Source organism: Ensifer sp. EB106-05-01-XG146, assembly GCF_058791875.1.
The window spans coordinates 3,095,020-3,151,264 of sequence record NZ_JBYTDX010000001.1; the positions used below are offsets into that span (position 1 = coordinate 3,095,020).

53 protein-coding genes (2 of these 53 running past the window's edge) are annotated in these 56,245 nt (G+C 63.4%); 34 read left to right on the top strand and 19 right to left on the bottom strand.

What is annotated here, in order from left to right; genetic code table 11:
• Both AC3WVQ_RS15465 and AC3WVQ_RS15470 read left to right on the top strand, forming a co-directional pair.
• Positions 1–356, top strand: the 3' end of a protein-coding gene (locus AC3WVQ_RS15465) for a class I fructose-bisphosphate aldolase (RefSeq protein ID WP_034806152.1). Its footprint begins 670 nt before the window's first position; only the last 356 of its 1,026 coding nucleotides appear in the window; its start codon lies beyond the left edge, outside the window; the stop codon is at positions 354–356.
• A gap of 212 nt (positions 357–568) precedes the next feature.
• A complete protein-coding gene (locus tag AC3WVQ_RS15470; protein WP_110819205.1) occupies positions 569–1,504 on the top strand; it encodes a PhzF family phenazine biosynthesis protein in 936 nt (311 codons plus the stop codon).
• Positions 1,505–1,519: 15 nt separating this feature from the next.
• Here the strand turns inward: AC3WVQ_RS15470 and AC3WVQ_RS15475 are convergent, their stop codons facing one another.
• Positions 1,520–2,071, bottom strand: coding sequence for a TetR/AcrR family transcriptional regulator (locus tag AC3WVQ_RS15475; protein ID WP_060605929.1), 552 nt, complete (start codon positions 2,069–2,071; stop codon positions 1,520–1,522).
• Positions 2,072–2,177: 106 nt separating this feature from the next.
• Between AC3WVQ_RS15475 and AC3WVQ_RS15480 the strand changes: the two genes are divergently transcribed.
• Entirely contained in the window at positions 2,178–3,692 is a 1,515-nt protein-coding gene (locus AC3WVQ_RS15480) for an MFS transporter (protein WP_090299733.1), read from the top strand.
• A gap of 42 nt (positions 3,693–3,734) precedes the next feature.
• Here AC3WVQ_RS15480 and AC3WVQ_RS15485 read toward each other — a convergent pair whose 3' ends face one another.
• Together AC3WVQ_RS15485 and AC3WVQ_RS15490 are read right to left on the bottom strand one after the other, a co-directional pair.
• Positions 3,735–5,615 carry a TPR end-of-group domain-containing protein gene (locus tag AC3WVQ_RS15485; RefSeq protein WP_034806145.1) on the bottom strand — a complete coding sequence of 627 codons (1,881 nt, stop codon included), beginning with the start codon at positions 5,613–5,615 and terminating at the stop codon, positions 3,735–3,737.
• Positions 5,616–5,783: 168 nt separating this feature from the next.
• Positions 5,784–5,939: a hypothetical protein gene (locus AC3WVQ_RS15490; RefSeq protein WP_090299729.1), complete on the bottom strand. Its 156-nt coding sequence runs from the start codon at positions 5,937–5,939 to the stop codon at positions 5,784–5,786.
• 293 nt (positions 5,940–6,232) lie between these two features.
• Between AC3WVQ_RS15490 and AC3WVQ_RS15495 the strand changes: the two genes are divergently transcribed.
• From AC3WVQ_RS15495 to AC3WVQ_RS15510, 4 genes are all read left to right on the top strand, one after another.
• Entirely contained in the window at positions 6,233–7,534 is a 1,302-nt protein-coding gene (locus AC3WVQ_RS15495; RefSeq protein ID WP_090299727.1) for an MFS transporter, read from the top strand.
• Entirely contained in the window at positions 7,521–7,709 is a 189-nt protein-coding gene (locus tag AC3WVQ_RS15500; RefSeq protein WP_034806142.1) for a DUF1192 domain-containing protein, read from the top strand. The genes AC3WVQ_RS15495 and AC3WVQ_RS15500 overlap by 14 nt, the downstream gene beginning before the upstream one ends.
• A gap of 354 nt (positions 7,710–8,063) precedes the next feature.
• The gene (gene rcdA / locus AC3WVQ_RS15505; RefSeq protein ID WP_034806141.1) at positions 8,064–8,582 is read left to right on the top strand and encodes a protease adaptor protein RcdA; all 519 of its coding nucleotides are present in this window, start codon (positions 8,064–8,066) and stop codon (positions 8,580–8,582) included.
• An 82-nt stretch (positions 8,583–8,664) separates the two neighbouring features.
• The gene (locus tag AC3WVQ_RS15510) at positions 8,665–8,979 is read left to right on the top strand and encodes a hypothetical protein (RefSeq protein WP_090299725.1); all 315 of its coding nucleotides are present in this window, start codon (positions 8,665–8,667) and stop codon (positions 8,977–8,979) included.
• A gap of 21 nt (positions 8,980–9,000) precedes the next feature.
• Here the strand turns inward: AC3WVQ_RS15510 and rpmE are convergent, their stop codons facing one another.
• Entirely contained in the window at positions 9,001–9,222 is a 222-nt protein-coding gene (rpmE, locus tag AC3WVQ_RS15515) for a 50S ribosomal protein L31 (RefSeq protein WP_034806140.1), read from the bottom strand.
• Positions 9,223–9,428: 206 nt separating this feature from the next.
• On the opposite strand from rpmE, the gene AC3WVQ_RS15520 reads away from it, so the two are divergent.
• Positions 9,429–11,231 (top strand): ABC transporter transmembrane domain-containing protein, encoded by a 1,803-nt coding sequence (locus AC3WVQ_RS15520; protein WP_034806139.1) that lies wholly within the window; start codon positions 9,429–9,431, stop codon positions 11,229–11,231.
• Between the two features lie 136 nt (positions 11,232–11,367).
• Positions 11,368–12,360, top strand: coding sequence for a Bug family tripartite tricarboxylate transporter substrate binding protein (locus tag AC3WVQ_RS15525; protein WP_090299720.1), 993 nt, complete (start codon positions 11,368–11,370; stop codon positions 12,358–12,360).
• A 249-nt stretch (positions 12,361–12,609) separates the two neighbouring features.
• Here the strand turns inward: AC3WVQ_RS15525 and AC3WVQ_RS15530 are convergent, their stop codons facing one another.
• The 6 genes from AC3WVQ_RS15530 to AC3WVQ_RS15555 form a co-directional block, all read right to left on the bottom strand.
• Positions 12,610–14,256, bottom strand: coding sequence for an FAD-binding dehydrogenase (locus AC3WVQ_RS15530; protein WP_034806137.1), 1,647 nt, complete (start codon positions 14,254–14,256; stop codon positions 12,610–12,612).
• Between the two features lie 159 nt (positions 14,257–14,415).
• A complete protein-coding gene (locus tag AC3WVQ_RS15535; protein WP_034806136.1) occupies positions 14,416–15,447 on the bottom strand; it encodes a peptidoglycan -binding protein in 1,032 nt (343 codons plus the stop codon).
• 3 nt (positions 15,448–15,450) lie between these two features.
• The gene (locus AC3WVQ_RS15540; protein WP_034806134.1) at positions 15,451–16,548 is read right to left on the bottom strand and encodes a MotA/TolQ/ExbB proton channel family protein; all 1,098 of its coding nucleotides are present in this window, start codon (positions 16,546–16,548) and stop codon (positions 15,451–15,453) included.
• Between the two features lie 253 nt (positions 16,549–16,801).
• A complete protein-coding gene (locus tag AC3WVQ_RS15545; protein ID WP_034806132.1) occupies positions 16,802–17,602 on the bottom strand; it encodes an inositol monophosphatase family protein in 801 nt (266 codons plus the stop codon).
• A 271-nt stretch (positions 17,603–17,873) separates the two neighbouring features.
• Positions 17,874–19,013 (bottom strand): tetratricopeptide repeat protein, encoded by a 1,140-nt coding sequence (locus AC3WVQ_RS15550; RefSeq protein WP_034806130.1) that lies wholly within the window; start codon positions 19,011–19,013, stop codon positions 17,874–17,876.
• A gap of 9 nt (positions 19,014–19,022) precedes the next feature.
• Positions 19,023–19,670, bottom strand: coding sequence for a thiamine phosphate synthase (locus AC3WVQ_RS15555; RefSeq protein WP_060605949.1), 648 nt, complete (start codon positions 19,668–19,670; stop codon positions 19,023–19,025).
• Between the two features lie 106 nt (positions 19,671–19,776).
• On the opposite strand from AC3WVQ_RS15555, the gene AC3WVQ_RS15560 reads away from it, so the two are divergent.
• Both AC3WVQ_RS15560 and AC3WVQ_RS15565 read left to right on the top strand, forming a co-directional pair.
• Positions 19,777–20,556, top strand: coding sequence for a sulfite exporter TauE/SafE family protein (locus AC3WVQ_RS15560; protein ID WP_034806126.1), 780 nt, complete (start codon positions 19,777–19,779; stop codon positions 20,554–20,556).
• Positions 20,557–20,656: 100 nt separating this feature from the next.
• A complete protein-coding gene (locus tag AC3WVQ_RS15565) occupies positions 20,657–20,917 on the top strand; it encodes an ArsR/SmtB family transcription factor (RefSeq protein WP_090299717.1) in 261 nt (86 codons plus the stop codon).
• Between the two features lie 156 nt (positions 20,918–21,073).
• On the opposite strand, the gene AC3WVQ_RS15570 is transcribed toward AC3WVQ_RS15565, so the two are convergent.
• A complete protein-coding gene (locus AC3WVQ_RS15570) occupies positions 21,074–21,247 on the bottom strand; it encodes a YdcH family protein (protein ID WP_034806123.1) in 174 nt (57 codons plus the stop codon).
• Between the two features lie 213 nt (positions 21,248–21,460).
• Here AC3WVQ_RS15570 and AC3WVQ_RS15575 point away from each other — a divergent pair, with 213 nt between their 5' ends.
• The 7 genes from AC3WVQ_RS15575 to AC3WVQ_RS15605 all read left to right on the top strand — a co-directional run bounded on the left by AC3WVQ_RS15575 (position 21,461) and on the right by AC3WVQ_RS15605 (position 25,795).
• On the top strand, positions 21,461–21,664 hold the full coding sequence (locus tag AC3WVQ_RS15575) for a YdcH family protein (RefSeq protein WP_034806122.1): 204 nt from the start codon (positions 21,461–21,463) through the stop codon (positions 21,662–21,664).
• 54 nt (positions 21,665–21,718) lie between these two features.
• Entirely contained in the window at positions 21,719–22,183 is a 465-nt protein-coding gene (gene purE / locus AC3WVQ_RS15580; protein ID WP_034806641.1) for a 5-(carboxyamino)imidazole ribonucleotide mutase, read from the top strand.
• The gene (locus AC3WVQ_RS15585) at positions 22,180–23,235 is read left to right on the top strand and encodes a 5-(carboxyamino)imidazole ribonucleotide synthase (RefSeq protein WP_090299712.1); all 1,056 of its coding nucleotides are present in this window, start codon (positions 22,180–22,182) and stop codon (positions 23,233–23,235) included. Before purE ends, AC3WVQ_RS15585 begins: the two co-directional genes overlap by 4 nt.
• Before the next feature lie 171 nt (positions 23,236–23,406).
• Entirely contained in the window at positions 23,407–23,532 is a 126-nt protein-coding gene (ykgO, locus tag AC3WVQ_RS15590) for a type B 50S ribosomal protein L36 (protein WP_034806120.1), read from the top strand.
• 78 nt (positions 23,533–23,610) lie between these two features.
• A complete protein-coding gene (locus tag AC3WVQ_RS15595) occupies positions 23,611–24,225 on the top strand; it encodes a tetratricopeptide repeat protein (RefSeq protein WP_034806119.1) in 615 nt (204 codons plus the stop codon).
• Positions 24,226–24,424: 199 nt separating this feature from the next.
• Entirely contained in the window at positions 24,425–24,760 is a 336-nt protein-coding gene (locus tag AC3WVQ_RS15600; RefSeq protein ID WP_143034267.1) for a hypothetical protein, read from the top strand.
• 30 nt (positions 24,761–24,790) lie between these two features.
• Positions 24,791–25,795, top strand: a complete 1,005-nt coding sequence (locus AC3WVQ_RS15605) for an alpha/beta fold hydrolase (RefSeq protein ID WP_090299710.1) — start codon at positions 24,791–24,793, stop codon at positions 25,793–25,795.
• Positions 25,796–25,949: 154 nt separating this feature from the next.
• Here AC3WVQ_RS15605 and pyk read toward each other — a convergent pair whose 3' ends face one another.
• Both pyk and AC3WVQ_RS15615 read right to left on the bottom strand, forming a co-directional pair.
• On the bottom strand, positions 25,950–27,389 hold the full coding sequence (pyk, locus tag AC3WVQ_RS15610) for a pyruvate kinase (RefSeq protein ID WP_060518631.1): 1,440 nt from the start codon (positions 27,387–27,389) through the stop codon (positions 25,950–25,952).
• Complete coding sequence (locus AC3WVQ_RS15615; RefSeq protein ID WP_051659725.1) at positions 27,389–27,865, bottom strand: DUF1036 domain-containing protein; 477 nt, start codon at positions 27,863–27,865, stop codon at positions 27,389–27,391. The genes pyk and AC3WVQ_RS15615 overlap by 1 nt, the downstream gene beginning before the upstream one ends.
• A gap of 192 nt (positions 27,866–28,057) precedes the next feature.
• On the opposite strand from AC3WVQ_RS15615, the gene AC3WVQ_RS15620 reads away from it, so the two are divergent.
• The 3 genes from AC3WVQ_RS15620 (at position 28,058) to AC3WVQ_RS15630 (ending at position 29,667) form a co-directional block, all read left to right on the top strand.
• Complete coding sequence (locus AC3WVQ_RS15620; RefSeq protein WP_090299708.1) at positions 28,058–28,867, top strand: N-formylglutamate amidohydrolase; 810 nt, start codon at positions 28,058–28,060, stop codon at positions 28,865–28,867.
• Entirely contained in the window at positions 28,864–29,172 is a 309-nt protein-coding gene (locus tag AC3WVQ_RS15625) for a DUF1244 domain-containing protein (protein ID WP_090299706.1), read from the top strand. Before AC3WVQ_RS15620 ends, AC3WVQ_RS15625 begins: the two co-directional genes overlap by 4 nt.
• Before the next feature lie 231 nt (positions 29,173–29,403).
• Positions 29,404–29,667 carry a DUF2312 domain-containing protein gene (locus AC3WVQ_RS15630; RefSeq protein WP_034806111.1) on the top strand — a complete coding sequence of 88 codons (264 nt, stop codon included), beginning with the start codon at positions 29,404–29,406 and terminating at the stop codon, positions 29,665–29,667.
• Positions 29,668–29,835: 168 nt separating this feature from the next.
• On the opposite strand, the gene AC3WVQ_RS15635 is transcribed toward AC3WVQ_RS15630, so the two are convergent.
• Positions 29,836–31,692, bottom strand: a complete 1,857-nt coding sequence (locus AC3WVQ_RS15635; protein WP_090299705.1) for a peptidoglycan L,D-endopeptidase MepK — start codon at positions 31,690–31,692, stop codon at positions 29,836–29,838.
• Between the two features lie 180 nt (positions 31,693–31,872).
• Positions 31,873–33,417, bottom strand: a complete 1,545-nt coding sequence (locus tag AC3WVQ_RS15640) for a sigma-54-dependent transcriptional regulator (protein ID WP_034806104.1) — start codon at positions 33,415–33,417, stop codon at positions 31,873–31,875.
• A 187-nt stretch (positions 33,418–33,604) separates the two neighbouring features.
• Between AC3WVQ_RS15640 and AC3WVQ_RS15645 the strand changes: the two genes are divergently transcribed.
• The 3 genes from AC3WVQ_RS15645 to AC3WVQ_RS15655 are packed head-to-tail and all read left to right on the top strand — an operon-like array spanning position 33,605 to position 37,338.
• On the top strand, positions 33,605–35,464 hold the full coding sequence (locus tag AC3WVQ_RS15645; protein ID WP_110819224.1) for a M3 family oligoendopeptidase: 1,860 nt from the start codon (positions 33,605–33,607) through the stop codon (positions 35,462–35,464).
• A 45-nt stretch (positions 35,465–35,509) separates the two neighbouring features.
• On the top strand, positions 35,510–36,709 hold the full coding sequence (locus tag AC3WVQ_RS15650) for an aminodeoxychorismate synthase component I (protein ID WP_110819204.1): 1,200 nt from the start codon (positions 35,510–35,512) through the stop codon (positions 36,707–36,709).
• On the top strand, positions 36,706–37,338 hold the full coding sequence (locus tag AC3WVQ_RS15655; RefSeq protein WP_060518639.1) for an aminotransferase class IV family protein: 633 nt from the start codon (positions 36,706–36,708) through the stop codon (positions 37,336–37,338). Before AC3WVQ_RS15650 ends, AC3WVQ_RS15655 begins: the two co-directional genes overlap by 4 nt.
• On the opposite strand, the gene AC3WVQ_RS15660 is transcribed toward AC3WVQ_RS15655, so the two are convergent.
• On the bottom strand, positions 37,303–38,253 hold the full coding sequence (locus AC3WVQ_RS15660; RefSeq protein ID WP_034806098.1) for a sensor domain-containing diguanylate cyclase: 951 nt from the start codon (positions 38,251–38,253) through the stop codon (positions 37,303–37,305). The genes AC3WVQ_RS15655 and AC3WVQ_RS15660 overlap by 36 nt on opposite strands.
• Before the next feature lie 148 nt (positions 38,254–38,401).
• Here AC3WVQ_RS15660 and AC3WVQ_RS15665 point away from each other — a divergent pair, with 148 nt between their 5' ends.
• From AC3WVQ_RS15665 to AC3WVQ_RS15700, 8 genes are all read left to right on the top strand, one after another.
• Complete coding sequence (locus AC3WVQ_RS15665; protein WP_060581091.1) at positions 38,402–39,280, top strand: heme-dependent oxidative N-demethylase family protein; 879 nt, start codon at positions 38,402–38,404, stop codon at positions 39,278–39,280.
• Positions 39,281–39,471: 191 nt separating this feature from the next.
• Positions 39,472–40,923, top strand: a complete 1,452-nt coding sequence (locus AC3WVQ_RS15670) for a homospermidine synthase (protein ID WP_090299701.1) — start codon at positions 39,472–39,474, stop codon at positions 40,921–40,923.
• Positions 40,924–41,096: 173 nt separating this feature from the next.
• Positions 41,097–41,468: an outer membrane lipoprotein Omp10 gene (gene omp10 / locus AC3WVQ_RS15675; RefSeq protein WP_090299699.1), complete on the top strand. Its 372-nt coding sequence runs from the start codon at positions 41,097–41,099 to the stop codon at positions 41,466–41,468.
• A gap of 230 nt (positions 41,469–41,698) precedes the next feature.
• Entirely contained in the window at positions 41,699–43,573 is a 1,875-nt protein-coding gene (locus AC3WVQ_RS15680; protein WP_110819203.1) for a 5'-nucleotidase C-terminal domain-containing protein, read from the top strand.
• A 122-nt stretch (positions 43,574–43,695) separates the two neighbouring features.
• Complete coding sequence (hemH, locus tag AC3WVQ_RS15685; protein ID WP_192442841.1) at positions 43,696–44,733, top strand: ferrochelatase; 1,038 nt, start codon at positions 43,696–43,698, stop codon at positions 44,731–44,733.
• 194 nt (positions 44,734–44,927) lie between these two features.
• A complete protein-coding gene (locus AC3WVQ_RS15690) occupies positions 44,928–45,926 on the top strand; it encodes an SPFH domain-containing protein (RefSeq protein ID WP_089044972.1) in 999 nt (332 codons plus the stop codon).
• A gap of 3 nt (positions 45,927–45,929) precedes the next feature.
• Positions 45,930–46,400: an NfeD family protein gene (locus AC3WVQ_RS15695; protein ID WP_060581306.1), complete on the top strand. Its 471-nt coding sequence runs from the start codon at positions 45,930–45,932 to the stop codon at positions 46,398–46,400.
• Positions 46,401–46,494: 94 nt separating this feature from the next.
• A complete protein-coding gene (locus AC3WVQ_RS15700) occupies positions 46,495–47,958 on the top strand; it encodes an outer membrane beta-barrel protein (RefSeq protein ID WP_089044971.1) in 1,464 nt (487 codons plus the stop codon).
• A 78-nt stretch (positions 47,959–48,036) separates the two neighbouring features.
• Here AC3WVQ_RS15700 and galU read toward each other — a convergent pair whose 3' ends face one another.
• On the bottom strand, positions 48,037–48,924 hold the full coding sequence (gene galU, locus AC3WVQ_RS15705; protein ID WP_034786782.1) for a UTP--glucose-1-phosphate uridylyltransferase GalU: 888 nt from the start codon (positions 48,922–48,924) through the stop codon (positions 48,037–48,039).
• Between the two features lie 398 nt (positions 48,925–49,322).
• Between galU and AC3WVQ_RS15710 the strand changes: the two genes are divergently transcribed.
• Positions 49,323–50,543, top strand: coding sequence for a lytic murein transglycosylase (locus tag AC3WVQ_RS15710; protein ID WP_060581304.1), 1,221 nt, complete (start codon positions 49,323–49,325; stop codon positions 50,541–50,543).
• Between the two features lie 134 nt (positions 50,544–50,677).
• Positions 50,678–51,928, top strand: a complete 1,251-nt coding sequence (locus tag AC3WVQ_RS15715) for an SGNH/GDSL hydrolase family protein (protein WP_090297870.1) — start codon at positions 50,678–50,680, stop codon at positions 51,926–51,928.
• An 87-nt stretch (positions 51,929–52,015) separates the two neighbouring features.
• Here AC3WVQ_RS15715 and AC3WVQ_RS15720 read toward each other — a convergent pair whose 3' ends face one another.
• Positions 52,016–53,473 (bottom strand): glutamate synthase subunit beta, encoded by a 1,458-nt coding sequence (locus tag AC3WVQ_RS15720; protein ID WP_034786787.1) that lies wholly within the window; start codon positions 53,471–53,473, stop codon positions 52,016–52,018.
• Positions 53,474–53,581: 108 nt separating this feature from the next.
• Positions 53,582–56,245 carry the 3' portion of a glutamate synthase large subunit gene (gene gltB, locus AC3WVQ_RS15725; RefSeq protein ID WP_090297873.1) on the bottom strand. Its footprint extends 2,061 nt past the window's final position, so 2,664 of the gene's 4,725 nt are visible here — the last part of the coding sequence; its start codon lies off the right edge, out of view; its stop codon occupies positions 53,582–53,584.

Sequence of the window (56,245 nt, forward strand, 5' to 3'; positions counted from 1 at the left end):
GCATGGTGATCGACGGCAAGAAGGCCCGCAATGCCTCCGTCGCCGAAGTGGCCGAGCGCACCATCCGGGTGCTGAAGCGCACGGTGCCTTCGGCGGTACCGGGCATCGCCTTCCTCTCGGGCGGCCAGTCGACCGAGGAAGCGACCGCCCACCTCTCGGCAATGAATGCCAGCCACGACCTGCCCTGGAAGCTCACCTTCTCCTATGGCCGCGCGCTGCAGCAGGAGGCGCTCAATGCTTGGCACGGCAAGGCCGACAACATCGGCGCCGGCCAGCGCGCCTTCTCGCATCGCGCCGAGATGTGCAGCCTTGCCGCCAAGGGTACGTGGAAGAAGGAACTCGAGAAGGCTGCCTAAGCCAGGTCTACCGGATGAGAAGGGGCCGTCCGCCGGCCCCTTTTTTTTGCCAAAGGGTTGGCGCGCCTGCGAGGTGACGGCTTCGTCGTCGTCGGGGAACTTGTCACCCGGACAAGTTCGCGTCTTTGTGCGGTGTGTCGGCTGCCTTAAGCCTTGGCTTCAGAGCCGACACGATGAGCGCCAACGGCGCCCAACCAGCGAAAGCCAGGACCATGACCTCTGAAACCGCGCCGAAATCCGTTGCCTATGTCACCGTCGACGTCTTCACCGACGAGCGCTTCGCCGGCAACCAGTTGGCTGTCATGTCCGACGCTCGCGGCTTGAGCGATCGTCAGATGCAGGCGATCGCGACCGAGTTCGGCTATTCGGAAGCGACCTTCGTGCTGCCGCCCCGCGACCCGGCCAACACCGCCGAGGTCCGGATCTTCACGCCGACGACCGAAATTCCCTTTGCCGGTCATCCCAATGTCGGCACGGCCTTCGTGCTCGGCGGGCAAAAGGAAATCTTCGGCCGCGCGCCCGGTGAAATCCTGCGGTTCGAGGAAAAGGCCGGCCTTGTCGAGGCCACATTGCTGCGGGAAGGCGGTGTAGTGGTGGGCGCCACCATCGTCGTACCGCGCAGCCTGACCGTCGGCCCCGAAATCGACGCCGACACCATCGCCGCCTGCGCGTCGCTCGCGCCTGAAGCCGTCAGCAGACGCGTGCATGCGCCGACCCGGCTTTCCGTCGGGCTGCCCTTCGCCGTCGCCGAAATCAAGGATGTCGCGACGCTGTCGTCCGCCCAACCCAATGTCACCGCCTTCCAGGCGGCCAACGCGCGCTACAAACCCGAGGAAGACAGTTTCAGCCTGTTCCTCTACGCTCGCTCGGCAGAGGCGCCATGGCAGATCCGGGCGCGCATGTTCGCGCCGCTCGACAATGTCAACGAGGACCCGGCAACCGGCAGCGCCTCGGCAGCACTTTCCGCCCATCTCGTCTCGCTCGTCCCGGAGCAGGATATCGATGTCGAGATCATCATCGAGCAGGGTGTGGAGATGGGGCGCCGCAGCCTCATCGGCGCGCATGTCCGAAAGCAGGGTGGTGTCGTTCGCAAGGTCAGCCTTTCCGGCCAGTGCGTCAGCGCCATGCGCGGGCTGATCGAGCTCTAGCGGTTTTTTAACGCCTCAGGCGCGGTCGCGCTCGGGCAGAAGCTTCAAGATATCGGCAAACATATCCTGCCATTCGGCGTCTTCCATCTCGAGGAAACCGAAGCCGCGCAGCAGGAAGACGCCTTCCGTTGCCAGAAACACCATCCGCGCCCTGCGCCCCTCCTCCGTCGAGAGGTCGAGACCATCGAGGCGGGTGCGGTACCAGGCGCGATTCTTCGCCATGTGCTCTTCCCGCTGCAGCAGTGCGGCCATCATGCCGGAAGTGCGGGCATTGTCAGCCGTGTTCATCCGGGCGGTCACCGCCGCATGGGCGCGCATTGCCTTGATCGGATCAGGGTCGTCGCCGCCTTCCGCCGTTACCGCGGCATCGAACTCGTCGAACCAACGCTGCATCATCGCGTCGATCAGGCCGTCCTTGTTGCCGAAGCAATATTGCACGCCGCCCTTGGTGATGCCGGAAGCCTTGGCGACGGCATCGATCGTCAGGCCGGCCGCGCCGACGGAATTCACCACCGCCTCCGCCGCGTCCAGAACCTTGTCCCGATCGATTGTTCGTCGCCGTCCCATCTTGACTTCCTATTTCAAATCCATACGTACGTATTCAAATAACCAACGACCCTGATTTAAACAAGGCCCAGCGCCCATTTCCCAGTGGCGGCCACCGAGGTGTACCATGCTTCCGCAAAATCGCTGGCTCATTCTGGCCATAGTATCGAGCGCGCTCTTTCTGATCGTCGTCGACATGACGGTGCTCTATACCGCCCTGCCCCGCCTGACCCATGATCTCGGCGCCACCGCGTCGGAGAAGCTCTGGATCGTCAACGCCTATGCTCTCGTCGTCGCTGGTCTTCTACCCGGCCTCGGCACGCTCGGCGACCGGCTCGGCCAAAAGAAGCCCTTCATCGTCGGCCTTGCCGTCTTCGGCATCGCCTCGCTGATCGCCGCCTATGCGCCGACACCGGCGATCCTGATCGGTGGTCGCGTCCTGCTCGCCGTCGGCGCTGCCCTCATGATGCCGGCGACGCTGTCGATCATCCGGCTCACTTTCACCGACGAACGCGAACGCGCGCTGGCGATCGGCGTTTGGGCAGCGATCGCTTCGGGCGGTGCCGCGATCGGCCCGGTGCTCGGCGGTTTCCTGCTCGAATACTTCTGGTGGGGCTCGGTCTTCCTCATCAACGTGCCGGTCGTCGCGATGGCCCTCGTGCTCGGCCTCGTCGTGCTGCCGAACAACGCTGGCAATCCGAAACACCCCTGGGACGCGATCGGTTCGCTGCAGATCATGGTCGGCCTCATCGGCCTTGCCTATGCCGTCAAGGAAACGAGCAAGCGCGAGCCGTCGTTGGAAGCGGGTCTCGCTGCCGCCGTGATCGGCGCGATCGCGCTCTTTCTCTTCGTGCGCCGCCAGCGCCGCAGCCCGCATCCGCTGATCGACTTCAGCCTCTTCCGCAATGCGGTGTTTTCCTCCGGCGTTGCCGCAGCGCTCGTGGCATCCGCCTCGATCGTCGGCATCGAACTGGTGCTGAGCCAGCAGCTGCAGCTGGTCGAGGGCTTTTCGCCGCTCGAGGCCGGTGTCTTCATTCTGCCGATCCCGCTTGCGGCTTTCGTCGCCGGCCCGCTGACCGGCACCCTGCTGCCGCGCCTGGGCGCCGAAGTGGTGCTGCGCTCGGGCCTCATCCTGGCGGCTCTCGGTCTTGGCGGCTATCTGCTCGTCCATGAAACCGGCGCGCTCGCCCAGATCGTCACCCTCGTCGTCCTCGGCCTCGGCATCGGTGCGTCCATGACCGCCGCCTCCAGCGCCATCATGTTCAACGCCCCGCCGGAACGGGCCGGCATGGCAGCATCGATCGAGGAGGTCTCGTTCGAGCTTGGCGGCGCGATCGGCATTGCCGTGCTCGGCACCATCATGTCGGTCGTCTACACCGCCTTCCTCGTCCTGCCGGAGGGGGCTGCAATCCCGCCGATGGCGCGCGACAGCCTCGATGAAGCCCTGCTCCTCGCCGAGAAGCTGCCGGCGGAAGTGGCGAGCGAACTGGTGAGCCGTGCCCGCCTCGCCTTCGAAGGAGCGTTTACCGCGGTCGTGATGGTGGCAACAGCAATGCTGTTCGTGACCGGGGCGGCCATTTGGTGGCTGACGGCTGGGCGCGTCAGCGCCCCTCAGGGATCCCGCCAGGCGGGCCACCACTAACAGCAAGCTTCGAGCCGCCGGATGGAAACGACTGTCCGGCGGTCAGCGCAATCCCGCTTCGCATTTCGCGATCGCCTCGACCATCGCCTGGAAGCGAACATGGTGGCGCACCGCGTCGAGGTCGGAATCCTGCTTGAACCAGAGCAACTGGTAGCAGGAGCTCTGCGGCAGCAAGGTTTCGAGAAGATCGAGGGCCGCGTCGATATCGCCAAGGATGCAAAAGACGCAGGCCGTGTTGTAGCGGGCGACCACGTCATCGGGATCGATTGCCAGCGCCCGCGCTGCCCATTCGCGCGCACGGTCGGCCTCGCCCATATGGGCAAGCGCCAGCGCGCCGCGGTGGGCCGGGCCCGAGTTTTCCGGGTTGAGCTCCAGCGCCCGCTCTGCCCGGGCGATGCCGATGCGCGCCCACTGCTTGCGTTCAGTATCCCGGCCGAGCGTGCGATAGGCGCTCATCAGGTGGATCGGTGACAGGTAGTCGTCCGGCCGGATATCGGCGGCACGCTTGAAGAACTGAATCGCCATTTCGAACGCGCCCTGCATGAACAGGAAGCGGCCATAATGGAAATTCGCCTCGTAGAGCCCGGCATCCAGCGCAAGCGCCTGCTCGAAGGCAGCAACGGCTTCGTCGCATTGGCCGTCCTGATGCAGCACGAGACCGCGAGACGCATGGGCCTCCGCGAGGTCTGGGTCGAGCGCCAGCGCCTTGTCGGTCATGGACAGGATGCCTTGCAGCGGAAATTCATCCTCGTGCCAATCGCGAAGCGCCGACTCGCAGTCGGCAATGCCGGCATAAGCGCGGGCAAAATCCGGATCGAGCTCCACCGCCTTCATGAACATGCGCCGCGCGAGCAGGAGATAGGAGCGCGTCCAGGCGTGGGAAAACTGCCGGCCACGCAGATAGTAGGTATAGGCCTCGACGCTTGTCGTCGGGTCGCTTTCGATCGCCCGCCTCTCCGCCGGCAGCAGCTTGATCTTCAACTGGTCGACGATCGCATGGGTGATTTCGTCCTGGATCGCGAAGATATCAGTCAGGTCCCGGTCGTAGCGGTCGGCCCAGAGATGCGTGCCGGTCAGCGCATCGATCAACTGGCCGGTGATGCGCACCCGCGCGCCCGCCTTGCGCACGCTGCCCTCGAGGATGTAGCGGACGCCCAATTCCTGGGCCACCTGCTTCACCTTCACCGACCGCCCCTTGTAGGTGAACACGGTGTTGCGGGCGACGACGTGCAGCTTCGAGATCTTCGAGAGGTCGGTGATGATGTCTTCGGTGATGCCGTCGGAGAAGTATTCCTGCTCCGGATCGTGGCTCATATTGGTGAAGGGAAGCACGCCGACCGAGAGCCCGTAGCCATCGTCGAGCACCACCGGGCACGATCCGTTCGGTGCCGACGCGACCTTCGTCGGGGCGCCGAGCGCCACCGAATAGACGTGAACGCCGGCGGCGATGTTCTTCAGCGTGTGTTCGCCCTTGTCGACGAAGCCGACATCCAGGCGCGACCCGACATGATCGCGCACGGAAGCCGAGACGGCGATGCCCGACGGCTCTGCGAGGCCTTCGAGACGCGCCGCGACATTGACGCCGTCCCCGAAGATGTCGCCATCCTCGACGATGATGTCGCCGAGGTGCACGCCGATCCTGAGCTCGATGCGCTTCAGCGGCGACACGCTTTCGTTGCGCAGCAGCATGCCGCGCTGGATATCGACGGCGCAGGCGACCGCGTGCACGACGCTTGCGAACTCGACCAGGATGCCGTCGCCGGTGAGCTTGACGATGCGTCCCTTGTGACGGGTGATCTTCGGATCGACGAGTTCGCTCTTGTGCCGTTTCATGGCGGCCAGCGTGCCGGTTTCGTCAGCGCCGATCAGGCGACTGTACCCCACGACATCGGCAGCGAGAATGGCAGCAAGCCGGCGTTCCAAGAAACCCTCGAAGTCATCTCCCGAATGAGGTTCGCACTTTAGCGCTTTCTTTCCCATCTGTCCTGCGCCCTTTTCTGGTTGAAACGACAGGTTTCGCAACCAAGGTAGCGGCGAGCCGGAGGCGATGGAGTTCCAAAGGTAACGGGGAGTTGCGGCGGGGCGGCCGGGTCAGGGACGGATCAACACCGTCACCATCATCATCACGATGGCGAAGACCGCGATCTTCCAGAAATCGCGACGGCGGCGCAGCCCCGGAATGCCGATCGGCCAGAGGAGCTGAATGGCCATGATCAGAAGCAGAAAAAGGGCGATCGCCTTCTGCATGTTGCCCTCGTCTACCGGGAGGCCGCCTCGACCGGTGAAGCGTTCGCAACACCGGCACTCTTCGTCGCACGCAGCACCGCCTCCCCCGAGGACTAGCGATACGTTGCGCTTGGCAAAAAGGGCTAGTGTTTCCGCGGGCGATTTGCAATGACCGGCCGCCGCATGTTGCGTCATTCGTCTCCCATCGAAGGACAAAACCTGCGGCACTGCCAGACGCTGCAATCAGAAACCGGCTGGCAATTCACCAGGCACCGCCCTAACTTGCTGACGGCAGAACGAATTTCGGATGAATGATGAGAAAGAACCTGCTCCCGGTCGCCGCCCTCCTGCTCGGCACGCTGTTTCTCTTTCTGGGCAATGGTCTGCAGGGGCTTCTTCTTCCCGTGCGCGGCACCGCTGAAGGTTATCCCACCACCATCCTCGGGCTGATCGGCACATCCTGGGCTGCTGGCTTCGTTCTCGGCTGCTTCTTTGCGCCCACGGTCGTCAAGCGCATCGGCCACGTGCGCGCCTTCAGCGTCTTTGCCTCGCTCATCGCCATCGTCGCGCTACTGACCGGCATCCTGATCGATCCGACCTGGTGGCTGATCCTCAGGGCGCTGACAGGCTTCTCCACCGCCGGCACCTCGATGATCATCGAAAGCTGGCTGAACGAGCGCGCCACCAACGAGAGCCGCGGCGTCATCTTCTCGCTCTATATTGCCATCACGCTCTTCGGCGTCGTCGGCGGCCAGATGATGATCCCCTTCGGCGATACCTCCACCACCATCTTATTCATGATCTGCGGCATCCTCTACTGCGTCGCCATGCTGCCGACGCTTCTGTCCAAGGCTGCCTCGCCGCAACCGCTGAAGAAGGTGAGCCTCGACCTGCGCGGCCTTTACCGCAACTCGCCGGTTTCCTTCCTCGGCATCCTGCTCGTCGGTATTGCCAACGGCGCGTTCGGCACGCTCGGCGCCGTCTTTGGCCGCCAGGCGGGCCTTTCCGACAGCACCGTCGCCGCCATGATGAGCGTGGCGATCTTTGCCGGCGCCGTCATGCAGTTGCCGGCCGGGCGGCTATCCGACCGCATCGACCGGCGCTACGTCCTGGCAGCGCTTGCCGGGGTCGGCGCTCTCGCAGGCTTGCTGATCTTCCTGGTCGAGCCGACCCAGGTCTGGATCGTGCTGACGCTGATTGCGATCTACGGTGCGGCGGCCAACGCGCTCTATCCGATCGCCGTGTCGCACGCCAACGACTTCGCGACGGCCGAGGACTTCGTCAAGGTCTCCGGCGGCCTGCTGCTGCTCTACGGAATCGGCACCATCATCGGCCCGACGATCGGCGGCCCGGTCATGACGGCGGCGGGCCCCTACGGCCTGTTCATGATCACCGCCTGCGCCCATATCCTGATCACCGCCTACGCCATCATCCGCAGCCGGATGCGCGCACCGGTCCCGGTCTCCGACCGCGACGCCTTCTCGCCGGTCAACGCCGGCACGCCGACGACGCCGGAAAGCCTGCAGCTTTCGCCGCGCGCGGCGCCGTTTGACGAGACACGCAACGAGCCAGACAAAGGTCCGGAATGGGAGGATCAGTCCGATGAGCCTGTTTGACGATGATCGGCCGCAAAAGAAGGTGGCCCATGAAATTGGCAGCGATCTCGCGCTGCTGTCGGTTGACGAGTTGACGCAACGCATCACCCTTCTGACCGAGGAGATTGCACGGCTGGAGGCGGAGCGGACACGCAAGTCCGCCAGCCGCTCGGCCGCCGAGAACCTGTTTCGCTGATCCGGCGGCGTAAGGTCGCACCGCAGCAAAACGAAGCGCGTTTAACGCGGCATTAAGCATTATCTGCGATTGTCAGGGCATCCGGAGCTTTCCGGTTTCAGACAATTTCACCGACTGGCGAATGGGTCTGATTTTTCTCCCTGTTTTACCTTGAGAGCCGCTTTCCGCGGCTCTTTTTTTGTTTTGGCATAGGTTTATCCAAAGAACTGTGGAGATTAACCCTTTCTTAAGAATGCCCTTGCGCGAAATGCGCTATCGGATCATTCTTCAAGCATAGAGACGGGCAAGGATTTATTTCCCATAACCGTCCACTACCTGACTGTCGTGATGCGTTTGAACCAGGGAAAACAGGTCATGTCCGAGAGAGGATTGAATACGGTCAGTTTCGCAGGACACGCGGCGTCCTCGGCACAATTCAAGACCCTCTATTCGGAAGGCATGGGACTGGTCGAGGAAACGGCCACCTATCTCGACGGACCGGGCCGCGCCGCTTCCAAGGTCCTGCCGCGCATGGCATCGGTTCTCTATGCAGCCGAATCCATGCGGCTCACCACCCGCCTGATGCAGATGGCTTCCTGGCTGCTCCTGCAGCGCGCCGTCAACAACGGCGAGATGAGCCGCGATCAGGTGATGTCGGAAAAGAGCAAGGTTCGCCTCGACAGCTTCAACGTCGACAAGGCGGCTCCCGGCTGGGCCGAACTGCCGGAATCCTTCCGCGACCTGATCGAGCGCTCGCTGCGCCTGCAGAACCGCGTCGCCCTGCTCGACCGCGAGATCTATCGCCCTAACGAAGCGGCCGCGATCGTCCCGGACAACCAGAACGGCGTCAAGGCGCAGATCAAGCTGCTGCAGACGGCCTTCGGAACCAACTGACGCCGCGCAGAAAATAGACCTGAGAAATCAAACCCGCCGCAACAGCATTTGCCGGCGGGTTTTTCGTTGCGACCGGCAGCACATGGCGGCACTGGCGCGCCTTGGCCTCGACTGCGAAAACTCCTGGAGAAACCTCACCGAGGGCGCCTATCCGATCGACGCCACACAAGGGCATCTCGATCTCCTGACGGAAGAGGCGTTGCTGCTTGCGAAAAGCGCCGGCTGGTCGGGTCAGGAACCGCGACATAACGCCGTCATCCTGCTCCTTGCCTGGAACAGCGACGGAGCGCCAGTGGCCACAGCGCGTCCATGGCACGGCGCCATGTCACCGCCTCGCCCGGCCTACCCCCAGAACCAAGACAGAAAAAGCCCGGGCCAAATGACCCGGGCTTTTTGAATCTGCCGAAGAGGCGCTCGATTAGAGGCCGAGGCCTTCGAAGCGCTTCTTGAACTTGGAGACGCGGCCGCCGCGGTCCATGAGCTGCTGGTTGCCGCCGGTCCAGGCCGGGTGCGACTTGGGGTCGATTTCCAGGTTCATGGTGGCGCCTTCAGAACCCCAGGTCGAGCGGGTTTCGTATTCGGTGCCGTCGGTCATGACTACCTTGATGACGTGGTAATCGGGATGGATGTCTGCCTTCATAACGATCTTCCTAGAGTTCCAGGGTCCAATTGTCGCAAGGCATTGCGACTTCGAGACCGAACACGTAAATGAAGCCGCGCACCGGCTGAACGGCCACGGCTTCCCAATTCGATGCCGTGCCTATACATCAAGGTCTGCGCGATAACAAGTGCCGCACGGAAGACTCATGGGCAATCCCTTCCTCCGTGTCTGGCGAAAGGGGTCAAGTGTCGTCAAGAGAAAACCAGGCGCCTGCGCGCAAGTCCATCCGCCCGCTCGCCACGCTCCTCCCCTATCTCGCCCGCTACCGACATCTGGTCGTCGGCGCCGGCATTTCGCTGATCCTCGCTGCCGTGACCACGCTGGCGCTGCCGCTCGCTGTTAGGCGGATGGTCGACAACGGTTTCTCCAGTCCCGACAGCGGCTTCATCAACACCTACTTCTCGATGCTGATGATGCTCGCCATCGTGCTGGCGCTGGCGAGTGCGGCGCGCTACTACTTCGTCATCACGCTCGGCGAGCGCATCGTTGCCGACTTGAGGCGCAATGTCTTCGATCGCGTCACCCGCCTTTCCGCCTCCTTCTTCGACGTCAACCAGTCCGGCGAGATCGTCTCGCGACTGACCGCCGACACCACCCAGGTGAAGTCTGCTGTCGGAGCCACCGCGTCGGTCGCGTTGCGCAACCTGATCCTGTGTCTCGGGGCCATCGGCATGATGGTCTATACCAGCCCCAAGCTGTCGAGCCTGGTGCTGATCGCGATCCCGATCATCGTCTTCCCGCTCGTCGGCTTCGGCCGTTCCGTCCGCCGCCGCTCGCGCCAGGCGCAGGACACGCTCGCTGCCGCCTCGGCCTATGCCGGCGAGGCGATTGCCGCATCGCGCACAGTCCAGGCCTTCAATGGCGAAGGGCTTGCCAACAGCCACTTCGGAGCCGCCGTCGAGGATGCCTATGGCGCGGCGCGCGCCGCGATCAAGGCGCGCTCGGTGCTGACCGCTTTCGCCATCACCATGGTGTTCGGCAGCGTCGTCGCCGTGCTCTGGTTTGGCGCGCACGACGTACTGTCAGGTAATCTCTCCGCCGGCACGCTCAGCCAGTTCCTGCTCTATTCGGTCTTTGCCGCGGGCAGCCTCGGTTCGCTCTCGGAAGTCTGGGGCGAACTCTCGCAGGCAGCGGGTGCTGCCGAGCGGCTGAACGAGCTTCTGACCGAAATTCCCGAGATCCAGGCTCCGGAAAATCCCGTCGCCATGCCGGTCCCGGCGACCGGCGCCATCGCCTTCGACGACGTTCATTTCGCCTACCCGTCGCGACCCGACTACAAGAGCCTCAACGGCCTCAGCTTCAACATCGCGCCCGGCGAGACTGTTGCGATCGTCGGACCGTCCGGCGCCGGCAAGAGCACTGTGTTCTCCATGCTGCTTCGCTTCTACGACCCTGCCAAGGGCGCAGTGCGCGTTGATGGCGTCGACATTCGCACCGTCGATCCGAAGGATCTGCGCGACCGCATTGCGATCGTGCCGCAGGATGTGACGATGTTCGCCTCGTCCGTGCATGACAACATCGCCTTCGGCATGCCGAATGCCAGCCGCGAGGCGGTGCGTGCCGCCGCCGTCGCCGCGCAGGCGGACGAGTTCATCAACAGGCTCGACAAGGGTTACGACACCTATGTCGGCGAACGTGGCGTTACACTTTCCGGCGGCCAGCGCCAGCGCATCGCCATCGCCCGCGCCATCCTCAAGAACGCGCCGGTGCTGCTTCTCGACGAAGCAACCTCGGCCCTCGACGCCGAGAGCGAGACGCTGGTTCAAAAGGCGCTCGACGGCCTGCTGCACGAGCGTTCGACCATCATCATCGCCCATCGGCTGGCGACCGTGCTGAAGGCCGATCGTATCCTGGTGCTGGATCATGGCCGTATTGTCGAGGAAGGAACCCACGCCTCCCTCATCCGCCAGGGCGGGCTTTACGCCAAGCTTGCGCGGCTGCAGTTCAACCATGGCGCAGAGGCCCTGTTCGTCAACGTGCAGAGCTAAACGCACCGCACGGCGCGAAAAGCGTCCTCCGATTTGCCGTAAAGCGGTTGCCGACGGGAGGCCGAGCCCTATTGTTAGGGGGCCGGCCGAGGAGGCCGGCATCGCTTTCTGCTGAATTGATCGGGAGGACTACCGCATGGCATTTTCGCACCTGACCCGGCGTGCCGCTCTGGCGCTGGGCCTGATGGCGCTGACGGCGCTGCCCCTTGGCTCGACGGCACTGGCCCAGGACTTCCCCGACCGGCCGATAACGCTCGTCGTTCCCTTTGCCGCCGGCGGTTCCACCGACGTGGTTGCCCGCATCGTCGCGCAGAAAATGTCGGAGGACCTCGGCCAACAGGTGATCGTCCAGAACGTTGCCGGCGCCGGTGGCAATCTCGGCGCAGACAATGTCGCCCGCGCCGATCCGGACGGCTATACGATCCTGATGGGCACGGTCGCCACCCACGCGCTCAATCCGCTGATCCTGAAGACCAAGCCCTACGACCCCGAAAAGGATTTCGCGCCGATCTCCCTGCTCGTCGTCGTGCCCAACGTGCTCGTCGTCAATCCGGAACTCCCGGCCAAGGACGTTGCGGAACTGCTGGCACTCCTGAAGGCCAAGCCCGACGAGTACAGCTATGCGTCTTCCGGCAACGGCACGCCGCTGCACCTCTCCGGCGAACTCTTCAAGAAGATGGCCGGCGTCAGCATGCAGCACATCCCCTACAAGGGCGCAGGCCCGGCGCTGAACGATGTCATCGGCAACCAGGTGCCGATCATGTTCGACAACCTCCCCTCCTCCTCCAGCCACATCAAGGCGGGAACGCTGAGGGCGCTTGCGGTGACCACGGCGGAACGGGCACCGTCCTTCCCGGATGTGCCGACAGTCGCCGAGGCCGGCATTCCGGGCTACGAGACCTACACCTGGAACGCGCTCTTCGCCCCGGCCAACACGCCTCAGCCGGTCGTCGCCCGCCTCAACGAGGCGGCCAACAAGGCGCTGAAGGATCCCGCTGTCGTCGAGCGCATGAAGGAATTCAGCGCCACGATTGTCGGCTCGACGCCGGAAGAGCTGGAAGCCCATGTGAAAGCCGAATTGGCGAAGTGGACGCCGGTCGTTCGTGACGCCAATGTGCAGATGGATTGACGATCAGAACGAGCGGGGCCCCTCATCCGACTGCCGCCACCTTCTCCCCGCAGGCGGGGAGAAGGGACTTGTGGCGCGGTCCGTGCGTATGCGCCAGCACATACGATGTTACTCGGTTGCCTGAACCTCGATGTACCGCGCCGCCTCGGCGGCGATTACACGTGAGGGTATCGTTGCACAATCGACCGTCACCTCCCCGCTTGACGAGAAGAGGGCTAGGATGAGGGGCAAATACGCGGCAAGGAGCCATCACACCCCGGCAGCACCCCGCCCCGCGGCCCGGCCGGAAAAGATGCAGCCGCCGAGGAACGTGCCTTCGAGTGCGTTGTAGCCATGCATGCCGCCCCCGCCGAAGCCGGCGACTTCGCCGGCAGCGTAGAGACCGGGCACCGGCTCGCCCGATTGCTCCAACACCTGGCCTGACAGGTTGGTTTGAAGCCCGCCCAGCGTCTTGCGCGTCAGGATATGCAGCCGAACGGCAATCAGTGGGCCGGCCTTGGGATCGAGCAGCCGATGCGGTTTGGCCGTGCGCAGCAGCCGGTCGCCGCGATAGGCGCGCGCACCGCGGATCGCGGTCACCTGCGCGTCCTTGGAGAATGCGTTGGTAATTTCCCGGTCGCGCGCCACGATCTGCTGCCGCAAGTGCTCCAGCGACAGCCGGTTCTCACCGGTCAGCGCATTCATCGCCGGCACCAGGTCTTCGAGACGGTCGCGCACGATGAAATCCTCGCCCTTGTCCATGAACGCCTGGACCGGCCCCGGCGGGTTCTTGCCGAGCCGCTTTAACAGAAGGGCGATGCTCTTGCCGGTGAGATCGGGATTCTGCTCCGAACCGGAAAGCGCGAACTCCTTTTTGATGATCGCCCGCGTCAGCACGAACCAGCTGTAATCATGACCGCTGTCGCGGATCGCCTTCAACGTGCCGAGCGTATCGAAGCCGGGCATGGCCGGCGCCGGAAAACGGTTGCCGTCGGCGTCGCACCAGAAGGACGAAGGGCCCGGAAGGATGCGGATGCCATGGTCCGGCCAGATCGGATCGAAGTTCTTCAACCCCTCCGTATAGTGCCACATGCGATCCGCATTGATGACCGCGCCGCGCGCCTGGCTGGCGATCTCCAGCATGCGCCCGTCGACATGGTGGGGCACGCCCGCAACCATCGTCGCCGGCGGCTGGCCGAGCCGCTTGCGCGGCCAGTTGCGGCGCACCAGATCATGGTTTCCGCCGATACCGCCTGACGTGACGACGATCGCGCCCGCCGAAATCTCGAAATCGCCGACGATGTCGCGGGAGCTGCGCTCACCGCGCCCGACCGGATCGTCCTTGAGCAGCGCACCGCGCGCACCCGTCACGCGGCCGTCGGTGGTCACAAGTTCATCCACCCGATGGCGGAAGCGGAAGCGCACGAGACCACGACTTTCCGCCTCGCGCGTCAACCGGATGAACGGTTCGAGCACCGCCGGGCCGGTACCCCACGTGACGTGAAAGCGCGGCACCGAATTGCCGTGCCCGTGGGCGAGCCCACCGCCGCGCTCCGCCCAGCCGACCACGGGAAACCAGCGCATGCCGAGCGAGTGCAGCCAGGAGCGCTTCTCGCCCGCGGCAAAGTCGAGATAGGCTTCGGCCCAGAGCCGTGGCCAGTGATCCTCCGGACGGTCGAACTGCGAGGAGCCCACCCAGTCCTGCCCGGCAAGCTCGCGGGTGTCGCGGATGCCCATGCGGCGCTGTTCGGGGCTGTCGACAAAGAACAGGCCGCCAAGCGACCAGAAGGCCTGTCCGCCAAGATTCTGTTCCCCTTCCTGGTCGAGCACGATGACCCTGCGGCCGAGTGCCGCCGCCTCCGCTGCGGCGACAAGGCCGGCAAGCCCCGCGCCGATAACCAAAACGTCGCAATCCATGAAATGCTCTCCCCCTCGCATCCCATCCGGCCCCCCACGCTCTGACACGCAAAGGCCGCCGCAGCCATCTGAATGGCTGCAGAATTGTTACGCGTACGTCAAGGTCAATTCAAGCGCCAGGCTGCGTCGCCCGACGACGGGATACGCGGAGAGCGAAGTCTATTTCTCGGTCAGCTTGAGCTCGATGCGGCGGTTCTGCGCCCGCGCCTCAGGGGTTTCACCCGGTGCAATCGGCTGGTACTCGCCAAAGCCCGCGGCCACTAGCCGATCTGCTGGCACGCCCTTCGAGATCAGGAACTTGACCACGGAGGTCGCACGCGCCGACGAAAGCTCCCAGTTGTCGGCGAAGCGCCCGGCGCCTGAAAGCTGCACATTGTCCGTGTGGCCGTCGACGCGCAGCACCCAGTTGATTTCGGCGGGGATTTCCTTGGCGAGGTCGAGCAGCGCGGTGGCGAGCTTGGCCATTTCCGCCTGCCCTTCCGGATTGAGGTCGTTGCCACCAGAGGGAAACAGCACCTCCGACTGGAAGACGAAGCGGTCGCCGACGATGCGGATGTTTTCACGGTCGGAAAGAATTTCCCGGAGGCGTCCGAAGAAGTCCGAGCGGTAGCGGTTGAGTTCCTGCACCCGCTGGGCAAGCGCCACGTTCAGCCGGCGTCCGAGATCGGCGATCTTGGTCTGCGACTGCTGGTCCTTGGCTTCCGACGCCTGAAGCGCGACTTCGATGGCGGCGATCTGGCTGCGGAGCGCGGCGATCTGCTGGTTCAGCAGCTCGATCTGGCTCATGGCCCGGGCGCTGACTTCACGCTCGGTCTCAAGCTCAGAGCCGAGACGGCCGATCTTCTGGTTGGCGGCGTCCGTGCTCCCGGCGCCCTGGTCGAGCAGGGCCTGCAGCCGTGAGCGTTCGCCTTCGGACGTGGCGAGCGACGCCTGCAGATTGGCAAGCGAATCCTCGAGATCCTGCTTGCCGCTCTTTTCGAGCGCCAGAAGCTGGGTGAGTTCGTTGATCTGGCTGTTCAGCCGCGTCAGCACCTCGTCCTTGCCGCTGATTTCGCGACTGAGCAGAAACTGTGCAAGGACGAAGACGGTCAGCAGGAACATGATCGACAGCAGCAGCGTCGACAGTGCGTCGACGAAGCCCGGCCAATAGTCGATCGTGCGCTGAGAGCGGCCTTTTCGGGCAAGCGCCATGGATTACTCTCCTCCGGCCTCTTCCACGCGCGCCTTGGCCGACACGGCCGGCTTGTCATGCGCAGGCGACCGGTCGGAGATGCCGACCCGCGATGCCAGCTTGTCGAGCGTCTTGCGCATCGCCTTGGCTTCGTCCTGCTGAGCCTCGATCCAATCCCGCAGCATCTGCTGTTCGCCGCGCATGTTCTTGACCAGCCCTTGAATGCCTTCGGCGAGGCTTGCCATGGCCGCGGTCGTGCGCTGGTTCGCGCCGCCCTCATGGTTGAGGCGGACGAGCTGGTCGGTGAGCCTCTTCAGCTCCTCGACCGGCGCGCCGGCGGGCAGATCGAGCGCCGGCGAAAGTTCCGAGCCGACGTCCGTCACGGAGGAGAGCCAGTTTTCAAGCTCGGTGTAGAAGCGGTTCTGCGCGCGCCCGGCCTGCAGATCGAGAAAGCCGAGGATCAGCGAACCGGAAAGGCCGAAAAGCGACGTCGAAAACGCCGTGCCCATGCCGGTGAGCGGTGCCGACAGGCCATTCTTCAGCGCCGAGAGGATGTCTTCCGTCGTTCCCGATCCGGCATCCAGAGACTGGATGACCGTGTTGATCGAGCCGATCGTTCCAAGAAGGCCCCAGAAGGTGCCGAGCAGGCCGAGAAACACCAGAAGCCCGGTCAGGTAACGCGAAATGTCACGCGATTCGTCGAGGCGGGTGGCGATGGAATCGAGGATCGACCGCAGCGCCGTGGTCGAGATCGCCGTCTGGCGACCGCCGATCAGCGCCCGCATCGGCGCAAGCAGCACCGGATCGCGCCCGACCTTGTCGGCGCTGCCGGCGGCACGAAACGAGTTGAACCAGCGCACCTCGGGGCGCAAGCCCAGCACGTGGTTGAAGACGAGCAGGATGCCGATCAGAAGGACACCGAGGATCAGGCCGTTGAGGCCCGGATTGGCGAGAAAGGCGTTTTGGGCCTGACGGAAGAGGATTGCACCCACGAAGCCGACGATGATCAGAAAGACCACCATCGTCCAGAAATAGTGCATGGGGCTCGAGAGCTTGTGCGGGTTGTAGCCGTCTTCCATACCTTCCCGACCGTTCCACCCGGACAGATGCAGTTTCGTCATGGGTATGAGTATCTCCCGCTTCACTTGACGGAACGGCGCCGCGCCGGCCCGGAGCCTATCGCATAATTCCTGAAACCGAAATCGATTCAAGGGCCAATTTGTGTATGCAGCCGGGATCACGCCACGGCCTGCAGGTCGCCAGTTAGGCACAGGCCTGTGGCGGTGTCGTGTTGCACCGCCCAGCTTCGTGCCAAAAACAAAGCCTCCGATGCGGGGTGCGCATCGGAGGCTTCGGAACGAACGGGATTGCGACTTACTTCGTCGGCACCGGGCGGTGAACGACTTCCGTCAGCGCCTTGACGATGTATTCGTTGCCGCAGATGACCGAACCGTCATCGACCGGGCGGGCGCCGCCGTTGATATCGTGCGTCCAACCACCGGCTTCGCGAATGAGAAGCACACCGGCGGCAATATCCCAAGCGGCAAGGTCGCGCTCCCAGTAGCCGTCGAAACGGCCGGCAGCGACATAGGCAAGATCGAGCGCAGCCGAGCCCATGCGGCGGATACCTGCAACTTCGCCCATCACATGGCGCAGTTCGATCAGGTACTTGCCGTGGTTGCCGCGGCCAAGATGCGGCGTGCCGGTGGCGATGACGGCATCGGAAAGATGCTTGCGTGCAGCGACGCGCAAACGACGGTCGTTGAGGAAGGCGCCACCGCCGCGCTCGGCCGTGTAGAGTTCATCGGTTGCCGGGTTGAAGACGACAGCGCCGACGATCTCGCCCTGGCGCTCCAGTGCGATCGAAACTGCGAAATGCGGAATGCCGTGCAGGAAGTTGGTGGTGCCGTCGAGCGGATCGACGATCCAGCGGTGCGCACCGTCGGTGCCGATGATCTCTTCGCCTTCCTCGCCGAGGAAGCCATAGGTCGGGCGAGCCTTCAGGAGTTCTTCGCGAATGAGCTTTTCGGCCTTACGATCGGCCTGCGAAACATAGTCGCCCGGTCCCTTGAGCGAGACCTGCAGGTTCTGGACTTCGCCGAAATCGCGGGACAACGACTTGCCCGCCTTGAAGGCGGCCTGAACCATGACATTGAGAAGTGCTGAACGGGCCATCTGGCGATCCCTTGAAAAACGAAGGCCGATCGAACGCGTTCGATCGGACGTTGAACCTGCTTGACGAAACATAGGCGCATTGCCGGCCCCAAGGGCAAGCTGCAAACCGTGTTCCGTCGTCAAAAAACCGAGTGAAGTCTCACTCCGCTCGCGCATTGCTGCCACTGTCATGGCGCCACGAGCAAAACCGCGGCCTCAGAACCACAAAAGCCCCGCGAGTTCAAGCGAAATAGCATTTTTGCCGGCCGGCGGCGACGGGATTCCGCCTCGCTCAGCTCCGGCGATACCTGTTGGCCGCACTCAGCGCCTGCTTCTGCTGCTCTTCATTGAGACCGAGGTAGAAGTCCTCGAGCGCATCGTCCTTGAGACCGGCACGGCGTGACAGCACATACCATTTCGCCGCCTCGACCGGGTTGGGCCTCGTGCCGATGGCATTGACATAGAGATGCGAGAGACGGTTCTGCGCCACCACGTTGCCGCCCTCGGCCGCCCGGCGCATCCAGCCGAAGCCGTCCTCCAGGTTCCGATCACCGGCAATGCCTTCGATCATCCAGATCGCGATGTCCAACTGGGCGGTATCGAAGCCCGCCCGCGCCGCACGGATCAGCCATTCGCGGGCACGCGCCCGCTTGCTTTCCTCGATGCCGTCGACATTGACCAGGATCTGCGACAACGCATATTGCGCGTCGGCAATGCCCTGTTCGGCCGACTTCTCGTAATAGGGCATCGCCAGCTTCAATCCCTTCGGTCCGGGATTGTCGGCAACGAGCGTCTGGCCGTAATTGAACTGTGCCGAGCCATTGCCGAGATCGGCCGCCTTCTTCATCAGCTCTTCGGACTTTTTCCGGTCACGCTTGGCGTAGCGCCCCTCCATCAGGATCAGGGCATATTTGAACATCGCCGCCGGGTCGCCTTTTTCCGCCGCCTGGCCATACCAGAAGGCAGCCTGCTGCGGGTTGCGCACGACGCCAAGCCCCTGCTGCAAGATTTCGGCAATCAGCGTCTGTGCCGCAGGATCGCCGAGCTGCGCCCGTGGCAGCGCCAGATCCATCGCGGTCAGGTAATAGCCGCGCTGAAACGCGCCGTAGGCGTCGTCGACCTTGCCGGCGAAGGGTTTTTCGGCCGGCAGCGCCGGCAATTCGGCGCCCATGCGATCAAAGACACCCACGCCTCCAGATGGCGCCGTGCCGTCCGCCGGCTTCTTGTCCGAAGCCGCGTTCGACTTGTCGCCAGTCTCGGCTCCTTCGGGCATCGCAGCGCCGTTGAAGGGCGTGATGCGGCCACGCTTTTCGACGCCGGCATCGTCGCTTGCGGACGGCTTCTCCTGCGCATGCGCCGGCAGCGCCAGGGCAACGGCCAGGGCGACAAGGGAAAGACCTCGACTCAATCTGGAAGACGGACGGTTCAACATCGAAACGTCTTAATCTTCAAACCGTGGCGCTTTTTCGTCAAGCAACGCGTTGACCGCGGCAACGACGGAGGGCGCCTGTCCTGGCTCACCGAAGACGGCCAGACGAAGCGCCACGAACTCGGCACCGGTCTCCGCCACTGCAAGCGCCGATTGCGGATCGGTGCCGCCCATGACGATGCACGGGATCTCGATCATCGACGCCCACCATTCGGCAAGCGCGAGGTTCTTCGAATGCGCCTCCGGCTTGATGTCGCCGTCGGTCCTGCCGAAGAACACGTAGTCCGGGCGCACTTCGCCGATCTCCAGCGCATGGTGGCGGTCGGCCGCGTTGCCGCCGCCGACGATCAGCTTCGGCGTGTGCTTCTCGACCGCCTCACCGAGCACTTCGGCATTGCCGGAAACATGCAGGCCATCCGCCTTGGCGCGGCCGGCAACGCGCGAGTCGCCCGCGATCAGCGCTGCGGCGCCCGCCTCCTGGATGACCGGCACCAGGCGCTCGGCATGCTTCTGGAACTCGCTATCGTCGAGCCCGTATTGCGGCACGATCACCGAGGCGACGTCGCCACCCTTGAGCGCGTCGGCGAGCACCTTGGCACGTTCCGCCGCATCGGGCATGTCGGGCGCGATCAGCACCAGGCGGCAGCGTTCTGTTGTCATGCTCAGATATCCATTTCCGGCTGTGCCGCGTAAGCCGCGAAACCAGCGCTCGATTTCATTTCCGAAAACCGATAGACGGAGACTGCAAAAGGATCAACAGCCACCCATGCTTCCGGATCTCGACTTCTACCTTATCGCCATCCCGGCCGTTCTGCTTGTCGGCCTCAGCAAGGGCGGCATGGGGGAAGCACTTTCGCTCATGGGTGTACCGATCTTGTCGATGGCGGTGTCGCCCGTCCAGGCCGCCGCCCTTCTCCTGCCGATCCTGATCGCGATGGATCTTGTATCGCTCTGGATGTGGCGCAAGCATGGCGACCGCAAGACCCTTTTCATGCTTTTGCCCGGCGCCATTGCCGGCATCGTCATCGGCTGGGCAACCTCCGCCTATGTCTCGCGTGACCTGCTCCGCCTGATCATCGGCCTGATCACCGTGCTCTTCGTGCTTCGCTACGTCTACAACATCTGGCGCATGCGCCTCGGCATCACCATCGCGCCGAAGACGCAGCGGGCCGGGCCGGCGGCGCTTTGGGGCTCGTTCGCCGGCTATGGCAGCTTCGTTGCGCATGCCGGCGGCCCGCCCTTCCAGATCTACGCGCTGCCACTGCAGCTCGACCCGCGCGAATATACCGGCACGATCGTGCGCTTCTTCGCGATCCTGAACGCGGTGAAGCTCATTCCCTATTTCGCACTCGGGCAACTCGACCTCAGCAACCTGAAAATCTCGGCGACGCTCTTTCCGCTCGCGATCGTCGCGACCGTGTGCGGCGCCTTTATCGTTCGCCGCATGAAGCCGCAGATCTTCTACCCCTTCATGTATAGCATGGCCTTCATCGCGGGCTCGAAGCTGCTCTGGGACGGTATCGTCGGCCTCGCTGCGGGCGGCTGAGCCGCCACCCAAGTATTACGGAAATATTGCAAAGCAAAATTAGCGTTTCGCACCGCACAAAATTCTTGCTGCCTTGCAAAAATTCGCCTAACGTCCGCCCATGACGATCGCGGACCCTTTCGATGCCATTGCGGACCCGAACCGGCGCTACCTGCTGGAGGAATTGCGGCGCGCGCCGAAAACCGTGAACGAGCTGGCCGAAGGCTTGCCGATCAGCCGTCCGGCCGTATCGCAGCACCTGAAAGCCTTGCTGGACTGCAATTTGGTCTCGGTCTCGGCGAGCGGCACGCGGCGGATCTATGCGATCAACCGGCCGGGGTTTGACCGCCTCAACCTCTGGCTCGACCAGTTCTGGTCTTGAGCTTGGAAGCGACGACCCGGAAAACAAGAGGACCGGGCGTCAAGCCCGGCCCGAAATTCCATATATTCCACTGTGGGGGATTGGTTCTAAACCTTGTTGCGCCTACTCAGAGGGGAGATGGCGCTTCCCGATGGTTCTGGGAAATACCGTTGATAATCAGTGAGTCGAGGAGCGAAGCCTTTCGATTTCGTCCTTGATGCGCAGCTTCCTTCGCTTGATATCGGTAATCAGTTCGTCTTCCACGGACGGCTGATTCATCGCTACGTGGAGCTCCTGCTCCAGGGCGCCATGTTTTTTCTCAAGCGTTGCAAGATGAGCCTCAACAGTCATTTGGCAGTCCCTTCCTTTTGCTTGCATCCGGCACGCAAATGCCGGATGTTTCATGGTTGTAACCTTACTACTGTGCCATGCCATTTTTCATTTGTCGAAGGCGAAATGATGACGAGGGATAACTTCCCGTTACCGCCCAAGATGTGATAGAGCGGCGCATGAAATTCCGGTTCGAGGAGGACTTCGCAACCGGGCTGATGGGGATCGCTTTGCATGCCGGACCAGGACCAGGCCGAACTCAGACTGACCGCCGCGCGGCTGAGGCAGGAACATGAAGACTATGATGCTGCCATCAACGCCATGATCGAGACCGGCTGCGACGCGCTCAGAGTGCAGCGCATGAAGAAGAAGAAGCTGGCGATCAAGGACAAGATCAGCAAGATCGAAGACCAGATCATTCCCGATATCATCGCCTGAACGCGGAACAGGACAGACGTGATCGACACCACGACCCCACCCGTCGCCATCATCATGGGAAGCCAGTCGGACTGGGAGACGATGAAGAACGCCGCCGATACGCTCGACGCGCTCGACATTCCCTATGAGGCACGCATCGTTTCGGCCCATCGCACGCCCGATCGGCTGGTCAGCTTCGCCAAGGGCGCCCGCGACGAGGGCTTCAAGGTCATCATCGCCGGTGCCGGAGGTGCTGCGCACCTGCCCGGCATGTGTGCCTCGATGACGCCGCTGCCGGTCTTCGGCGTCCCCGTGCAGTCGAAGGCACTGTCCGGCCAGGACAGCCTGCTGTCGATCGTCCAGATGCCGGCCGGCATCCCGGTCGGAACGCTGGCGATCGGCCGTGCCGGTGCCGTCAACGCAGCCCTCCTTGCCGCAGCCGTCCTTGCGCTTGGCGACGAGGACCTCGCCGACCGGCTCGACGACTGGCGCGAACAGCAGACCATTGCCGTTGCCGAGTATCCGGTGGACGAGGCATGACCACCATCGGCATTATCGGCGGCGGCCAGCTCGGCCGCATGCTGGCGATGGCAGCCGCCCGACTGAACTTCCGCACGGTCATCCTCGAGCCGCAGGTCGACTGTCCGGCTGCCCAGGTCGCAAACGACCAGATCGTCGCTGCCTATGACGACGAAGCCGCGCTCGGAAAGCTTGCTGAAGTCAGCGACATCATAACCTATGAATTCGAGAACGTTCCGGTCGCGGCTGCCGAGCGACTGGCGGCAAAACGCCCCGTCTTCCCGCCACCGAAAGCGCTGGAAGTCGCGCAGGACCGCCTCACCGAGAAGCGCTTCATCAACGGCTGCGGCATTGCCACGGCGCGCTTCCATGCCGTCGACAGCCAGGCCGACCTTGAAGCGGCCCTTGCGGATTTCGGCGGGACCGGCGTGCTGAAAACCCGTCGCCTCGGCTATGACGGCAAGGGACAGCGCGTCTTCCGCTCGACGGCAGACAGCCCAGCGGGCGCTTTCGCAGCACTCGGCGGCGTACCGCTGATCCTCGAAAGCTTCGTGCCCTTCGAGCGCGAAATCTCGATCATCGCCGCCCGCGCGCCCGATGGCGCCGTTGCCTGTTTCGATCCGGCGGAAAACGTGCATCGCAACGGCATCCTCCATACCTCGACGGTCCCGGCAGAGATCGGTGCTGCGGCCGGCGAAGCGGCACGGGTTGCCGCCAAGGCGATCCTCGATGCGCTCGGCTATGTCGGCGTCATCGGCGTCGAGTTCTTCGTGCTCGCCGACGGCAGCCTGATCGTCAACGAGATGGCGCCCCGCGTGCACAATTCCGGCCACTGGACGGAAGCTGCCTGCGTCGTCTCGCAGTTCGAGCAGCATATCCGTGCCGTCGCCGGACTGCCGCTCGGCAATCCGCGTCGCCATTCGGACTGCGTCATGCAGAACCTGATCGGCGACGACCTCGACACGGTCCCCGGATGGCTTGCCGAGGATGACGTGCTGGTGCACCTCTACGGCAAGACCGAGGCCCGCGCCGGCCGCAAAATGGGCCACGTCACGCGGCTCGTCCGCGGCTGAGGACCATAGAAATGCGGGGCAAGACACCAAAATGGGGCGTCTTGTGGTTGACACACCAGGGGTGACACGGTATTTGCCATCCCACCTTAAAGGAGCGCGCTCACGGGCGCGCTTTTGATTGTTAGAGATACCGGGCGAATTTTCATTCCCCGAAACCTGCGGATCAGGAAAATGAAGATCAAGAATTCGCTCAAGTCGCTCAAGACCCGCCACCGCGAAAACCGTCTGGTTCGTCGCAAGGGCCGCATCTACATCATCAACAAGTCCAACCCGCGCTTCAAGGCTCGTCAGGGCTGAGACCCGACAGGGGACTTGGGGACAGCGCTCAAGCGATGTCCCAGAATTGATTTTGAAGTTATTCCGTGGCGAGCTAACATGCTCGCCATGCGAGTTTTTATACCCTTGATTCTGGCGTGTTCCGCCCTGCTCGCCACCTCCACGGGAGCTGGCAATGTTTCCTTCGCGGCGGAAGCCTCGACCCAACCGGAAGCAACCAGCCTCACCACCCCGAAGCAGCGCCTCGACACCCTGTTCGCCGACCTGAAAAAGGAACGCGACCCCGACAAGGCACGCGAGCTCTCCAACCAGATCCGCATCGAGTGGCAGGATTCCGGCAGCGCCACCGTCAACCTGCTGATGCAATGGGCCGACAAGGCGATCACCGACAACAAGCAGCCGGCCGCTCTCGATATCCTCGACCAGGTTATCGCCCTTGCACCCAATTATGTCGAAGGCTGGAACCGCCGCGCGACACTGCATTACGCGATGGGCAACTACCGGAAATCCATGTCGGACATCAATCGCGTGCTGTCGATCGAGCCCCGCCACTTTGGCGCGCTTGCCGGCATGGCGGCGATCCTCGGCGCCTCCGGCAAGGATGAGCTTGCCATGCGTGCCTGGGAACAGTTCCTGGACATTTATCCCGCCGATCGCAAGGCGCAGGAACAACTGGGCGAACTTGCCGAAAAACTCGCCGGCAGCAAGACCTGACAACGCGTGTTCCAGTCGATTGCCAAGCCCGCCACCGCCCATCCTCTCCGACAGGACATCGCTTCTGAAGATCGCGACAGCCGCGCGCCATTTCATCGAACCGATCTGGATCGAATGGCATCGTCACGCCGGCGCGGACCGCCCCACGATCGCCTCGCAAGGCACCTGCGGCCGCACGAGCCTGTTCCTGCAGCGCGTCTTGAGCACCCAAGGCTTCAGCGCCGACTGGGTCTGCGGAACGCCGCGCAGCGGGCCGTTGGAGCCTGAAATCGGACCGTTCGGCTTCAACTGCGGGAAGAGCTGGCAAAGCCATGCCTGGGTCGAATGCGGCGATTTCATCGTCGACATCACAGCCGATCAATTCGGCGCGCCTCCGGTCCTCGTTGTCGATCGCACGGACAACCGCTACAACAAAGGCAACCGGGATGGGGCGCTGCCAGAGTTCGTGCTGGCCCGCCGGCGCGCCGTGGACGACATCTGGCCGCAATGGCAAAGGATAAGTGCCGGTGGCCCCAAGGGTTCGCTTACGCCTTGAAAGCCGGGCGCCGGAAGACAAATAGAGACTATGTTCCCAGTTGCGCTCCTGTCCCTTGCACTGATACTCGCCGGCGTCGCCTACAGCCTCTGGCACGCGCGTAGCTTCGCCCGGCGCTTTCCCAATGTCGGCGAACTGATCGACATCGGCGGCTACCGCATGAACAGCGTACACCTGCCCGCCGGCGGACAAGCCGACCTCTTGCCCGTCGTCTTCATCCATGGCGCCAGCGGCAACCTGCTCGACCAGCTGCATGCCTTCGCACCGGCCCTTGACGGCCGCGCCGAGATGCTGTTCGTCGATCGCCCGGGCCACGGCTACTCGGAGCGCGGCGGGCCGGAAAACGACTTGCCGGACGGTCAGGCGGATGCGACCGCAAAGCTGATGGACAAGCGCGGCATTCGTCGCGCCGTGATCGTCGGCCACTCCTTCGGCGGCGCGATTGCAGCGAGCTTCGCCCTTAACCACCCGGACAAGACCGCCGGCCTCGTCCTGCTGGCGCCGGCGACCCATCCCTGGCCCGGCGGCATCGACTGGTATTACCGCCTGACGGCCCTGCCCTTCGTCGGCTGGCTCTTCGCCCACACGCTGGTGACGCCGCTCGGGCAGCGGCGCATCGAGGGCGGCACACACTCGATCTTTTCGCCCAATCCACGGCCGGCCGACTACATCGACAAGACTGGCCCGCATCTCGTGCTGCGTCCCTCGACCTTCCTCAGCAATGCCCGCGACATCGCCAACCTGCACGCCTATCTGACCGCGACCGCGCCGCGCTACCGGGAGATCGCCGCACCGACGGTGATCATCACCGGCGACAGCGATGGCATCGTGCTGGCCGATATCCACTCACGCGGGCTGGCGCGCGATATCCCCGGCGCCGAGTTGCTCTGGATCGGCAATCTCGGCCATAAGCCCGACTATGTGGTCACCGATGTCATCGTCGCCGCGGTGGAGAAGCTGGCCGGCAAGCCCGGGGATCTGGATGCGGCAGTAAAGCGCGCCGAAGAAAGGCTTGCCGCCGCCAAGACACCCTGATCGTGCCAGGCCATCCGTTGGGCCGCACCTCATCTGGCAGCCTTTCTCGGCGCGCCCGTTATCCCGCTAGCTGCCATCATCAACAAAACACGAAACCCCAGGAGCGGATCAGCGCTCCTGGGGTTTCGTTGCAGTCCGAGAAAGAGAGCGGGCGTCAGACGCCGCTCATGCCGTCCGAGCCGATATAGGCGATACGCAGCATGTTGGTCGCGCCCGGGGTACCGAGCGGCACGCCGGCCGAAATGATGATGCGTTCGCCCGGCTTGCCGAAGCCTTCCGAGGCAACGATGCGGCATGCGCGGTTGACCATGTCGTCGAGGTCTGTCGCATCCTCGGTGACCACGCAATGCAGGCCCCAGACGACCGAGAGGCGGCGCGCCGTCTGCACGATCGGCGACAGCGCGATGATCGGCACCTGCGGCCGCTCGCGGGCGGCGCGCAGACCCGTCGTACCCGACGAGGTGTAGCAGACGATGGCAGAGAGCCGCAGCGTCTCGGCGATCTGGTGGGCCGCAAGCGAAATCGCGTCGGCACCGGTGGCTTCCGGCGGCGTGCGCTGCGCGTAGATGATGCTGGAATAATGCGGGTCGCGCTCGACGTTGCTGGCGATCGACGCCATGGTCGAAACGGCTTCCACCGGATATTCGCCCGAGGCCGATTCTGCCGAAAGCATGACGGCGTCCGCACCTTCGAAGACGGCCGTCGCGACGTCGGAGACTTCGGCACGCGTCGGGACCGGAGCCGAAATCATCGATTCCAGCATCTGCGTGGCGACCACTACCGGCTTGCCGGCGCGGCGACATGCGCGCGTCAGCTGCTTCTGCAGGCCCGGCACCGATTCCAGCGGCATCTCGACGCCGAGGTCACCGCGGGCAACCATCAGTGCGTCGGAGAGCTCGATGATCTCGTCGATGCGGTCGAGCGCCTGCGGCTTTTCGATCTTCGACATCAGGCCGACGCGGCCGCGGGCGATCTTGCGAACCTCTGCCAGGTCTTCCGGACGCTGCACGAAGGAGAGCGCCACCCAGTCGAATTCGCCGGTCGCCAGAACGGCGTCGAGGTCGGCACGATCCTTGTCGGTCAGTACGCCGACGGCAAGCAGCGTATCGGGCAGGCTGACGCCCTTGCGGTCGGAGATCTTCGTGCCGGCGACGACCGTCGTGACGATGCTCTTGCCATCGGTCTTTTCAGCCTTCAGGTGCAGCTTGCCGTCGTCGATCAGCAGCCGATGGCCGGGCTTGACCGCTTCGAGGATCTCCGGATGGGGCAGATAGACGCGGGTGTTGTCGCCAGGCTCGTCCTTGTTGTCGAGCGTGAAGGTCTGGCCGACCTTCAGGTCCACCTTGCCTTCCGCGAACTTGCCGACGCGCAGCTTCGGTCCCTGCAGGTCGCCGAGGATGCCGATCGGCCGGCCACAGCGCGCCTCGACTGCGCGGATGCGCTGCACCAGCGTGCGCATCACGTCGTGGCTCGCATGGCTCATGTTGATGCGGAACAGATCGGCCCCGGCCTCGTGCAGCTTCTGGATCATCTGCTCGTCCGAAGACGCCGGTCCGAGCGTTGCGAGGATTTTGACTTTTCTGTTCCGCTTCATCAATTCTGGCTTTCCTGCGTGCCGGACGGATCCGAAAGCTGAACCATCCAGCTTCCCTGCCGTCCCGTGTCGTACTCTTTGAATCCCATGCGCTGGAAGCCGCGGGCGAAGCAGTCCTGCACGCCCGTGATTTTGAATTCGTTCTCGGCAACGCACATGTTGACGTCACCGGTCCAGCGGCCGCCACGGGCCGCATCTTCCGCGTAAAGATAATAATATCGTGACTGTAGCTCGCCCTCGATCAGGGTCGCGCAGGTGTTGGCAGGCACCTGCCACCAGCCTTCCGTCATCCAGCCGTCCTTGGCTCGGTAGCCGATGGCTACGCCGACCAGTGTCTGGGTGCCGTTGCACACGCGGAAGTCGGCGCGTGCGTCGCTGGCGAAAAGAAATGAGCTTGATGTTGCCAGGAGAAACAGGAGGATGCCTCCCAGTGTCGTCAGCCCCGGCTTCGCTTTGGAAAAAGGATATCTGGACACGGTTTCCGATGGAACTCCGTTTTGATTTGCGTGGCACTTTCTTGCGACGGGCAGCCCCGAAAGTCAACGTAACTCTAATCGATTACAATCGGTAAATTGCTTTCGGATTTCGATAAACAGTTGCGTTTTTCTTGCGATTGACGCCCTCGCGTGCGATCAGCGAGACGGGGCGCTGAAACGGACTGGAACGGCATGCAACACTATTCTCCCTATGAGATTATCGAAGCCAAGCCCACAACCGGGCTCGTGCTCCTTGCCGATCACGCGATGAACCGGCTGCCTGCCGAGTATGGCAGTCTCGGCCTTCCCGCCGCGGCCTTCGAGCGGCACATCGCCTATGATATCGGTGTCGAAGCGCTCGTGCGGCGCCTGTCTGCGATGCTCGATGCGCCGGCCGTTCTCGGCTGCTTCTCGCGCTTGCTGATCGATCCCAATCGCGGCGAGGACGACCCGACGCTGATCATGCGGATTTCCGACGGAGCGATCATTCCGGGAAACCATCCCATCACCGAGAAGGAGTGGGAGAACCGGCTGAACCGGTTCCATCGTCCCTATCACCGCGCCGTCTCCGAGACCATCGGCCGAAGCGCCGAGGCGCATGGCGCAGCACCGCTGGTCATCTCCATCCATTCCTACACGCCGGCCTGGAAGGGCGTCGCCCGTCCCTGGCACGCCGCCGTCCTCTGGGACAGCGACGGCCGCGCCGTTCGGCCACTGATCGACAGGCTCGAGGCACCGGGCGATATCGTCGTCGGCAACAATGAACCCTATGACGGCGCGTTGCGCGGCGATACCATGTTCCGGCACTGCATGGTGCCGGGCATTGCGCATGCCCTGATCGAGGTGCGGCAGGATCTGATCGCCGACTCTGAAGGCGTTGCCGCCTGGGCCGAGCGGCTGGCGCCGATCCTGGCAAGCCTCAACGCCATGCCCGAACTGCATCGGTACGAGCGGCACATCTCGCGCACCGGCGCCTATGATGAAGAGGACGAGCGACCATGACCGAACTGACCCCGGAGCAACAGATCGCCTTCGAGGCCGCCGCCTTTCGCCGGCTGGTCAACCATCTGCGCGAGCACAGCGATGTCCAGAACATCGACCTGATGAACCTCGCCGGCTTCTGCCGCAACTGCCTGTCCAACTGGTATCGCGAAGCCGCCGAACAGGCTGGCGTTCCGCTTGCCAAGGAGGAATCGCGCGAGATCATCTACGGCATGCCCTACGAGGAATGGCGCGAGCGCAACCAGAGGGAAGCATCCGCAGAACAAAAGGCGGCGTTCGAGTTCAACCGGCCCAAAGCTGAGTGAGGAAAGGCGTATGCGGGTTTCCGCGGCATTCCGCTCTAACTCGTAAGCCGCTTCAAAATGATGGCTGGATCGAGCCGACGCAAACCGTCGTGATCAAAGGAATAGGGCCGTTTCGCCCGCCTCTGCCACGGAAATGACCGCGTTGTTGCGCAATCACCCTTGACCTTGGCGGCCGTTCGCGGCACGTCACGGCACCCAAGAAATTCCATTCCCCCTATCAAGGAGAAGACCATGTCGGATGCTCACGGCGTCGCACGCGATCAGCTTCGTGCTTTCATCGAACGGATCGAACGCCTGGAAGAAGAAAAGAAGACCATCGCCGACGACATCAAGGACGTCTATGGCGAAGCCAAGTCCACAGGTTTCGACGCCAAGATCCTGCGCAAGGTCATTTCGATCCGCAAGCAGGACCACGACGAGCGCATGGAACAGGAAGCGATCCTCGACACCTACCTCCAGGCGCTCGGCATGGTGCCGGCAGCCGACGAGGAATAAGCAAGCCTTTTGAAGGCCGCCGACAGGCGGCCTTCGCCTTCCGCGCGTGAACCCGGCAGCAGAGGCTCTCAATGCAGCCGGGAGCCGACATAAGGCGAAGGCAGAATACAGACACGAAAAAGCCCGCCAGATCGGCGGGCTTTTTCGTGTCTAGGGTTTGGTGGAAGCTCAGTTGGTGCTGAACTTCTTCACTTCCATGAAGTTGACGGCATTGCCGCTGAACCGGGCCGTGTCGACGTTTGGTCCAGCGCTGCTGGAGAAGCCGGCGGCATAGACCGTCGTCGGAGCAGTACGCAGAGACTTGCTGACGAAGCGCGGCGCCTTCACCGGCTTGGACAGCGTTGCGACGCGGCCGGTCGAAAGCGCCCATTCGGAAATAATCTTCTGGGTCAGCTTCGGCTCGGCGCGCACCGACGAGCGGGTCGCGGCATCGGCGTCGTTCTTCTTCGGTCGGCCGCCCTTGGCCGGAGCTTCCGCCTGCGTGTCGAAGGCGCTGTCGAAGATCGCGGCGCGCGCATTCGTACCCGACTGCGGCGCATAGGCTGCCATCTCGATCGGCTGCGGCTGGGCAACCGGCTGACGTTCAGCTGGCGTCGGCTGGGCAAGCGCGACACGGGTCTTGGCTTCGGCCGCCACGTCGCGCGGCGGTTCGGCGGATGCCACGACCGGGCGCTCCGCGAAGGAGGGGATCACGACCTGTGCATCGGCAACGGCGGCAAGCGCCGCGTCACCCGCGGGCCGCACGGCCGGAACCGGCACGAAACCGAGCGCCTGCATGTCCGGTTCGGCATCGGCGGATGCGACGAGCGTGTTCATGTCGCGGCGGTCAAGCATTTGCGGTACAGGAACCTTCATCGAGCCGAGGTCGGCAAACTCGCTCGGCATTTCCGAGGTTGGCGGCAGGGCGGCAGCAAGGGCTTCCTGCGCGGGGCTCTTCTCCGGCGCCACCAGGGCTACGGCTACGCCACCATCGGCAGGCGCTTGCTTGAAGGCAGGCCGCACCGCCGGGACCGGCGCATTGATGTTCTGTTCGGCAGCAACCGTCGGCTCGGCGGCGACAGAACCGGCGACGCCGGGCAGCGCTTCCTGAGCGGCGGGCGCGGCAGCCGTCTGCACCTTGGCAGCAGGAGCTGCGCCACCTTCATCGTCGGCACCGGGGCCGGCTGCGATTGCCGAGGGTTCTTCATCCTCGTCACCGCCGCCGCCAAAGAGCATGGCGAACAGGTTGCCGCGGCGCTTGCCGCTCGCCGTATCGCCCGGGCCCGTATCGCCGCCACCGGCGACCTGGATCGCCGACGCGCCGACGCGACGCTTGTAGTCGGCAACCGCCTGGTCATAACCCGGAAGCGGCTTGCCGTCGGACGGCAGATGCATGGTCTTGCCGTCGGGGAAGAGGCGCGCCAATTCGGCACGGCTCATGCGCGGCCAGGCGCGAACGCCACCGACATCCATATGGACGAAAGGCGAGCCGGAAGTCGGGTAGTAACCGACGCCGCCCACCTGGAATTTCACGCCGATTTCACGCAGCGTCTTCAGCTTCACATCAGGCAGATAGAAGTCCATCGCCTTGCCGAGCATGTGCTGGCTCTTCTTGGCGACGCCCTTCGAACGCGAACGCAGCATGCCGTTGGTCGCCGGCGAACGATAGGCCGAAACGACGTGGATGTAATCGCGCGATCCGCTCTTCTGATAGACTTCCCAGACGAGATCGAGCAGGCGCGGGTCCATCTTCGTCGGCTCGTTGCGACGCCAGTCGCGCAGGAAACGGTTGATTTCCTGCAGACCCTTGGCGTCGTAGCGGCCATTGCGCTTGAAGGTGATCTGCGCCTTTTCCTGAGTATGAATGAAATAGAGCTTCAGTGTCCGGGTCTGGCCTGCGGCCTCCACGGGAGGAGCAAAACCAGGCGTAACGAGGGCAGCCGCAAGAGCAACGGATGTCAGAACCTGCGGCACCCGGCGGGTGACCGCCGCGCAGACTCTCGCTAAGGAGCCGAGCGGCTTCTTAAAACCGAACAAATTTGGCATTCAATCCCCGTCCGACGGACAACCGTGCTTCGCTGTCTCAGATGACTGTCAAATAAGGTGACAGCATGGCAAATTTGCCACAGTCGTCACCGCCCCTTATAATATAGTGAATACTTCACTAACAAGGTCTAAACGGCGGTGACTGAATAGCACGGCTAATGAATCGTGAATGCGTCGATTTTATGCCGCCTCTCTCAAAGGGTTATCGGGATCGATGCCATAATCCTTCAGCTTGCGGTAGAGGGTAGACCGGCCGATACCGAGCTTTCGGGCCACCTGGCTCATCTGGCCGCGGTAGAATTTCAGCGCAAAACGAATCAATTCCTCCTCGACTTCGGCAAGCTTGCGCACGTCTCCGCCCTCGTCGACGCTGGCGATCGCATTCTCCATGCGCGGGTCGCTGGAGGCTTCCGCCTCCATGGACTTCGCCGCACTCGCGAAGTCGGGATAGACGCTTGATGCCGTCTCGCCGCCAGCCGGCGCCCGCTCCGGTCCGCCCTCGCCCCAGGAGAAGCCCGAACGATCGGAAACCACGTAGCCGGGTATCTGAGTGGCGATCTGCGGGAAATCCTTCACCGTCAGTTCGTTGCCCTCGGCCAGCACGACGGCGCGGAAGATCGCGTTCTCGAGCTGGCGAATGTTGCCCGGCCAATCATAGGCGGTCAGAAGCGCGAGCGCACCGCTCGATACCGTCAGCGGCTGGTTCAGCCGCTGCTCGGCGGCGAAGCGCTCGACGAAGGAGCGCACCAGCACCGGGATATCTTCCTTGCGTCGGCGAAGCGCCGGAATGGTGATCGGGAAAACATTGAGGCGGTAGTAGAGATCCTCGCGGAACCGCCCTTCGCGCACTTCGTTGATCAGGTCCTTGTTGGTGGCCGAGATCAGCCGCACGTTCACCTTCTGCGGATGGCGCGCGCCGATCGTCTCGACCTCACCCTGCTGAACCGCGCGCAGCAGCTTCACCTGAACCTCGAGCGGCAAGTCGCCAATCTCGTCGAGGAACAGCGTTCCTCCGTCCGCATCGACGAACTTGCCGGTGTGCTTTTCGGTCGCGCCGGTAAAGGCACCCTTTTCGTGACCGAAGAGAATGCTCTCGACCAGATTGTGCGGGATGGCGCCACAGTTAACGGTGATGAAGGGCTTGCCGACCCTGTCGCTTGCCGACTGGATGGCGCGCGCCACCATTTCCTTGCCGACGCCAGATTCGCCCTCGAGCACGATCGGGATGTTGGACTGCGCGGCGCGGCGCGCAAGGTCGATCACCCGGATCATCGCGGGGCTTGCCGAGACGATATCGTCGAAGCCGACGGCGCCACCGCGCGGACGGCGCGAGGTTTTGACCTTGCCGTCACGGCTTGCCATTTTCAGCGCATTGCTGATGGCCACGGACAGCCGTTCCGGAGAGACCGGCTTGACCAGGAAGTCGAAGGCGCCGGCCTGCATCGCGTGCACCACGGTCTCGATGCCGCCCTGTCCGGTCTGGACGATGACCGGCGTGTCGACGCCGCGCTCGGCCAGCGCTTCGAGGAAGCCGTGGCCGTTCATTTCCGGCATCAGGAGATCGAGAAGGATGACATTGATCATGCCGCCCTTGCGCTCCAGCAGTTCCAGACCGCTGCGGCCGTTATCGGCGAGATGCGCCACATGACCGAGACGCTCGATCATGTTCGTCAGCAACCGGCGCTGCACCGGATCGTCATCAATGACCAGAATGTGTGATGTCACGGAAGCCTCCTGCTCTGGACACGCGGTACTCTTTGGCCAACCTCATGTGCCAAATCACGTCAGGCATCTGTGCCATAAAGGGCTGAACATCATGTTTTGAGAAATGCTTGCATTTTATCCATTGCCGGCGATAGCAATGGGGGCCATATCGCTGCCTCTTCCTGTCACGAACGAGAGAAATCCGACGATGACCTTCCGCCCCTTCGCCCCCGAGCAATTTGTTGTCCGCGCCGCCGCCGGCCAGACCCATGGCGCCGCTGCCGACCTCGGTGACCTGCCCTCCTGGCGGCTGGAGGATCTTTATGCCTCCGCTTCCTCGGATGCGTTTCGCAACGATATGAAGAAGGCCGATGCCGACGCGATCGCCTTCGAGACCAAGTGGAAGGGCAAGCTGGCCGAAGCGGCGACGCAGAGCGGCGAAGCCGGCATCGGCGCTGCCGTGCGGGAATTCGAAGCGCTCGAAGACATCATGGGCCGCATCGCGTCGTTTGCCGGCCTCACCTATTTTTCGGACACGTCCAAGCCGGAGAATGGCAAGCTTTACGGCGATGTGCAGTCGAAGCTCACCGACATGTCGGCGCATCTCCTGTTCTTCTCCCTGGAGCTGAACCGCATCGACGACGCGATCCTCGACAAGGCACTCGAAACAGACGCGCTCGCCGCCCATTACAAGCCCTGGCTGACCGACCTGCGCATGGACAAGCCCTATCAGCTCGACGACAAGCTGGAGCAGCTTTTCCTGGAAAAATCGATGACCGGTGCCGCCGCCTTCAACCGGCTGTTCGACGAGACTATGGCAAGCCTCACCTTCACTGTCGACGGTGAAGCGCTGCCGCTCGAGGTCACCCTGAACCTGCTGCAGGACCCGTCGAGCGACGTTCGCAAGAAGGCGGCGATGGCGCTGGCGGAAACCTTCAAGGCCAATATCCGCACCTTCACGCTGATCACCAACACGCTCGCCAAGGACAAGGAAATCTCCGACCGCTGGCGCGGCTTCAAGGATATTGCCGACAGCCGGCATCTGGCCAACCGCGTCGAGCGCGAGGTCGTCGATGCACTCGCCGAAGCGGTCAAGTCCGCCTATCCGCGCCTGTCGCACCGCTACTATTCGCTGAAGGCAAAGTGGCTCGGCATGGAGCAGATGGATTTCTGGGACCGCAACGCGCCGCTGCCGGAAACGCCGAACGCGCTGATCTCCTGGGACGAGGCCAAGGACACGGTGCTCTCCGCCTATAATGCCTTCGCGCCGGAAATGGCTGATATCGCCCGCCGTTTCTTCGACGAGCGCTGGATCGACGCGCCGGTGCGGCCCGGCAAGGCGCCGGGCGCCTTCGCCCACCCGACGGTGCCGTCGGCTCACCCCTATGTGCTCGTCAACTACATGGGCAAGCCGCGCGACGTGATGACGCTCGCCCACGAGCTCGGCCACGGCGTGCACCAGGTGCTTGCCGGCGGACAGGGCGCGTTGATGGCCTCGACGCCGCTGACGCTCGCCGAAACCGCGTCTGTCTTCGGCGAGATGCTGACCTTCCGCGCACTGCTCGACCAGACGAAGGACAAGCGCGAGCGCAAGGCCATGCTCTCCCAGAAGGTCGAGGACATGATCAACACGGTCGTGCGCCAGATCGCCTTCTACGAGTTCGAGCGCAAGGTGCACACCGCGCGGAAGGAAGGCGAGCTGACGGCCGACGATATCGGTAAGCTGTGGCTGTCGGTGCAGAACGAGAGCCTTGGCCCGGCCATCCGGATTTCCGAAGGCTACGAGACCTACTGGGCCTATATCCCGCACTTCATCCATTCGCCCTTCTACGTCTATGCCTATGCCTTCGGCGACTGCCTGGTGAACTCGCTTTACGCGGTCTACCAGAACGCCGAACAGGGCTTCCAGGACAAGTACTTCGAGCTTCTGAAGGCCGGCGGCACCAAGCACCATTCCGAACTGCTCGCCCCCTTCGGCCTCGATGCCACCGATCCGTCGTTCTGGGCACAGGGACTGTCGATGATCGAAGGGCTCATCGACGAACTCGAAGCGCTTGATAAGGCCTGATCCGGACAAGGGTCCGGATCGCTGCGCGATCGACAAGACGACTTTATGAACGACACTGCACCCTATGTGCTGTTCCGGGACGACAGCGAAAGCCGCACCACGGTTTTCGCAGCGCCTTCGCGCGTCATAACGGCCCGCACGAAGGCCGAATTTGTCCGCGGCCTTGCCGAGCTTGAACGCGCGCACAAATCAGGCAAATGGATTGCCGGCTTCATGTCCTATGAGGCCGGCCATCTCTTCGAGGAGAAGCTCGAAGGCTTTGCCGAGGAAAATCGCAAGACGCCGCTGATGTCATTCGGCATCTTCGATGCGCCGAGCGAGGATCATCCCCTCGCCGAGCCGCAGCGGCGAACCGAGAACGAACCCTTCTTGAGCGAACCGCGCGCCGGCTGGGATTTCGATACCTACCGCGAACGTTTCGACCGCCTGCACCTGCATTTGCGAAAGGGCGATTGTTACCAGGCAAACCTGACGATGCCGATCCGCGCCCGCTGGTCCGGCGACCCGCGCGCAGCCTTCTGGTCGCTGATCGACCGGCAGCCGGTCAAGTACGGCGCGCTCGTCGCGCTCGACGGGCCAGTGCTCCTGTCGCGCTCGCCGGAGCTTTTCTTCCGTGTCGATGCGGACGGCTGGATCGAGACCCACCCGATGAAGGGCACGGCCAAGCGCGGCGCGTCGGCCGCGGAAGACGCCGAGATCATCGCCGCCATGCGCACCGACGAAAAGACCCAGGCCGAAAACCGGATGATCGTCGATCTCCTGCGCAATGACATCTCGCGCATCACCGAGGTCGGCACGCTTGATGTCCCCAAGCTCTTCGACATCGAGACCTACCCGACCGTGCACCAGATGGTGAGCCACGTCCGAGCAAAGCTCCTGCCCGAGATCAGCCTCAAGGATATTTTCACGGCGCTCTTCCCCTGCGGCTCGATCACCGGGGCGCCGAAGATGCGCGCCATGGAAATCCTGCACGACCTGGAAGACGGTCCCCGCGACGCCTATTGCGGCGCCATCGGTTTCATCGCCCCGAACGGCGTGATGCGGTTCAGCGTCGCGATCCGGACGATATCGCTCTTCGAAAATGGCGATGCCGTCTTTAATGTCGGCGGCGGCATCGTCTTCGACAGCACCGCCCAGTCCGAATACGAAGAGTGCCTCCTGAAGGCCCGCTTTGCCGTTGGCGACGACAGGATCGCGCTCGGCGAAGGCGATGTCGCGCCCGCCGATGACGCGGTCGTCCGATGACGGATTTCTCGTTGATCGAAACCCTGCGCTACGAGCCCGAAGCCGGTTTCATCCGCCTGCGTCTGCACCTCGCCCGGCTGGTCCGATCCGCCCGCCGTCTCGGCATTTCGGGCGCCGATGGCGCGCAGGCCGCGCTGCTTGCAGCGGTCAAGGCCGGAGATGGCGGCGCCGCGCTTCGCGTTCGCCTCGAGCTCTTCCCGGACGGCCATATCGAGGTGAAGACCGCCCCCTTCGCGCCGCTCCCCCAAGATACGGTCTGGCGGGTACGGGTTGCCAGCACCCGGCTCAAGTCGGGCGATCCGCTGCTGCGCTACAAGACCAGTCGCCGCGCCGCCTATGAGGCAGCCCGCGGCGAGTTCGGCCCGAGCGAGGCCGACGAAGTTCTGCTTCTGAACGAGAAGGATGAGGTCTGCGAAGGCACGATCACCTCCGTCTTCCTCGACGACGGCAGCGGCATCCTCAAGACGCCGCCGATCGCCTGCGGCCTGCTTGCCGGCGTGCTGCGTACCGAGCTCATCTGCCAGCGCCGCGCGCGAGTTGCGCGACTTTCGCTTAACGACCTCGCCCGCGGCGACCTTTATCTCGGCAACTCGCTACGGGGCCTGATCCGGGTGAACCTCCTGGTCTGAGCCGGGAAGCGTGTGGCGCCTGACCTGGTCCCGTCCATCGCGCTTGGCGAGATAGAGCGCCTGATCGGCGCGTGCATAGAGGTCGCTGACCGTGTCCCCGTCGCGATACTCCGCAACCCCGACCGAACAGGTGTAGAAGAACTCCGGGATGTTCTCGAGCGGGCGGGAATTGCGCACCCGTTCGAGCAGACGATCGAGAATGCGGTGGCCCTCGCTGATGGTGGTATCAGGCAGGATGAGCATGAATTCCTCGCCGCCAATCCGGCCGAAGCAGTCCGAACGGCGCACGAACTCCTGCATCTGGCGCGCAAAGTCGAGTAAAACCTCGTCGCCGCGCTGGTGCCCGTGGCGGTCATTGATCGCCTTGAAGTAATCGATATCGATGATCGCGACACAGCCCCACATATGCGGGTTCTCGGCGCAGTTGGCGATGAACTCGGTGAGACGCCCCATCGTGTAGCGGCGGTTGGGCACGCTCGTCAGCTCGTCGACCTGGGCGGCCCGAAGCGCAAAGTCGCGGTCCTGGCGCAGTTCCCGTTCTTCGGCATGGATCGTCGTGACGTCGACGGCGATGCACAGCATGCAGCCATCCGCATCCACCGTCTCCGTCATCCACAGCCAGCGACCGTCGTGCAGGTCTGTTTCCATGGCGCGGAACGGCACCTTGCCGCGCCGGTGCAATGTCGAGGCGATCCAGGCATCGATATCTTCCGACTTCAGGATGGTGCCCTGTCCGGCGGCATGGTTCCGACGCATGATCTCTTCCCAGGTCGGGCTCTCGTCCGGACCGACATGGTAGGCCGCGCGAAACGCCGGATTGGCGAAGCGCAGTCGATCGTGCTGATCATAAAGTGCGATCAGCACGGGTGTTTTACTCTGTAGGGCCGCAAGAGCCTTGAGATGACTACCGGTCACGGTCTGTCACGCCTCCGGGAACTAATCAATTATGGCGCGAAGCGGATGCTTCTACCGTAGCTATAGCACGAACCGCTTGTGACAAGCGTTTCACCGTGCGAAACGATAGGGAATATGGTTAAATCGCAACCTCGACCGGTCGCTCCGCATGAAGCATACGCCTTACGACGGTTCTTCAAAACCCTTCACCATCGGCCTTGCCCAGCTCGACCCCGATCGCTGGATTGAGCCGGACGACCAGCTGCAGCACTATCTCTCCGAAAAGAAGCTGCTGCTTGCGCAAGCGCGCGGTACCGTGTTTGCCGCAGCCGACGGTACGCAGGACGCCCAGCGCGAACTGCTGGGCATTCTGGTCGACTACCTGCCGGCCGCCTACCCAGAGATCTACCGCCGCGACGGCGACAGCATGATCGTCGGCGGCGAGCCCGTGCCACTCGACGGCGATGATCCACTGGCCGTTTCGGGATCGCTTGTCCAGGACGATCTCGCCATCATGCAAAAGACCGGAGACGGCTGGCGTCTGAACGCTGCCTATGTCGCCTTTCCCTCGTCCTGGTCGCTCGCCGAAAAATACGGCCGCACCATGAACGAGATCCATGGCCCCGTCCCGGGTTTCGAGCATGGCACCCGCAATGCCGAACTGATTGCCCGCATGTTCGACAACCTGCCGCCGGGTCGCTTCGTCGAGCGCTTCAACTGGGCGGTCAATGTCGACGGCGCGCTGCACCTGCCGAAATCGAAATCCGAAGGCATCGCCGCCGGTGCGATCGAGATGACCGAGGAGCGGACCTTCATCCGCATCGAACGGCAGACGCTGCGCAAGCTGCCTGAGACCGGTGCGCTCGTCTTCACTATCCGCATCTATTCGGACCCGCTGACGATGCTGCGCAAGCGGCCGGATGCCGCAGCCCTGGCCGCGTCCTTCGTCGAGCAGCTGCGCGCCCTGACCTTGCCGCAGGCCGCCTACAAGGGGCTTGTCAGCAAGCGGGACGGGCTGATTGAAGCACTTCTCACGATCGCCGGTTAAGCACAGACGCAAATAGCGGTTGACCCGCCGGCTCTTTATTGTGACAGCAATCTATGCTCTACAGCGCCGCGTGCCCCACGGGCATCGCGGCCGTCGGCACATTCATACGAGCCAGAACAGCGGCCACAGCCGCTTCCTCATGCTTAGTCACCCACCGCCACAGGGAAAGTTTTCTCAGGAGTAAGACAAAAATGGCAGATACCACCTATCCGGTTTATGGCGAGATCACCGGTCCGATCGTGATGATCGGTTTCGGTTCGATCGGTCGCGGCACCTTGCCGCTGATCGAGCGCCACTTCAAATACGACAAGAACCGGTTGATCGTGGTCGAGCCCCGTGAGGATGCTGCCGACAACGAGATCTTCGAACGCCATGGCGTTCGTCACGTTCGCGCGCATGTGACCAAGGACAACTACAAGGAACTGCTGAAGCCGCTTCTGACCGAAGGCGAAGGCCAGGGCTTCTGCGTCAACCTGTCGGTCGACACCGGCTCGCTCGACCTGATGAAGATGTGCCGCAAGCTCGACGTGCTCTACGTCGACACGGTCGTCGAGCCGTGGCTCGGCTTCTACTTCGACGCCGAAATGGACAATTCCGAGCGCACCAACTATGCGCTGCGCGAAACCGTGCGCAAGGAAAAGGAAAAGAACCCGGGCGGCACAACCGCGGTTTCCACCTGCGGCGCCAACCCCGGCATGGTCTCCTGGTTCGTCAAGCAGGGCCTCCTCAACCTCGCCAACGACCTTGGCGTGAAGTTCGAAGAGCCGCATCAGGACGACCGCGAAGGCTGGGCCAAGCTGATGAAGAAGGTCGGCGTCAAGGGCGTGCACATCGCCGAGCGCGACACCCAGCGCACCAAGAACCCGAAGCCGTTCAACACCTTCTGGAACACCTGGTCGGTCGAAGGCTTCATCTCGGAAGGCCTGCAGCCGGCCGAACTCGGCTGGGGCACACATGAAAACTGGATGCCGAAGAACGCCAAGAAGCACAAGAAGGGTTGCAAGGCAGCGATCTATCTGGAGCAGCCGGGCGCCAACACCCGCGTGCGCAGCTGGTGCCCGACCCCCGGCCCGCAGTATGGCTACCTCGTGACCCACAACGAGGCGATCTCGATCGCCGACTTCTTCACGGTTCGCGATAAGGAAGGCGAAGTCACCTATCGCCCGACCTGCCACTACGCCTACCATCCGGCCAACGACGCCGTTCTGTCGCTGCACGAAATGTTCGGCAACGGCGGCAACGCCCAGCCGGTGCACCACGTCCTTGACGAAAAGGAACTGGTCGACGGCGTCGACGAACTCGGCGTGCTGCTCTACGGCCACGACAAGAACGCCTACTGGTTCGGCTCGCGCCTGTCGCTCGAAGAAACCCGCCGCATCGCGCCTTACCAGAACGCGACCGGTCTGCAGGTCACTTCGGCCGTTCTCGCCGGCATGGTCTGGGCTCTCGAGAACCCGAAGGCCGGCATCGTCGAAGCCGACGAGATGGACTACAAGCGTTGCCTCGAAGTCCAACTGCCCTACCTCGGCCCGGTCGAAGGTCACTACACCGACTGGACCCCGCTCGACGGTCGCCCGGGCCTGTTCCCGGAAGACATCGACACCAAGGATCCGTGGCAGTTCAAGAACATCCTCGTTCGCTAAGCTGCTGAGACGTAAGCGCATCCGGCCCGGGACACGAACGTGCCCCGGGCCTTTTCATCTCTGGCGGAAAAGCCCGAGGCCGCGGCCTGCCGCTCTTGCTTTCAACTCATGATCGCGGCATGGTCTGCCGGAATGAAACAATCCGCTCGACCCAAACGCGGGGGAAATCGCCTATGAAGCCATTCGCCGTTCTGACCCTAATCGCAACCGCGGCCGCGCTTGCCTCCTGCCAGTCGTCGCCACGGATCATCGATGAGGGTGGGCAGCCGGCACGCCAGGCTGCGGGCGTCGAGGGCTCCTGGGTAGACCCGAACGGTATCGTCTCGACATTTGCCGGCGGTACCTTCTCCACGCGCACGACCGACACCAACCAGTTGCTCGCCTCGGGCAACTACGTCAAGACGAGCCCGACGCTTGTCGAGATCAATATGACCTCGCTGGTGCGCAACACCCAGTCGAAGGTCGCTTGCGCTCTGGTCACGCAGAACCAGCTCAACTGCACCACCGACGCCGGGGCACAGTTCTCGCTCGCGCGTCGCGGCTAAAACAGAAAACACGAAATTGCAAAAGCCTCCGTCCGGAGGCTTTTTTCGTTTGCGGGCCACGACTTAACCTTAACGGTAAACCCGACAACCAGGGCATGGTTTTAACGCTTGAAGTCGCCTTCAAGTGATGAAAACATCCGGCCCGGCAAAGCCACCCCGACCGTGGGGACCGGATCCGTTTCGGCGGACCGGATGCGGTCGGGCGACAACCGGCAAAACAGGAGAACATCATGATCAGACACGTGCGGACCGGCCTGATGACCGCGTCCATTCTTGCCCTCTCCTCGGGCGCAGCCTTCGCCGATTATGAATTGAACATCCTGCATATCAACGACCTCCATTCCCGCATCGAATCGATCAACAAGTTCGATTCCACCTGCTCGGCGGAAGAGGAGGGCAAGAACGAGTGCTTCGGCGGCGTCGCGCGCCTCAAGGCCTTGATCGACCAGAAGCGCCAGGACCTCTCGGGCAAGAACGTGCTGCTGCTCAACGCCGGCGACAACTTCCAGGGTTCGCTGTTCTTCACCACCTACAAGGGCCTCGCGGAAGCCGAATTCCTCAACCTGATGAAGTTCGACGCGATGACCGTCGGCAACCATGAGTTCGACGAGAGCGAGGACGGCCTTGCCGGCTTCCTCGACAAGATCGCCTTCCCGGTCGTCACCGCCAACGTGCTGCCGAGCCAGAAGTCGAAGATCGGCGACCGCATCAAGCCGTCGATCGTGCTCGATGTCGGTGGCCAGAAGGTCGGCATCGTCGGCGCGGTTGCCAACGACACGCCTGAACTCTCTTCCCCCGGCCCGGACATCCTGATCGGCGACGACGTCGCCACCACCACGGCAGCCGTCGAGGAACTGAAGAAGCAGGGCGTCGACAAGATCATAGCGCTCACCCATGTCGGCTATCCGCGCGACCTCGCGGCCATCGCCAAGATCCCGGATGTCGACGTCGTCGTCGGCGGCCACTCGCACAGCCTGCTCTCCAACACCGATGCAAAAGCCGAGGGTCCTTACCCGACGATGGTCGACAACCCAGGCGGCTACAAGGTTCCGGTCGTCCAGGCCGGCTCCTACACCAAATATCTCGGCGATCTCGTCGTTACCTTCGACGACAAGGGCGTGGTCAAGGCCGCCAAGGGCGACCCGATCCTGGTCGACAGCTCGGTCAAGCCGGATGAGGCGGTGCTTGCCCGCGTCGCCGAACTCGGCAAGCCGATCGAAGAGCTGCGCTCGAAGATCATCGCCAAGACCGAGGCGCCGATCGACGGCTCGCGCGAGAATTGCCGCACCAAAGAGTGCGAAATGGGCAGCCTGCTCACCGACGCCATGCTCGACCGCGTCAAGGGCCAGGGTGTGACCATCGCCATCACCAACGGCGGCGGTCTGCGCGCCTCCATCGATGCCGGCGACGTTTCGATGGGCGAAGCCATTACGGTCCTGCCGTTCCAGAACACGGTTGCGACCTTCCAGATGAAGGGCGACGGCATTCGTGAAGCCCTGGAAAACGGTCTCAGCAAGCTTGAGGAAGGCGGCGGCCGTTTCCCGCAGGTGGCCGGCATGAAGTTCTCCTTCGACAAGTCGAAGCCGGTCGGCAGCCGCGTCGTCTCGGTCGAGGTGAAGGAAGGCGAGGCCTACGTCCCGCTCGATCCGGCCAAGACCTATTCGCTCGTCACCAACAACTACATGCGCAATGGCGGCGACGGCTACGACGTCTTCAAGGAGAAGGGTGAAAACGCCTACGACTACGGTCCGGGCCTCGAAACCGTGCTTGCCGACTACCTTGCCGCCCACCAGCCGTTCAAGCCCTATACCGACGGCCGCATCACCGAGGTCGCTTCGGCGGCCGGTGCGGCAACGGCCGAGCCGGCGGCGGACGCAAAGCCTGCTGCCGACGCCACGGCAGCCCAGCCGGCGGCAACGGCCAGCGGCACGGCGGCAGCGAGCGGCCCGCAGAAGCACGTGATCACCAAGGGCGACACGCTCTGGGATCTCGCCAAGGCCTTCTACGGCGAAGGCGCGCTCTGGAAGAAGATCTCCGACGCCAACGGCAAGCCGGCGCCGCGCCACCTGCATGTCGGCAAGGAACTGGAGATTCCGGCAAAGTAAGACAATTTGCCTCTACTTTCAGAGCCGGCGCGGCTTCCCCGCGCCGGCTTTTCTTTTTAGAAGGACTGGAAACCGAAGGAACGAAAGCGGCGTCCCGATACGGGGACCCGACGAGGATGAAGATGACCGATCAGCTTGCCGTGACCACCCCTGCCAGCCACCCGTCCGTCAAATCCGGAAAGGTCGGTATCCTGCTGGTCAATCTCGGCACGCCTGATGGCACCGACTACACCTCGATGCGCCGCTACCTGAAGGAGTTTCTGACCGACCGCCGGGTGATCGAGTGGTCGCGACTGTTCTGGTACCCGATCCTGTTCGGCATCGTGCTCAACACCCGCCCCGGCAAGGTCGGCAAGGCCTATGAGACGATCTGGAACAGGGACTTGAACGAAAGCTACCTCCGGACCTACACCCGCAACCAGTCCGAACTGATGGCGAAGTCCTTCGCCGACCAGCCTAACGTCATCGTCGACTGGGGCATGCGCTACGGCCAGCCGTCGATCGCCTCGCGCATGGACGCACTGCAGAAGGCCGGCTGTGAACGCATTCTCGTCTTCCCGCTTTATCCGCAATATGCCGCCGCCACCACCGCCACCGTTAATGACAAGGCCTTCGAGGCGCTTCTGAAGATGCGCTGGCAGCCGGCACTGCGCACCGTTCCACCCTACCACGACGATCCCGTCTACATCGACGCTCTGGCAACCTCGATCGAGCGTCACCTGGCGACGCTCGACTGGGAGCCGGAGGTGGTTCTGACCTCCTTCCACGGCATTCCGAAGAGCTATTTCGATAAGGGCGATCCCTACTACTGCCAGTGCCAGAAGACCGCGCGGCTTTTGCGCGAAAAGCTCGGCTGGTCGAAGGAGAAGCTGCAGGTCACCTTCCAGTCGCGCTTCGGGCCTGAGGAATGGCTGCAGCCCTATACCGACAAGACGGTCGAAAAACTTGCGCAGGACGGTGTCAAGCGCATTGCCGTCCTCAACCCGGGCTTCGTCTCCGACTGTCTGGAAACGTTGGAAGAGATCGCCGAGCAGGCGGCCGAAAGCTTCCATCACAATGGCGGCGAGAAGTTCACCCACATCCCCTGTCTGAACGACAGCGCCGAAGGCATGGCCGTGCTCGAACACGTCGTGCGCCGGGAGCTTGCCGGCTGGCTTTAAGCGTCCCATCACCCCACTTGAACGGCGCGCTGGCCGCCAGCTCAGGATGAAGGAGCCGCGCTCTTCCCCACCGGCGAGTGCGGCAATCTAACATTTTGAATTTACGCGCAATCCGCGGAAAACCGATTCCGAAGGGAAACGGAATACGCTAGACTGCAGCCACAGGTCGAGATTGCAATTTAAGGGGGTAAGTCTTGGGCGGAATGGATATCGTCGTCATTGGCTTCGTGGTGCTCATCATCCTGGTCCTCTTCATGGGGATCAAGACGGTGCCGCAGGGCTACCGCTATACGATCGAGCGCTTCGGTCGCTACACCAAAACGCTGGAGCCGGGCCTCAATCTGATCGTGCCGTTCATCGACCGCATCGGCGCCAAGATGAACGTGATGGAACAGGTGCTCGACGTTCCGACCCAGGAAGTCATCACCAAGGACAATGCCAGCGTTTCGGCCGATGCCGTCGCCTTCTATCAGATCCTGAATGCGGCGCAGGCCGCCTACCAGGTCGCGCATCTGGAAAACGCCATCCTCAACCTGACGATGACCAACATCCGCTCGGTCATGGGTTCGATGGACCTCGACGAACTGCTCTCCAACCGTGATACGATCAACGACAGGCTGCTGCACGTCGTCGACGAAGCTGCCAGCCCCTGGGGCATCAAGATCACCCGCATCGAGATCAAGGATATCGCCCCGCCGAAGGATCTCGTCGATGCCATGGCGCGCCAGATGAAGGCCGAGCGCGAGAAACGCGCGCAGGTGCTCGAAGCCGAAGGCGCCAGAAACGCCCAGATCCTGCGCGCCGAAGGCGCCAAGCAGTCGGCGATCCTGCAGGCCGAGGGCCAGCGCGAAGCGGCGTTTCGTGACGCCGAAGCGCGCGAGCGCCTGGCCGAGGCAGAGGCGAAGGCAACCAAGATGGTCTCCGAGGCCATTGCGGCCGGCGACGTGCAGGCGATCAACTACTTCGTTGCCCAGAAGTACACCGAAGCACTCGCCTCGATCGGCACCGCCAACAACCAGAAGATCGTGTTGATGCCGATGGAAGCTTCCGCGCTGATCGGTTCGCTCGGTGGCATCGGCGCCATCGCCAAGGAAGTCTTTGGCGACAGCCAGACGGCGCCAGCGACCCGCCCGCGCCAGTCGACGCCGCGCACCACACCAGCTTTCCCGACCGATCCCGCGCAAGGGAAGTAGACGATGATCGAACGCGCCATTCAAGAACTCGGGCCCTGGAGCTGGTGGGTTCTGGGCTTCGTGCTTCTCGCCGCCGAGCTCGTCGCCCCCGGCGTGTTCCTGATCTGGATCGGTGTCGCCGCCTTGGCAGTCGGCATCCTCTCCCTCATGCTTTGGGAGGTCGGCTTCTGGACGTGGCAGGTCCAGCTCGTGCTGTTCGCGCTGCTCTCGGTGGCGGCCGTTCTCCTTGGCCGCCGCTTCGTTCTCTCCACATCCGAGACCACCGACGAGCCGCTTTTGAACCAGCGCGCCGAAAGCCTCGTCGGTCGCACCGCGGTCCTGGAAAAACCGATCGCCGAAGGCCGAGGGCGCATCCGGCTCGACGACACGTTCTGGGTCGTTGAGGGACCGGACCTGCCGGCCGGTACAAGGGTGCGCGTCGTTTCCACCCACGGCCGCAACCTGACCGTCGAAAGCGTAACCGCAAGCGGCTGATGCCACGACGTTTTTTCCGTTTGGAAACGATTGATTAACCACGTCGCTTTACGGTTGCGAAAGGATTGCAATCAGGCTCGTGGACAAACGGCATATGGTGCCAGGCTCATCTCGCTCGATCAAAGGAGGCGCGCGGCGTTCGACGTCGCTGGCGTTGCTGCTGGCCGGCACGGCGATGCTTGCCCCCGCATCCTTGAACGCCCAGACCGCCACGACCGCTCCCGCCACCGCTCCGACGACGACCACCTATGGCGCGGGCACAGCGCCTTCAGCCGTTCCGGCCGCGACGCCCGCAATCACCGATCCGCAGACCACCGGCGCCGTCAGCGCTGACGACCTGACCCCGGCCTCTAACGAGGATTACCTTCGCCTGAACCAGCGCGAGCCAACGATCGACGGTCTGCGGTTGCGGACCGATAACCCCGAATACGATCGCGCCCCGGGCATCCGAATCGGCACCTTCACGCTGCGCCCCAGCGTCAGCGAGACCATCAACCACGAATGGCGCAAGGACGGCGACACCAAGACCAGCCGCGGCTATCTCGAAACCGGAATCCGCGGCACCTTGACCTCGGACTGGTCGCGGCATCAGCTGACCGTCACCGGCGAAGGCGTGTTGCAGAACAACATCTCCGGCGAGGGCGAGGAAGAGCCCCGCGCCAATGTCGATGCGGAACTGCGGCTCGATCTCTGGGACGAAACGATCGCCCGTCTGCGCGCCGGCTACAGTTTCGAGCGCGAGGACGCCGACGACCCGAACGCGATCTCCAACGCCAAAAACCAGTCCGCGGTCAACACCTACCGCCTCGGCGCGGCCGTTGAGCGTGATTTCGGTCTGATCCGCGGCTCGGTCGGCATCGATTTCGACCGGCGCACCTATGGTGATGTCGAACTCGAAAACGGCACGAACCTTTCGGTCAAGTATCGAAACCGCAACACCGGTGTGCTCACGGCCCGCGTCGGCTACGAACTGTCGCCGGCATTGATCCCGTTCCTCGAAGCCTCCGTCGGCAAGTCGCTCTACGATCTGCGCGAAGATCCGCTCGGCTTCGAACGCTCCTATCAGACCTATGCCGCACGCGGCGGTATCGAGCTCGACCTCGGCGAGAAGCTCTATGGCGAGCTCGGCCTCGGCTACGAAACCTACAATTTCGAGGATGACCGGCTTGGCGAACTCCGCGGCCTGTCGGTCGATGGCCGCCTCAACTGGTCGCCGCAACGCGGCACCGACGTGCTCTTCGCCGTGTCGACCGACCTCAACCCGTCGACGACGCCCGGCGACGCTGGTTCGATCGATTACAACCTCACCAACATCATCACCCACCAGATGCGCTCGGATCTGGTCGCGCGGCTGACGAACAGCCTGACGCTGCGCAACTACCCCTCGAACGCCCGCTCGTCGGACGAGACCACCTGGCGCACCGGCGCCGGCCTCACCTACGACATCAACCGCTACCTGGCGCTGACGGGCGACGTCAGCTACGAGCGCACCACCCGCGATCAGGGCGACACCACCGACATCACCCGCGTCGGCGTCGGGTTGACGCTGCGCCGCTGAGGCAATCCCATCATCCAGATTAAAAAAGGCCGCGCCCGATGGACGCGGCCTTTCTTGCCTTCGAGAAGAGAAGGCCGATTACTTCAGGCTGCCGAGCAGGCTCTTCAGCGGGCCTTCGACGGTCGGACGGATATCGCCACGCTCGAGCGCGAAGGCGACGTTGGCCAGAATGAAGCCGTCCTTGGCGCCACAGTCATAGGTATCGCCACGGAAGTGGTAAGCGGCGAACTGCTGGTTGTCGGAAAGCTTGAGCATGCCGTCGGTCAGCTGGATCTCGTTGCCGGCGCCGCGCTCCTGCTTTTCGAGAATCGGGAAGATCTCCGGCTGCAGGATGTAGCGGCCGTTGATGAAGAAGTTGGAGGGGGCAGTGCCCGGTGCTGGCTTCTCGACCATCTTGGTGATCTTGAAACCTTCGCCGACCTTGTCGCCGACGCCGACGATGCCGTATTTGTGCGCCTGGTCCGGCGCGCATTCCTCAACCGCGATGACGTTGCCGCCGCTCTGCTCATAGAGCTCCACCATGCCCTTCAGGCAGCCCTTCTCACCCTTCATGATCATGTCGGGCAGGAGCAGCGCGAAGGGCTCGTTGCCGACGAGTTCACGGGCGCACCAGACCGCGTGGCCAAGGCCGAGCGGCGCCTGCTGGCGGGTGAAGCTGGTGGTGCCGGCCTTCGGCAGGATGCCGTCGAGCAGCGCGATCTCGGCCTTCTTGTTGCGCTCGCGCAGCGTCTGGTCGAGCTCGACCTGAATGTCGAAATAGTCCTCGATGACAGCCTTGCTGCGGCCGGTCACGAAGATCAGATGCTCGATACCGGCTTCCAGCGCTTCGTCGACCACATATTGAATGACCGGCTTGTCCACCACCGTCAGCATTTCCTTCGGCACGGCCTTGGTCGCCGGCAGGAAACGGGTGCCCAGTCCTGCGACCGGGAACACGGCTTTGCGGACTTTACGCTTGTCGGTCATCGATACCTCCTTGAAAGGATTTCACTCATAACTCTTGCCGAATGGTCCTGGACGTCAATCCGTCCCTAACCATACAGCGCTCCGTAATGGAGCCGCAATCTCTATGCCGTCAGCTGAACACAGCATGAACCGACGAAACAAATGCATATGCGAACTCCACGACCAAGGCTTGACATTTTCTGTGGCCGAAGACGCCACCACATTTTCATGGTAAAGGGTTTGTTGACCACGTTTCTGTAGATTCGTTGCAATCCGGCAATGCAACAAGCGCGGCCGGATCCGAAACAGGAGCCGCCGACGACTGCCCCCACCGTCCAGGCTGGCCCCAGACTGCCACCTTGCGGAGTGATTCGGGCCATGACGGCCGAAGCTCCGCAGAGAAACGGAACCGACAGCTGATGATCAGAAACCGCAGGACGTTTTTCCGTCATATCGCAGCCGCCCTCGTCCTATCCGCCGCCACGCTCGGCACCTCCCCCGCGCGCGCCGATACCGGGTTCCAGAACTGGATCAACGAGTTTTACGCGACCGCCGCCCAGGCCGGCATCACCAAGGCAACCTATCGCCAGGCCTTTGCCGGCGTGAAGTCGCCCGACCAGACGGTGATCGACAAGGCCAACTACCAGCCGGAGTTCAAGCACAAGATCTGGGAATATATCGATTCCCGCGTGAACCCCTACACCAAGCGCGTCGGCCAGGAGATGGCGACCAAGCACGCCCGCACGCTGAACGCGCTGGAGAAACACTTCGGCGTCGACAAGACCATCCTGCTGGCCATCTGGTCGATGGAGTCCAACTACGGCGCCGTGCTGGAGAAGGATGACCGCCTGCACTACGTCCCGCGCGCGCTCGCAACCCTTGCCTACGCGGATCCGAAGCGGTCGAACTATGCCAAGAAGCAGCTAATCGCCGCGCTGAAAATCCTGCAGAAGGGCGATATCACCCCACGTGAGCTGACGGGCTCCTGGGCGGGCGCCATGGGCCACACCCAGTTCATCCCCACGAGCTACCTGCTCTATGCGGTCGACGCAGACGGAAACGGTCACCGCGACATCTGGAACTCGGTGCCAGACGCGCTGGCGACCGCCGCCAACCTTCTGAAGAAAAATGGCTGGCAGCCGGGCGAGACCTGGGGCTACGAAGTCGCCCCGCCGGCCAACGCCGCGAAGTATTCGGGCCAGACGAAGACGCTCAAGGAATGGGCGTCGCTCGGTTTTGCCCGGCCGAACGGCAAGGGCTTCCGCAACGGCAGCACGCGCGCCGAGCTCAAGCTGCCGAGCGGTGGCAACGGCCCCGGCTTCCTGATGACCAAGAACTTCTTCGTCATCAAGCGCTACAACGCGTCGGACAGCTACGCGCTCGGCGTCGGCCTGCTCGCAGACCAGATCGCCGGCTACCAGGGCATGCAGCAGCGCTGGCCGCGTCCGGACGGTTCGCTTGACATCAGCGAGAAGTTCGAGCTGCAGAACCGGCTGAAGGAGCTTGGCTACTACAGTGGCGAAGTCGACGGCAACTTCGGCTCCGGCTCCAAGGCCGCGATCCAGGCATTCCAGTCGAAGAACGGACTGGCGCCGGATGGTGAGCCGACGCAGATGCTGCTGCGGGCGCTCCGCAACTAGCAGGTTCGAAACGGTTTCACGATCTGAGTATCCGTGAGATACAATAGGGCAAGCGCGCTGCACCCCCGTGCGGCGCGCTGAAACTTTGGTGCGGCAAGGCCGCCCGAATACGCGATGAACGGGGCAGAAAGCAGATGATCAGCAGGCGCCGCAGGCACGATAGCCGTACGCCGTTCGGGATTGCGACGATCTGCATTGCCGTTGTGGCGATGCTCACCGTCAGCCTTTTTGCGAGCTTTGCCGAGGCGCAGGAGCGCGTTCAACGCCGCACCTTGTTTCAGATGCTCTTCGGCGGCTTGACCCGCGAACGGCCGACCTACCAGGATCGCGACTATTATCCCGAACAGCCGCGCCCGAAGCGCCAGCGCCAGCCGCAACAGCGGCAGAAGGGCCAGGGGCAGCAGAAGCAGAAGCCAAAGGTTGCCGACACCCCTGCCCCGGCGCCGATAGTGGTGGAGAAGGCGCCGGATGCCAAGAAGGTGCTCGTCGTCGGCGACTTCATGGCCGGAAGCCTTGGCGACGGCCTGAAGACGGCCTTCGAGATGACGCCCGGCATCACCATCGAGACGCGGGCGAACGGTTCGTCCGGTCTCGTGCGCGAAGACTATTTCAATTGGCCGGGCACGCTGCCGGGCTATGTCGGCGACGTGAAGCCGTCGGTCATCATCATCAGCCTCGGCGCCAACGATCGCCAGCAGATGCAGATCGGCAGCACCAAGGAGAAGTTCCGCTCCGACCTTTGGACGGAAGAATATCGCAAGCGTGTCAACGCGCTGGCAGCCCTTGCGCGCAAGGAAAAGCTGCCGGTTCTCTGGGTCGGCATGCCGCCGTTCCAGTCGGCCGCGATGACCGCCGACATGGTCACCTTCAACGGCATCTATCGCGAGGAGATCGAGAAGGTCGGCGGACAGTTCGTCGACATCTGGGACGGCTTCGTCGATGAGGGCGGCAAGTTCGTTCTGACCGGCTCCGATATCAACGGCCAGCAGGTGCGCCTGCGCGGCGCCGACGGCGTCAACCTCACCAAGGCCGGCAAGCGCAAGCTTGCCTTCTACGTCGAGAAGGACATCCGTCGGCTGCTCGGCGATGCCGCCGCCACCGACAAGAACGTGCCGGGCGCCGACGAGCTCAAGGACCTGGTGGTGACCGCACCGCTCGGCAACGAGGATATCGTCAAGACCCAGCCGATCGGGCTGACCGATCCGGCGCTGGATGGCGCCGCGTCCCTGCTCGGCAGCGCCGCACCGGACAAGGGCAACGGCAAGAGCCCACGCGACCTGCTGGTTGGCAAGGGTGACGTCGCCGCCGCTCCGGCCGGCCGCGTCGATGACTTCCGCCTCTCGAAGCCAAACACGGTCATCAGCAACCCGGTGATCCGCAACTAGGCCGACGATCCCCATTCAGCCTTCTGGCACACCATGAAAAAAGCCCCGCATCGCTGCGGGGCTTTTTTCATGCTTGGGAGTAATGCCTTAGCGCGGCAGCGTGGTCGAACCCATCAGCGCCTCGTCGATCGCACGCGCCGCCTGGCGGCCTTCGCGGATCGCCCAGACGACGAGCGACTGGCCGCGGCGCACGTCGCCGGCCGTCCAGAGCTTGTCGACCGAGGTCTTGTAGTCGCGCTCGTTGGCGACGACGTTGGTCGAGCCGCGGCGGTCGGTGTTGAGCGTCAGCTTGTCGCCGAGGTCCTTGATCACGCTGTTGGTGAAGGGACCACTGAAACCGATGGCGATGAAGGCAAGATCCGCCTTGATGATGAACTCCGTGCCGGCGACCGGCTTGCGGCGATCATCCACCTGGCAGCACTTCACGCCGGTCAGGTTGCCGTCCTCGTCGCCGATGAACTCAAGGGTCGCCACCTGGAACTCGCGGATGGCGCCTTCGGCCTGGCTCGAAGAGGTGCGCATCTTCGTCGCCCAAAACGGCCAGACGGCAAGCTTGTCTTCCTTTTCCGGCGGCTGCGGACGGATGTCGAGCTGGGTCACCTTGACGGCGCCCTGGCGGAAAGCGGTGCCGACACAGTCGGACGCGGTATCACCACCGCCGACGACGACGATATGCTTGCCGCCGGCAAGGATCGGCTGCGACGGCCAGCCGACGCTGTCGATGTTCTCGCGGCCGACGCGGCGGTTCTGCTGGACGAGATAGGGCATCGCGTCATGCACGCCGGCGAACTGGACGCCGGGGATTCCCGCGTCGCGCGGGGTCTCGGAGCCGCCGCAGTAGAGCACGGCGTCATGCTCGTCGAGCAGGCGCTGCATCGGAACGTCGACGCCGACATTGATGCCGCAGTGGAAAGTGACGCCTTCGCCGCGCATCTGGTCGACGCGGCGATCGATGAAGTTCTTCTCCATCTTGAAGTCCGGGATGCCGTAGCGCAGCAGGCCGCCGGGCTTGGTTTCGCGCTCGTAGACGTGCACCTCGTGGCCGGCGCGGGCAAGCTGCTGGGCCGCGGCCATACCGGCAGGTCCCGAGCCGATGATCGCGACCTTCTTGCCGGTCTTGGTGACGGCCGGCTGCGGCACGATATAGCCCATTTCATAGGCCTTGTCGGCGATCGCCTGTTCGACGGTCTTGATCGCGACCGGGGTGTCTTCGAGGTTCAACGTGCAGGCTTCCTCGCACGGCGCCGGGCAGACGCGGCCGGTGAATTCCGGGAAGTTGTTGGTCGAATGCAGGTTGCGGATCGCCTCGTCCCAGTTGCCGTTGTAGACGAGATCGTTCCAGTCCGGGATCTGGTTGTGCACCGGGCAGCCGGTCGGGCCGTGGCAATAGGGGATGCCACAGTCCATGCAGCGAGCAGCCTGCTTCTGCACTTCCGGTTCTGACATCGGAATGGTGAATTCGCGAAAATGGCGGATGCGGTCGGACGCCGGCTGGTACTTTGCCACTTGCCGGTCGATCTCGAGAAATCCAGTTACCTTACCCATCGTTTCATCCTGAAAGCTGTGCGTCTGAACAGGCGCTTTTTGCGAGCGCGCGTGAGGGGCCCCCGAACCGATCTGTGATGAACCGGGAGCCTTGGTCACCGGGGCCTCCTATTCGGCCGCCTCTGCCATTTTCATGCGTTCCATATCCTCGAGCGCACGGCGGTACTCGACCGGCATGACCTTGCGGAACTTCGGCCGATAATCCGTCCAGTGATCGAGGATCTCCTTCGCCCGGGGCGAACCCGTGTGGTGAAGGTGGTTGGAGATGAGCTGATAAAGCCGCTCCTCGTCGTGGCGCGTCATGTCGCCCGACACGTCGACCATGCCCTTGTGCATGATGTCGCCGCCGTGGTGGTGCAGCTTCTCCAGCATGTCGTCCTCTTCCGGAACCGGTTGCAGCTCGACCATCGCCATGTTGCAGCGACGGGCGAAATCGCCTTCCTCGTCGAGCACATAGGCGACACCGCCCGACATGCCGGCCGCAAAGTTGCGCCCCGTTCCGCCGAGCACGACGACGACGCCGCCGGTCATGTATTCGCAGCCGTGGTCACCCACGCCCTCGACGACCGCGACCGCGCCGGAGTTGCGCACGGCGAAACGTTCGCCGGCAACGCCGTTGAAGTAGCACTCGCCCGAGATCGCGCCGTAAAGCACGGTGTTGCCGACGATGATCGATTCTTGCGGAACGATCGTCGCATTTTCCGGCGGCCGGACAATGATGCGACCGCCCGAAAGACCCTTGCCGACATAGTCGTTACCGTCACCCACGAGATCGAAGGTGATGCCGCGTGCGAGGAACGCGCCGAAGGACTGGCCAGCCGTGCCCTTGAGGGTCACGTGGATGGTGTCGTCCTTCAGGCCCTTGTGGCCCCAGCGCTTGGCAAGAGCACCGGCAAGCATCGCGCCGGCCGAACGGTCGACGTTCTTGATCTCGGCTTCGATCTTGACCGGAGCCTTGGTTTCGAGCGCGACCGCCGCTTCCTTGATCAGCTTGCGATCGAGAACATCGTCGATCGGGTGCTGCTGGCGCGTGGTCCAGTAGGTCTCTTCCTTCTTGGCTTCCACCTTGTGGAAGATCTTCGAGAAGTCGAGGCCGTTGGCCTTCCAGTGCGCAAGCGCACTGTCCTTTTCGAGCAGTTCCGAAGCGCCGACGATGTCGTTGAGCTTCCTGACGCCGAGCGACGCCAGGATCTCGCGCACTTCTTCGGCCACGAAGAAGAAGTAGTTGATGACGTGCTCGGCCGTGCCCTTGAAGCGCTTGCGCAGCACCGGATCCTGGGTCGCAACGCCGACGGGACAGGTGTTGAGGTGGCACTTGCGCATCATGATGCAGCCGGCGGCGATCAGCGGTGCGGTGGCGAAGCCGAATTCGTCGGCACCGAGCAGCGCGCCGATGATGACGTCGCGACCGGTCTTCAGACCACCATCGACCTGAAGGGCGACGCGCGAACGCAGGCCGTTCAGCACCAGCGTCTGCTGGGTCTCGGCCAGACCGATTTCCCAAGGGCTGCCGGCGTGCTTCAGCGAGGTGAGTGGCGAAGCGCCGGTACCGCCGTCGAAGCCGGCGACAGTGATATGGTCGGCACGCGCCTTGGCAACGCCGGCGGCAACCGTGCCGACGCCAACTTCCGAGACGAGTTTGACCGAAACGTCGGCTTCCGGATTGACGTTCTTCAGATCGTAGATCAGCTGCGCCAAGTCTTCGATCGAGTAGATGTCATGGTGCGGCGGCGGCGAAATCAGGCCGACGCCCGGGGTCGAATGCCTGGTCTTGGCAACCGTTGCATCGACCTTGTGGCCGGGCAGCTGCCCGCCTTCGCCGGGCTTGGCCCCTTGCGCCACCTTGATCTGCAGCATGTCGGCATTGACCAGGTACTCGGTGGTCACGCCGAAGCGGCCGGACGCGATCTGCTTGATCGCCGAACGTTCCGGGTTCATCGAACCATCGGGCAGCGGCAGGTAGCGATCGCTTTCCTCGCCCCCTTCGCCGGTGTTCGACTTACCGCCGATCCGGTTCATGGCAATCGCCAGCGTCGTATGCGCCTCGCGGCTGATCGAGCCGAAGGACATGGCCCCGGTCGAGAAGCGCTTGACGATATCGACGGCCGGTTCGACCTCGTCGACCGAGATCGGCTTGCGGCCAAGGGCGTCGGCGCTCTTGATCGTGAACAGGCCACGGATGGTGTTCATGCGCAGCGCCGAGTTGTTCACCATCTCAGCGAACTCGCGGTAGCGGTCCTCTGCGTTGCCACGAACTGCGTGCTGCAGCGAGGCGATTGCGTCCGGCGTCCAGGCATGGCTTTCGCCGCGCATGCGGAAGGCATATTCGCCACCGATATCGAGCGAGTTGGCGAGAACCGGGTCGGCGCCGAAGGCCGCCTTGTGGCGGGCGACGGTTTCGGCGGCGATCTCTTCGAGGCCGATGCCTTCGATCGTCGTCGCCGTGCCGAAGAAGAACTGGTCGACAAGCTTCGACGACAGGCCGACGGCGTCGAAGATCTGCGCGCCACAATAGGACTGGTAGGTCGAGATGCCCATCTTGGACATGACCTTGAGGATGCCCTTACCGACGGCCTTGATGTAGCGGTAGACCACTTCGCTGCCGTCGACTTCCTTGGGGAACTCGCCACGCTTGTGCATGTCGGTGAGCGTATCGAAGGCGAGATAGGGGTTGATCGCCTCGGCGCCGTAGCCGGCGAGCAGGCAGAACTGATGCACTTCGCGCGGTTCGCCGGATTCAAGCACGATGCCGACCGACGTGCGCAGACCCTT

What these genes read in the sequence shown, in the direction of transcription:
- AC3WVQ_RS15470 (WP_110819205.1), top strand. Translation starts at nt 569, where the DNA reads ATGACCTCTGAAACCGCGCCGAAATCCGTTGCCTATGTCACCGTCGAC.
- AC3WVQ_RS15475 (WP_060605929.1), bottom strand. Translation starts at nt 2,071, where the DNA reads ATGGGACGGCGACGAACAATCGATCGGGACAAGGTTCTGGACGCGGCG.
- AC3WVQ_RS15480 (WP_090299733.1), top strand. Translation starts at nt 2,178, where the DNA reads ATGCTTCCGCAAAATCGCTGGCTCATTCTGGCCATAGTATCGAGCGCG.
- AC3WVQ_RS15490 (WP_090299729.1), bottom strand. Translation starts at nt 5,939, where the DNA reads ATGCAGAAGGCGATCGCCCTTTTTCTGCTTCTGATCATGGCCATTCAG.
- AC3WVQ_RS15495 (WP_090299727.1), top strand. Translation starts at nt 6,233, where the DNA reads ATGAGAAAGAACCTGCTCCCGGTCGCCGCCCTCCTGCTCGGCACGCTG.
- AC3WVQ_RS15500 (WP_034806142.1), top strand. Translation starts at nt 7,521, where the DNA reads ATGAGCCTGTTTGACGATGATCGGCCGCAAAAGAAGGTGGCCCATGAA.
- rcdA (WP_034806141.1), top strand. Translation starts at nt 8,064, where the DNA reads ATGTCCGAGAGAGGATTGAATACGGTCAGTTTCGCAGGACACGCGGCG.
- AC3WVQ_RS15510 (WP_090299725.1), top strand. Translation starts at nt 8,665, where the DNA reads ATGGCGGCACTGGCGCGCCTTGGCCTCGACTGCGAAAACTCCTGGAGA.
- rpmE (WP_034806140.1), bottom strand. Translation starts at nt 9,222, where the DNA reads ATGAAGGCAGACATCCATCCCGATTACCACGTCATCAAGGTAGTCATG.
- AC3WVQ_RS15525 (WP_090299720.1), top strand. Translation starts at nt 11,368, where the DNA reads ATGGCATTTTCGCACCTGACCCGGCGTGCCGCTCTGGCGCTGGGCCTG.
- AC3WVQ_RS15530 (WP_034806137.1), bottom strand. Translation starts at nt 14,256, where the DNA reads ATGGATTGCGACGTTTTGGTTATCGGCGCGGGGCTTGCCGGCCTTGTC.
- AC3WVQ_RS15535 (WP_034806136.1), bottom strand. Translation starts at nt 15,447, where the DNA reads ATGGCGCTTGCCCGAAAAGGCCGCTCTCAGCGCACGATCGACTATTGG.
- AC3WVQ_RS15540 (WP_034806134.1), bottom strand. Translation starts at nt 16,548, where the DNA reads ATGACGAAACTGCATCTGTCCGGGTGGAACGGTCGGGAAGGTATGGAA.
- AC3WVQ_RS15545 (WP_034806132.1), bottom strand. Translation starts at nt 17,602, where the DNA reads ATGGCCCGTTCAGCACTTCTCAATGTCATGGTTCAGGCCGCCTTCAAG.
- AC3WVQ_RS15550 (WP_034806130.1), bottom strand. Translation starts at nt 19,013, where the DNA reads ATGTTGAACCGTCCGTCTTCCAGATTGAGTCGAGGTCTTTCCCTTGTC.
- AC3WVQ_RS15555 (WP_060605949.1), bottom strand. Translation starts at nt 19,670, where the DNA reads ATGACAACAGAACGCTGCCGCCTGGTGCTGATCGCGCCCGACATGCCC.
- AC3WVQ_RS15560 (WP_034806126.1), top strand. Translation starts at nt 19,777, where the DNA reads ATGCTTCCGGATCTCGACTTCTACCTTATCGCCATCCCGGCCGTTCTG.
- AC3WVQ_RS15565 (WP_090299717.1), top strand. Translation starts at nt 20,657, where the DNA reads ATGACGATCGCGGACCCTTTCGATGCCATTGCGGACCCGAACCGGCGC.
- AC3WVQ_RS15570 (WP_034806123.1), bottom strand. Translation starts at nt 21,247, where the DNA reads ATGACTGTTGAGGCTCATCTTGCAACGCTTGAGAAAAAACATGGCGCC.
- AC3WVQ_RS15575 (WP_034806122.1), top strand. Translation starts at nt 21,461, where the DNA reads ATGCCGGACCAGGACCAGGCCGAACTCAGACTGACCGCCGCGCGGCTG.
- purE (WP_034806641.1), top strand. Translation starts at nt 21,719, where the DNA reads ATGGGAAGCCAGTCGGACTGGGAGACGATGAAGAACGCCGCCGATACG.
- AC3WVQ_RS15585 (WP_090299712.1), top strand. Translation starts at nt 22,180, where the DNA reads ATGACCACCATCGGCATTATCGGCGGCGGCCAGCTCGGCCGCATGCTG.
- ykgO (WP_034806120.1), top strand. Translation starts at nt 23,407, where the DNA reads ATGAAGATCAAGAATTCGCTCAAGTCGCTCAAGACCCGCCACCGCGAA.
- AC3WVQ_RS15595 (WP_034806119.1), top strand. Translation starts at nt 23,611, where the DNA reads ATGCTCGCCATGCGAGTTTTTATACCCTTGATTCTGGCGTGTTCCGCC.
- AC3WVQ_RS15605 (WP_090299710.1), top strand. Translation starts at nt 24,791, where the DNA reads ATGTTCCCAGTTGCGCTCCTGTCCCTTGCACTGATACTCGCCGGCGTC.
- pyk (WP_060518631.1), bottom strand. Translation starts at nt 27,389, where the DNA reads ATGAAGCGGAACAGAAAAGTCAAAATCCTCGCAACGCTCGGACCGGCG.
- AC3WVQ_RS15620 (WP_090299708.1), top strand. Translation starts at nt 28,058, where the DNA reads ATGCAACACTATTCTCCCTATGAGATTATCGAAGCCAAGCCCACAACC.
- AC3WVQ_RS15625 (WP_090299706.1), top strand. Translation starts at nt 28,864, where the DNA reads ATGACCGAACTGACCCCGGAGCAACAGATCGCCTTCGAGGCCGCCGCC.
- AC3WVQ_RS15630 (WP_034806111.1), top strand. Translation starts at nt 29,404, where the DNA reads ATGTCGGATGCTCACGGCGTCGCACGCGATCAGCTTCGTGCTTTCATC.
- AC3WVQ_RS15635 (WP_090299705.1), bottom strand. Translation starts at nt 31,692, where the DNA reads ATGCCAAATTTGTTCGGTTTTAAGAAGCCGCTCGGCTCCTTAGCGAGA.
- AC3WVQ_RS15645 (WP_110819224.1), top strand. Translation starts at nt 33,605, where the DNA reads ATGACCTTCCGCCCCTTCGCCCCCGAGCAATTTGTTGTCCGCGCCGCC.
- AC3WVQ_RS15650 (WP_110819204.1), top strand. Translation starts at nt 35,510, where the DNA reads ATGAACGACACTGCACCCTATGTGCTGTTCCGGGACGACAGCGAAAGC.
- AC3WVQ_RS15655 (WP_060518639.1), top strand. Translation starts at nt 36,706, where the DNA reads ATGACGGATTTCTCGTTGATCGAAACCCTGCGCTACGAGCCCGAAGCC.
- AC3WVQ_RS15665 (WP_060581091.1), top strand. Translation starts at nt 38,402, where the DNA reads ATGAAGCATACGCCTTACGACGGTTCTTCAAAACCCTTCACCATCGGC.
- AC3WVQ_RS15670 (WP_090299701.1), top strand. Translation starts at nt 39,472, where the DNA reads ATGGCAGATACCACCTATCCGGTTTATGGCGAGATCACCGGTCCGATC.
- omp10 (WP_090299699.1), top strand. Translation starts at nt 41,097, where the DNA reads ATGAAGCCATTCGCCGTTCTGACCCTAATCGCAACCGCGGCCGCGCTT.
- AC3WVQ_RS15680 (WP_110819203.1), top strand. Translation starts at nt 41,699, where the DNA reads ATGATCAGACACGTGCGGACCGGCCTGATGACCGCGTCCATTCTTGCC.
- hemH (WP_192442841.1), top strand. Translation starts at nt 43,696, where the DNA reads ATGACCGATCAGCTTGCCGTGACCACCCCTGCCAGCCACCCGTCCGTC.
- AC3WVQ_RS15695 (WP_060581306.1), top strand. Translation starts at nt 45,930, where the DNA reads ATGATCGAACGCGCCATTCAAGAACTCGGGCCCTGGAGCTGGTGGGTT.
- AC3WVQ_RS15700 (WP_089044971.1), top strand. Translation starts at nt 46,495, where the DNA reads ATGGTGCCAGGCTCATCTCGCTCGATCAAAGGAGGCGCGCGGCGTTCG.
- galU (WP_034786782.1), bottom strand. Translation starts at nt 48,924, where the DNA reads ATGACCGACAAGCGTAAAGTCCGCAAAGCCGTGTTCCCGGTCGCAGGA.
- AC3WVQ_RS15710 (WP_060581304.1), top strand. Translation starts at nt 49,323, where the DNA reads ATGATCAGAAACCGCAGGACGTTTTTCCGTCATATCGCAGCCGCCCTC.
- AC3WVQ_RS15715 (WP_090297870.1), top strand. Translation starts at nt 50,678, where the DNA reads ATGATCAGCAGGCGCCGCAGGCACGATAGCCGTACGCCGTTCGGGATT.
- AC3WVQ_RS15720 (WP_034786787.1), bottom strand. Translation starts at nt 53,473, where the DNA reads ATGGGTAAGGTAACTGGATTTCTCGAGATCGACCGGCAAGTGGCAAAG.